The 56657-nt window shown below is 71.4% G+C and carries 50 protein-coding genes (1 of these 50 running past the window's edge); 22 read left to right on the forward strand and 28 right to left on the reverse strand.

Annotated features, from left to right (window positions below):
* Positions 1–233 (forward strand): hypothetical protein (locus tag ACWGJ5_RS19060; RefSeq protein WP_453310834.1); only part of this gene is annotated, 233 nt, incomplete at its 5' end.
* A gap of 129 nt (positions 234–362) precedes the next feature.
* Here ACWGJ5_RS19060 and ACWGJ5_RS19065 read toward each other — a convergent pair.
* Positions 363–1370 (reverse strand): stage II sporulation protein M, encoded by a 1008-nt coding sequence (locus ACWGJ5_RS19065; protein WP_453310835.1) that lies wholly within the window; start codon positions 1368–1370, stop codon positions 363–365.
* A 144-nt stretch (positions 1371–1514) separates the two neighbouring features.
* Between ACWGJ5_RS19065 and ACWGJ5_RS19070 the strand changes: the two genes are divergently transcribed.
* Positions 1515–2459, forward strand: coding sequence for an RDD family protein (locus tag ACWGJ5_RS19070; protein WP_453310836.1), 945 nt, complete (start codon positions 1515–1517; stop codon positions 2457–2459).
* An 82-nt stretch (positions 2460–2541) separates the two neighbouring features.
* Here ACWGJ5_RS19070 and ACWGJ5_RS19075 read toward each other — a convergent pair whose 3' ends face one another.
* Together ACWGJ5_RS19075 and ahcY are read right to left on the reverse strand one after the other, a co-directional pair.
* Positions 2542–3156 (reverse strand): hypothetical protein, encoded by a 615-nt coding sequence (locus ACWGJ5_RS19075; protein ID WP_453310837.1) that lies wholly within the window; start codon positions 3154–3156, stop codon positions 2542–2544.
* Between the two features lie 193 nt (positions 3157–3349).
* A complete protein-coding gene (gene ahcY / locus ACWGJ5_RS19080; protein WP_453310838.1) occupies positions 3350–4807 on the reverse strand; it encodes an adenosylhomocysteinase in 1458 nt (485 codons plus the stop codon).
* 530 nt (positions 4808–5337) lie between these two features.
* On the opposite strand from ahcY, the gene ACWGJ5_RS19085 reads away from it, so the two are divergent.
* Together ACWGJ5_RS19085 and lepB are read left to right on the forward strand one after the other, a co-directional pair.
* Positions 5338–7557, forward strand: coding sequence for a fructose-specific PTS transporter subunit EIIC (locus ACWGJ5_RS19085; protein ID WP_453310839.1), 2220 nt, complete (start codon positions 5338–5340; stop codon positions 7555–7557).
* A gap of 239 nt (positions 7558–7796) precedes the next feature.
* Positions 7797–8456: a signal peptidase I gene (lepB, locus tag ACWGJ5_RS19090; protein WP_453310840.1), complete on the forward strand. Its 660-nt coding sequence runs from the start codon at positions 7797–7799 to the stop codon at positions 8454–8456.
* Positions 8457–8465: 9 nt separating this feature from the next.
* Here lepB and ACWGJ5_RS19095 read toward each other — a convergent pair whose 3' ends face one another.
* From ACWGJ5_RS19095 to ACWGJ5_RS19120, 6 genes are all read right to left on the reverse strand, one after another.
* A complete protein-coding gene (locus tag ACWGJ5_RS19095) occupies positions 8466–9446 on the reverse strand; it encodes a cation diffusion facilitator family transporter (protein WP_453310841.1) in 981 nt (326 codons plus the stop codon).
* A gap of 173 nt (positions 9447–9619) precedes the next feature.
* Positions 9620–10771: a mannose-6-phosphate isomerase, class I gene (manA, locus tag ACWGJ5_RS19100; RefSeq protein ID WP_453310842.1), complete on the reverse strand. Its 1152-nt coding sequence runs from the start codon at positions 10769–10771 to the stop codon at positions 9620–9622.
* 107 nt (positions 10772–10878) lie between these two features.
* Entirely contained in the window at positions 10879–12006 is a 1128-nt protein-coding gene (locus tag ACWGJ5_RS19105; RefSeq protein ID WP_453310843.1) for an SIS domain-containing protein, read from the reverse strand.
* An 80-nt stretch (positions 12007–12086) separates the two neighbouring features.
* Positions 12087–12257, reverse strand: coding sequence for a Trm112 family protein (locus ACWGJ5_RS19110; protein WP_453310844.1), 171 nt, complete (start codon positions 12255–12257; stop codon positions 12087–12089).
* A gap of 156 nt (positions 12258–12413) precedes the next feature.
* Complete coding sequence (locus ACWGJ5_RS19115; protein WP_453310845.1) at positions 12414–13778, reverse strand: phosphomannomutase/phosphoglucomutase; 1365 nt, start codon at positions 13776–13778, stop codon at positions 12414–12416.
* A 141-nt stretch (positions 13779–13919) separates the two neighbouring features.
* Complete coding sequence (locus ACWGJ5_RS19120; protein ID WP_453310846.1) at positions 13920–14345, reverse strand: DUF3499 domain-containing protein; 426 nt, start codon at positions 14343–14345, stop codon at positions 13920–13922.
* Positions 14346–14941: 596 nt separating this feature from the next.
* On the opposite strand from ACWGJ5_RS19120, the gene ACWGJ5_RS19125 reads away from it, so the two are divergent.
* Entirely contained in the window at positions 14942–15325 is a 384-nt protein-coding gene (locus tag ACWGJ5_RS19125; protein ID WP_453310847.1) for a metallopeptidase family protein, read from the forward strand.
* A gap of 253 nt (positions 15326–15578) precedes the next feature.
* Here the strand turns inward: ACWGJ5_RS19125 and ACWGJ5_RS19130 are convergent, their stop codons facing one another.
* The 3 genes from ACWGJ5_RS19130 to ACWGJ5_RS19140 form a co-directional block, all read right to left on the reverse strand.
* On the reverse strand, positions 15579–17105 hold the full coding sequence (locus tag ACWGJ5_RS19130) for a DUF5719 family protein (protein WP_453310848.1): 1527 nt from the start codon (positions 17103–17105) through the stop codon (positions 15579–15581).
* Positions 17102–20821 (reverse strand): glycosyltransferase, encoded by a 3720-nt coding sequence (locus ACWGJ5_RS19135; protein ID WP_453310849.1) that lies wholly within the window; start codon positions 20819–20821, stop codon positions 17102–17104. The genes ACWGJ5_RS19130 and ACWGJ5_RS19135 overlap by 4 nt, the downstream gene beginning before the upstream one ends.
* 192 nt (positions 20822–21013) lie before the next feature.
* On the reverse strand, positions 21014–21277 hold the full coding sequence (locus ACWGJ5_RS19140) for a WhiB family transcriptional regulator (RefSeq protein WP_010986447.1): 264 nt from the start codon (positions 21275–21277) through the stop codon (positions 21014–21016).
* A 616-nt stretch (positions 21278–21893) separates the two neighbouring features.
* Between ACWGJ5_RS19140 and ACWGJ5_RS19145 the strand changes: the two genes are divergently transcribed.
* From ACWGJ5_RS19145 to ACWGJ5_RS19165, 5 genes are all read left to right on the forward strand, one after another.
* Entirely contained in the window at positions 21894–22424 is a 531-nt protein-coding gene (locus ACWGJ5_RS19145) for a cysteine dioxygenase (RefSeq protein WP_453310850.1), read from the forward strand.
* A 34-nt stretch (positions 22425–22458) separates the two neighbouring features.
* On the forward strand, positions 22459–23418 hold the full coding sequence (cofD, locus tag ACWGJ5_RS19150; RefSeq protein ID WP_453310851.1) for a 2-phospho-L-lactate transferase: 960 nt from the start codon (positions 22459–22461) through the stop codon (positions 23416–23418).
* Complete coding sequence (locus ACWGJ5_RS19155) at positions 23415–24722, forward strand: coenzyme F420-0:L-glutamate ligase (RefSeq protein WP_453310852.1); 1308 nt, start codon at positions 23415–23417, stop codon at positions 24720–24722. Before cofD ends, ACWGJ5_RS19155 begins: the two co-directional genes overlap by 4 nt.
* A 91-nt stretch (positions 24723–24813) precedes the next feature.
* Positions 24814–25836 (forward strand): DNA-3-methyladenine glycosylase family protein, encoded by a 1023-nt coding sequence (locus ACWGJ5_RS19160; RefSeq protein ID WP_453310853.1) that lies wholly within the window; start codon positions 24814–24816, stop codon positions 25834–25836.
* 40 nt (positions 25837–25876) lie between these two features.
* Complete coding sequence (locus ACWGJ5_RS19165) at positions 25877–26032, forward strand: hypothetical protein (protein WP_453310854.1); 156 nt, start codon at positions 25877–25879, stop codon at positions 26030–26032.
* Between the two features lie 302 nt (positions 26033–26334).
* Here the strand turns inward: ACWGJ5_RS19165 and ACWGJ5_RS19170 are convergent, their stop codons facing one another.
* Both ACWGJ5_RS19170 and ACWGJ5_RS19175 read right to left on the reverse strand, forming a co-directional pair.
* Positions 26335–27417 (reverse strand): mannose-1-phosphate guanylyltransferase, encoded by a 1083-nt coding sequence (locus ACWGJ5_RS19170; RefSeq protein ID WP_228626792.1) that lies wholly within the window; start codon positions 27415–27417, stop codon positions 26335–26337.
* Positions 27418–27602: 185 nt separating this feature from the next.
* Positions 27603–29108, reverse strand: coding sequence for an N-acetylmuramoyl-L-alanine amidase (locus tag ACWGJ5_RS19175; protein WP_453310855.1), 1506 nt, complete (start codon positions 29106–29108; stop codon positions 27603–27605).
* Positions 29109–29237: 129 nt separating this feature from the next.
* Between ACWGJ5_RS19175 and ACWGJ5_RS19180 the strand changes: the two genes are divergently transcribed.
* From ACWGJ5_RS19180 to ACWGJ5_RS19195, 4 genes are all read left to right on the forward strand, one after another.
* Positions 29238–29993, forward strand: coding sequence for a TIGR03089 family protein (locus tag ACWGJ5_RS19180; RefSeq protein ID WP_453310856.1), 756 nt, complete (start codon positions 29238–29240; stop codon positions 29991–29993).
* 113 nt (positions 29994–30106) lie between these two features.
* Positions 30107–31321 (forward strand): LCP family protein, encoded by a 1215-nt coding sequence (locus ACWGJ5_RS19185; RefSeq protein WP_453310857.1) that lies wholly within the window; start codon positions 30107–30109, stop codon positions 31319–31321.
* Positions 31322–31552: 231 nt separating this feature from the next.
* Positions 31553–33313: an LCP family protein gene (locus ACWGJ5_RS19190; protein ID WP_453310858.1), complete on the forward strand. Its 1761-nt coding sequence runs from the start codon at positions 31553–31555 to the stop codon at positions 33311–33313.
* Positions 33314–33443: 130 nt separating this feature from the next.
* Positions 33444–35042, forward strand: a complete 1599-nt coding sequence (locus tag ACWGJ5_RS19195) for an LCP family protein (RefSeq protein WP_453311050.1) — start codon at positions 33444–33446, stop codon at positions 35040–35042.
* Positions 35043–35081: 39 nt separating this feature from the next.
* Here the strand turns inward: ACWGJ5_RS19195 and ACWGJ5_RS19200 are convergent, their stop codons facing one another.
* Positions 35082–36107: a glycosyltransferase family 2 protein gene (locus tag ACWGJ5_RS19200; RefSeq protein ID WP_453310859.1), complete on the reverse strand. Its 1026-nt coding sequence runs from the start codon at positions 36105–36107 to the stop codon at positions 35082–35084.
* Positions 36108–36235: 128 nt separating this feature from the next.
* Between ACWGJ5_RS19200 and ACWGJ5_RS19205 the strand changes: the two genes are divergently transcribed.
* Entirely contained in the window at positions 36236–37744 is a 1509-nt protein-coding gene (locus tag ACWGJ5_RS19205; RefSeq protein WP_453310860.1) for an LCP family protein, read from the forward strand.
* Positions 37745–37862: 118 nt separating this feature from the next.
* Here ACWGJ5_RS19205 and ACWGJ5_RS19210 read toward each other — a convergent pair whose 3' ends face one another.
* Positions 37863–38195, reverse strand: coding sequence for a hypothetical protein (locus ACWGJ5_RS19210; protein WP_453310861.1), 333 nt, complete (start codon positions 38193–38195; stop codon positions 37863–37865).
* A 90-nt stretch (positions 38196–38285) separates the two neighbouring features.
* Positions 38286–38846, reverse strand: coding sequence for an acyl-CoA thioesterase (locus ACWGJ5_RS19215; protein WP_453310862.1), 561 nt, complete (start codon positions 38844–38846; stop codon positions 38286–38288).
* 119 nt (positions 38847–38965) lie between these two features.
* Between ACWGJ5_RS19215 and ACWGJ5_RS19220 the strand changes: the two genes are divergently transcribed.
* Positions 38966–40291, forward strand: coding sequence for an LCP family protein (locus ACWGJ5_RS19220; protein ID WP_453310863.1), 1326 nt, complete (start codon positions 38966–38968; stop codon positions 40289–40291).
* Between the two features lie 75 nt (positions 40292–40366).
* On the opposite strand, the gene ACWGJ5_RS19225 is transcribed toward ACWGJ5_RS19220, so the two are convergent.
* On the reverse strand, positions 40367–40729 hold the full coding sequence (locus tag ACWGJ5_RS19225) for a four-helix bundle copper-binding protein (protein ID WP_228626812.1): 363 nt from the start codon (positions 40727–40729) through the stop codon (positions 40367–40369).
* 162 nt (positions 40730–40891) lie between these two features.
* Positions 40892–42049: an acyl-CoA dehydrogenase family protein gene (locus ACWGJ5_RS19230; protein ID WP_308280853.1), complete on the reverse strand. Its 1158-nt coding sequence runs from the start codon at positions 42047–42049 to the stop codon at positions 40892–40894.
* A 180-nt stretch (positions 42050–42229) separates the two neighbouring features.
* Between ACWGJ5_RS19230 and ACWGJ5_RS19235 the strand changes: the two genes are divergently transcribed.
* Positions 42230–43573, forward strand: a complete 1344-nt coding sequence (locus ACWGJ5_RS19235; RefSeq protein WP_453310864.1) for a UDP-glucose dehydrogenase family protein — start codon at positions 42230–42232, stop codon at positions 43571–43573.
* Positions 43574–43681: 108 nt separating this feature from the next.
* On the opposite strand, the gene ACWGJ5_RS19240 is transcribed toward ACWGJ5_RS19235, so the two are convergent.
* On the reverse strand, positions 43682–44188 hold the full coding sequence (locus tag ACWGJ5_RS19240) for a CGNR zinc finger domain-containing protein (protein ID WP_453310865.1): 507 nt from the start codon (positions 44186–44188) through the stop codon (positions 43682–43684).
* 95 nt (positions 44189–44283) lie between these two features.
* On the opposite strand from ACWGJ5_RS19240, the gene ACWGJ5_RS19245 reads away from it, so the two are divergent.
* A complete protein-coding gene (locus ACWGJ5_RS19245; RefSeq protein ID WP_453310866.1) occupies positions 44284–44643 on the forward strand; it encodes a VOC family protein in 360 nt (119 codons plus the stop codon).
* Between the two features lie 28 nt (positions 44644–44671).
* On the forward strand, positions 44672–45064 hold the full coding sequence (locus ACWGJ5_RS19250) for a VOC family protein (protein ID WP_228626819.1): 393 nt from the start codon (positions 44672–44674) through the stop codon (positions 45062–45064).
* Between the two features lie 10 nt (positions 45065–45074).
* On the opposite strand, the gene ACWGJ5_RS19255 is transcribed toward ACWGJ5_RS19250, so the two are convergent.
* Positions 45075–46169, reverse strand: coding sequence for a dipeptidase (locus tag ACWGJ5_RS19255; protein ID WP_453310867.1), 1095 nt, complete (start codon positions 46167–46169; stop codon positions 45075–45077).
* A 190-nt stretch (positions 46170–46359) separates the two neighbouring features.
* Here ACWGJ5_RS19255 and ACWGJ5_RS19260 point away from each other — a divergent pair, with 190 nt between their 5' ends.
* Entirely contained in the window at positions 46360–46707 is a 348-nt protein-coding gene (locus ACWGJ5_RS19260) for a hypothetical protein (protein WP_453310868.1), read from the forward strand.
* Here the strand turns inward: ACWGJ5_RS19260 and ACWGJ5_RS19265 are convergent.
* The 3 genes from ACWGJ5_RS19265 to ACWGJ5_RS19275 are packed head-to-tail and all read right to left on the reverse strand — an operon-like array spanning position 46647 to position 49510.
* Positions 46647–47834, reverse strand: coding sequence for a dipeptidase (locus ACWGJ5_RS19265; protein ID WP_453310869.1), 1188 nt, complete (start codon positions 47832–47834; stop codon positions 46647–46649). The genes ACWGJ5_RS19260 and ACWGJ5_RS19265 overlap by 61 nt on opposite strands.
* Before the next feature lie 6 nt (positions 47835–47840).
* Complete coding sequence (gene purE / locus ACWGJ5_RS19270; protein ID WP_453310870.1) at positions 47841–48374, reverse strand: 5-(carboxyamino)imidazole ribonucleotide mutase; 534 nt, start codon at positions 48372–48374, stop codon at positions 47841–47843.
* Positions 48371–49510: a 5-(carboxyamino)imidazole ribonucleotide synthase gene (locus tag ACWGJ5_RS19275; protein ID WP_453310871.1), complete on the reverse strand. Its 1140-nt coding sequence runs from the start codon at positions 49508–49510 to the stop codon at positions 48371–48373. The genes purE and ACWGJ5_RS19275 overlap by 4 nt, the downstream gene beginning before the upstream one ends.
* 182 nt (positions 49511–49692) lie before the next feature.
* On the opposite strand from ACWGJ5_RS19275, the gene ACWGJ5_RS19280 reads away from it, so the two are divergent.
* Positions 49693–50199: a GtrA family protein gene (locus tag ACWGJ5_RS19280; RefSeq protein WP_228624566.1), complete on the forward strand. Its 507-nt coding sequence runs from the start codon at positions 49693–49695 to the stop codon at positions 50197–50199.
* A 6-nt stretch (positions 50200–50205) separates the two neighbouring features.
* On the opposite strand, the gene ACWGJ5_RS19285 is transcribed toward ACWGJ5_RS19280, so the two are convergent.
* Together ACWGJ5_RS19285 and ACWGJ5_RS19290 are read right to left on the reverse strand one after the other, a co-directional pair.
* Positions 50206–51477, reverse strand: coding sequence for an ATP-binding protein (locus ACWGJ5_RS19285; RefSeq protein WP_453310872.1), 1272 nt, complete (start codon positions 51475–51477; stop codon positions 50206–50208).
* A 54-nt stretch (positions 51478–51531) separates the two neighbouring features.
* Positions 51532–52209: a response regulator transcription factor gene (locus ACWGJ5_RS19290; RefSeq protein ID WP_020940464.1), complete on the reverse strand. Its 678-nt coding sequence runs from the start codon at positions 52207–52209 to the stop codon at positions 51532–51534.
* A 518-nt stretch (positions 52210–52727) separates the two neighbouring features.
* Between ACWGJ5_RS19290 and ACWGJ5_RS19295 the strand changes: the two genes are divergently transcribed.
* Positions 52728–54233: a peptide MFS transporter gene (locus ACWGJ5_RS19295; protein WP_453310873.1), complete on the forward strand. Its 1506-nt coding sequence runs from the start codon at positions 52728–52730 to the stop codon at positions 54231–54233.
* Between the two features lie 108 nt (positions 54234–54341).
* Here ACWGJ5_RS19295 and ACWGJ5_RS19300 read toward each other — a convergent pair whose 3' ends face one another.
* Together ACWGJ5_RS19300 and ACWGJ5_RS19305 are read right to left on the reverse strand one after the other, a co-directional pair.
* Positions 54342–55610, reverse strand: a complete 1269-nt coding sequence (locus tag ACWGJ5_RS19300) for a hypothetical protein (protein WP_453310874.1) — start codon at positions 55608–55610, stop codon at positions 54342–54344.
* Positions 55607–56657, reverse strand: partial view of a hypothetical protein gene (locus ACWGJ5_RS19305; RefSeq protein ID WP_453310875.1) — the 3' portion only. It continues 59 nt past the right edge of the window; 1051 of the gene's 1110 nt are visible here — the last part of the coding sequence; its start codon lies beyond the right edge, outside the window — the gene reads right to left on this strand; its stop codon occupies positions 55607–55609. Before ACWGJ5_RS19305 ends, ACWGJ5_RS19300 begins: the two co-directional genes overlap by 4 nt.

Raw genomic sequence — 56657 nt, forward strand, 5'->3', positions numbered from 1 at the left:
GTACTCACCCTCTCGGGCTTTCCTCCGGGCTTCCCTTCGGTGTTTCCGACTCTATCAGATCTTTTCTCGATCCGATTTCCTCGGTGCTTTCCAGGATTCCGCTTTCGCGGTTTCCTTTCCGGCGGTTCCGACTTTATCAGAAGTTCTTGGCCGGTCTGACCGGCCGCTCATTCCTGAGTAATCGGGAGGTGCTCCTCGGAGATGTCGTTCTCGACTTCTCCGGAAGCTCGTAGAGTCTAACCTTCGCCGATGAACTTGTCCAGTTCCAGGCAACTGTTTGAATCTACCTCCCCGCGCTGTCCGTGTCAACGGCTCTTGCGGGGCGAAGAGGAGAGTAGCAGCTCACAGGGGTGGAACGCACATCAAGCAGCGGTGGGGACCGAGGCGCTGCGGCCCGTCGCTTCTAGATCGCCGGTCTCACCTGCGCGTACTGCTCGGCCTCCCAGGACGTAGACGTACGTCAGGAATGCCAGCTCGGCCAGGACGCCGATTCCGATGCGGGCCCAGGTCGGCAGTCCGGACGGGGTGACGAAGCCTTCGATGGCGCCGGAGACGAAAAGGACCAGGGCCAGTCCGATCGCCATGCCGACGGCCGCGCGTCCTTCCTCGGCGAGAGCGGTGCGCCGACTGCGCGGGCCGGGGTCTATGAGGGTCCAGCCGAGGCGCAGTCCCGTACCGGCGGCGACGAAGACGGCAGTCAGTTCGAGCAGCCCGTGCGGGAGAACCAGTCCCAGGAATGTGTCGAGTCGGCCGGCAGAGGACATCAGGCCGAAGCCGACGCCCAGGTTGAGCATGTTCTCGAAGAGGATCCAGAGGACAGGCAGGCCCAGGAAGACGCCCAGGACCAGGCACATCGCGGCTGCCTGGGCGTTGTTCGTCCACACCTGGGCGGCGAAGGCCGCTGCGGGATGGCTGGAGTAGTACGTCTCGTACTCACCGCCGGGGCGGGTCAGCTCCCGCAGCTGGCTGGGCGCCGCGATCGACGACTGTACGTCCGGGTGGGTGCCTATCCACCAGCCCAGGAGGATCGCGATGGCCGTGGAGACCAGTGCCGTGGGGACCCACCAGTGGCGGGCGCGGTAGACGGCGGCCGGGAAGCCCTGGCCCAGGAAGCGTGTCACGTCACGCCATGAGGCGCGGCGGGTGCCGGCGACGGCGCTACGCGCGCGTGCCACCAGTTGGCTGAGCCGTCCCGTCAGCTGCGGGTCCGGGGCGCTGGACTGGATGAGGGAGAGATGGGTGGCGGTGCGCTGGTAGAGGGCGACGAGTTCGTCCGTCTCGGCGCCGTTGAGGCGGCGCCGGCGGCGGAGCAGGGCGTCGAGGCGGTCCCATTCGGCTCGGTGTACGGAGACGAAGACGTCCAGGTCCATCGGGTCTGCCCGCTCCTCGGCTGGTCGTCGACTGCGCGTCGTGGATGCTCTCGAATCGCGGTCAGATAGTCGCACTGAGGCGCGATGTCCCACAGCTTGGCAGACTTGCGCTTCCGGAGGCAGATCAGGGGAAGGACGGCAGGCGTGAGTGAGCTGGTGACGGGCGAGGCGGTGGCGCTCGAACTGCGGCCGGCAAAGCTGCCGAGCAGGGCGCTGGCCGTGTTGCTCGACCTCATGGTGGCCGTCGTGGCGTACGTCGTGGTCACCATCGCGGTGGTGGTGTCGACTGCCTCGCTGGACGAGGCCGCGCAGGTGGCGCTGTCGATCGCGACGTTTCTGCTGGTGCTGGTCGGCGGGCCGATCGCGGTGGAGACGCTGACCCATGGGCGTTCGCTGGGGAAGCTGGCCTTCGGGCTCCGCGTCGTACGGGACGACGGTGGGCCGATCCGGTTCCGGCACGCGCTCGTGCGCGGCGCGATCGGTGTGGTCGAGATCCTGCTGACGTTCGGCGTGATCGCCTGCATCGCCTCGCTGGTGTCGGCGAGGGGGCGGCGACTCGGTGATGTGTTCGCGGGCACGCTTGTCGTGCGTGAGCGGATACCTGCCGGTCGAGCCGGCTTTGTTCCGCCGCCGCCTCCGTGGCTGGCGGGGCGGTTCGCCAAGCTGGACCTGTCGGCGGTGCCGGACGGACTGTGGCTGGCGGTTCGGCAGTACCTGACCCGGATGGGACAGCTCGATCCCCAGGTCTCGATGGGGATGGCCCAGCGGCTCGCGGCCGACCTCGCGGCGCGGACGGGGGCCTCTGTGCCGCAGGATCTGCCTGCGGCGGCCTTCCTGGCGGCTGTGGTGCACGAGCGGCAGTCGCGCGAGGCCCGGCAGGCGCTCGGCACCGCTGGTTTCGCCCCGCAGCCGGCCGCGCCCGGGGCACCGGCCGCTTATCGACCACCTGCTTCTGCCCAGCCAGCCGCTCCTGACCAGCCGCCCACTTATGCCCAGCCGTCACAGGCTCCGCTTCCGCCGTCGGCCGTACCTCCGCGGCACGGGCCCCCGGCGGACCGCCCGGCCACCGGTTTCGCACCGCCGGCGTAGAACGGGGCCGCTCGATCCTCTCCAGCGTCCTGGCCGGTCCGGCCCCTGTTCCGACGCTGCCGGCGGCCTTTCTCCTTGGCGTTCAGTCGAACGTCGACGGCGGCGACTGGAGGTCCTCCAGCTCGATGCCGGGTGCGGCCAGGACGACGTCCCCGGCGATGTGCACGGTGTGCCGCTCACCGGTGTCCAGGGCTGTGACCTGGTATTCGTCCACGGCCAGGGGGCCGTTGTCAGTGGCGTGTGTTTCGCTGTTCACCAGGGCCCAGGACTGGTCCACGGTGCGGGGGGCGAGGACCGGGTCCGTGAAGGCGACCAGGCGTACGCGGATCGCGTCGGACGAGGGGGTGAGGCGCAGGAGACGGGCGGTGGCGACGAGGAACGCGGGGGACGTGCCGGTGAAGGCGTGGGCGCGCACATTGCCTTCGGTGGCATGGGTTCCGGTGGGGTCGGTGCGGACCCAGGTGACGCCGTCGAGGGCGGCGCCGCGCACCTGCCATTCCCCGGCGTGCAGTTCGAGGCGGATGGGGCGGCCGAGGTCGTCCAGGGCGAGGTCGACCGAGCCGCGGTGATCGCCGGCGGGGCTGGTCAGCCGCGAGACATAGCGCCAGCCGGAAGGGCCGGGGGCGCACTGGAAGTGTTCTTCACCGAGGGGGGTGTGATCGTGCGGATCGTGGAGCGAATAACGGCCGCGGGGCATGGGGGTCCTGGGTCTTCGACGGGCTGACGGTCCGGCCGGACTGCCGGTACCTCCGGTGCTGTCCGGCGGGACCGGCCAACGGGGCAGGCCCCCGGCACGGGGGTGCGGGGGCCTGTCTCGGGGGACCTGCTGCCGGGGAGCGCGGCGGTGCACCGGTGTGCTCCCCGGCGGGCGGGACTACGGAATCGCCGGCTCAGTAGCGGTAGTGGTCCGACTTGAACGGGCCGTCGACCTCCACGCCGATGTACGCGGCCTGCTCCGGGCGCAGCTTGGTGAGCTTGACGCCGAGCGCGTCCAGGTGGAGGCGGGCGACCTTCTCGTCGAGGTGCTTGGGCAGCACGTAGACACCGGTCGGGTACTCGTCGGGCTTGGTGAACAGCTCGATCTGGGCCAGGGTCTGGTCCGCGAAGGAGTTGGACATCACGAACGACGGGTGACCGGTGGCGTTGCCCAGGTTCAGCAAGCGGCCCTCGGACAGCACGATGATGACCTTGCCGTCGGGGAACTTCCAGGTGTGGACCTGCGGCTTGACCTCGTCCTTGACGATGCCCGGGATCTTGGCCAGGCCGGCCATGTCGATCTCGTTGTCGAAGTGGCCGATGTTGCCGACGATCGCCTGGTGCTTCATCTTCGCCATGTCCGAGGCGAGGATGATGTCCTTGTTGCCGGTGGTGGTGATGAAGATGTCGGCGGTCTCGACGACCTCGTCCAGGGTGGTGACCTGGTAGCCGTCCATCGCCGCCTGCAGGGCGCAGATCGGGTCGATCTCCGTGATGATCACGCGGGCGCCCTGGCCGCGCAGGGACTCCGCGCAGCCCTTGCCCACGTCGCCGTAGCCGCAGACCACGGCCGTCTTGCCGCCGATCAGGACGTCGGTGGCGCGGTTGATGCCGTCGACCAGGGAGTGGCGGCAACCGTACTTGTTGTCGAACTTCGACTTGGTGACCGAGTCGTTGACGTTGATCGCCGGGAACAGGAGGGAACCCTCGCGCTGCATCTCGTACAGGCGGTGGACACCGGTGGTGGTCTCCTCGGTGACGCCGCGGATCTCCGAGGCCAGCTGCGTCCACTTCTGGGGGTCCTCGCCCAGGGTGCGGTGCAGCAGCTGGAGGATGACGCGGTGCTCGTCGGACTCGGCGGTCTCCAGGCCGGGGACCTTGCCGTCCTTCTCGTACTCGACGCCCTTGTGGACGAGGAGGGTGGCGTCGCCGCCGTCGTCCAGGATCATGTTCGGGCCGCCGGTGGGGGTGTCCGGCCAGGTCAGCGCCTGCTCGGTGCACCACCAGTACTCATCCAGGGTCTCGCCCTTCCAGGCGAAGACCGGGATGCCCTGCGGGTTGTCGGGCGTGCCGTTCGGGCCGACGGCGATGGCGGCGGCCGCATGGTCCTGGGTGGAGAAGATGTTGCAGGAGGCCCAGCGGACGCGGGCGCCGAGGGCGACCAGGGTCTCGATGAGGACGGCGGTCTGCACAGTCATGTGCAGCGAGCCGGTGATACGGGCGCCGGCGAGAGGCTGGGCCTCGGCGTACTCCTTGCGGATCGCCATCAGGCCCGGCATCTCGTGCTCGGCGAGGGTGATCTCCTTGCGGCCGAACTCGGCCAGGGAGAGGTCGGCGACCTTGAAGTCCTGTCGGTTGTCGACAGTCGTCATTACGAGCTGCTCCTCGGTGTCGGGTCGAGGTGGGTACGGCTGGTCTGCGCGGCGGCGGACACAGGGGTGCCCGAGAAGAGGACACAGGCATGCCCACGTACGCGCAGCGCAGTCCGTCGGAGGCCCTCTCTCCCTCGGTCGGTCCGCAGGGGGACCGCCCGACCGCCATCAGCAGCGACGTCTGGCTCCGTCCAAGCTACACCGGACGGCCCGGTCGGCCCCAGTCCGCCTCAGTCCGCCTCCGCATGGTTCGAGCCGTCCGGGAGGCGGTTTCGAGGCGCGGCGCGGCGGGTTTCGAGGCGCGGGGCCGGGGCAGGAACCGGGCCGGCGGGGTGGGGCAGGAGCCGCGCCGGCGGGGGTGGGGAAACGTCGGAACGGGAGCCCGCAGACGGTGATGAAGGAGGACTTTCGCGCCTTTGGGCGGGGCGGGGTCGTGCAGGATGCAGGAGGACCGGGGCCGTCCGGTCCCGCTCGCGGGGTGTCCGGGACGGTGCCTCGTGCGACGAAGACGAAGGTGTGAGGAGACAGACGTGACCAGTCCGGCCGGCCCTCCCTCCACGGGTGGCCGCGATGACGAGCGGCGGCGCGTGAAACTGCTGGCGGTGACCGCGTGCCCGACCGGCATCGCGCACACGTACATGGCGGCGGAGAAGCTCGCGCAGGCCGCTGCGAGCCGTGGCATCGAGATGAAGGTGGAGACCCAGGGATCCATCGGGGCGGAGAACGTCCTCGATGACAACGATGTCAGAAGCGCGGACGGGATCATCGTCGCCGCCGACAAGGACGTCGACCTGAGCCGTTTCGCGGGCAAGCGGGTGCTGACGGTCGGGGTCGCCGAGGGCATCCACCATGCCGGGCAGCTGATCGAGCGGGTGCGGTCGGCGCCCGTGCACGCGCCGGGCGGGGCCGCGAGCGGGTCGGCGGCGGAGGCCTCCGGTGGCGGCAAGGCGCGCGGGCCGGTGTACAAGGCGCTGATGAACGGGGTGTCGTACATGATCCCGTTCGTGGTCGTCGGCGGTCTGCTGATCGCGGTGTCGCTCGCGCTCGGGGGCCATGCCACGTCCAAGGGCTATGTGATCCCGGACGGCACCTTCTGGGCACATGTCAACGCGATCGGCGGGATCGGCTTCCAGTTGATGATCCCGGTCCTGTCCGGCTACATCGCCTACGCGATCGCCGACCGGCCCGCGCTGGTGCCGGGCATGATCGGCGGCTGGATCGCCAACACGGGCGCGCTGTACGACTCCAAGGCGGGCGCGGGGTTCATCGGGGCGATCGTGACCGGATTCCTCGCCGGATACCTGGTGTTGTGGATCAAGAAGGTACGGGTGCCGAAGTTCGTGCAGCCGATCATGCCGATCATCGTGATCCCGATCGTCGCCACGACGGTGCTCGGGCTGTTCTTCGTCTATGTCGTCGGCAGGCCGATCTCCTGGGTGTTCGAGCATCTGACGAGTTGGCTCGGCGGGATGACGGGGACGAGCGCCATCCTGCTCGGCGCGATTCTCGGGCTGATGATCGCGTTCGACATGGGCGGGCCGGTGAACAAGACGGCATTCCTGTTCGGGGCCGGGCTCATCGCGAGCGGCAACCAGACGGTGATGGGCATGTGTGCCGCCGCGATCCCGGTGATGCCGCTCGGGCAGGGACTGGCCACGCTGATCCGGCGGGCGCTGTACACCGAGCAGGAGCGGGAGACGGGGCTCGCGGCGCTGTTCATGGGGTGCTTCGGTATCTCGGAGGGTGCGATTCCGTTCGCGGCGGCGCGGCCGGCGCAGGTGATCCCGGCGAACATGCTGGGTGGGGCGGTGGCCGGTGCGGTTGCCGGGGTGGCCGGGGTGAAGGACGCGGTGCCGCACGGAGGGCCGATCGTGGCGGTGCTGGGTGCGGTGAGCGGGGTGCCGATGTTCTTTGTCGCCGTGGTGATCGGGTCGGTTGTCACTGCGTTGGCGACCGTGGCGTTGGTTGATGTGAGGGGGCGTCGGGAGCGTGTGGGGGTGGTTGGTGCGGGTTCCGGTGCGGCATCGGGTGCGGGTGACCCCGGTGCGGGGTTCTCGCCGCCGGCGGGTGCAGGTGGTGCCGGTGAGGGGGCTTCCTTGTCGGAGGGGGTTTCGGCGGGGGTGGTCGTGCCCGGGCAGGCCGGGACGGGGGCTTCGGGCGTTGGTGCTGATGCCGCGGTTTCGGGGGGCTCGGTCCGGGTGGGCGCCGTTGAGGATTCCGAGGTGGGCGGGCAGCCGGAGGAGGACCGGGACGCCGGGCGGGCCGGAGATGCCGCGGCCGAGGAGCATGGGCCTGCGGTGTTGTCCGGCTACCTCGGTGAGCGGACCGTGAAGGGCGCGCTCCGGGCCGTGGACAAAGAGGCCGCTGTCCGTGAGATGGCGTTGTTGCTCGCGCGGAGCGGACGGGTCGCCGATGTGGAAGAGCTGGTGGCGACCGCGCTGCGGCGTGAGGAGCAGGGCACGACCGGGCTCGGTGAGGAGATCGCGATACCGCACGCCAAGACGGACGCGGTGACCGCGCCGGTCGTCGGCTTCGCGCGGTCCGCCGAAGGGGTTGAGTGGGGTTCGCTGGACGGTACGAAGGCCCGGCTGGTCTTCATGATCGCCGTACCGGAGGCTGCTGCGGGCGACGAGCATCTGCGGATCCTGGCACTGCTCTCCCGCAAGCTGATGGATCCCGGTTTCCGGGAGCGGCTGCTTGCGGCACCGGACGAGCGCGCGGTGCTCGACGTGCTCGGTGAGGTCGGCTGAGCTGAGGCAAGCCCAGGGGACCGGGAACCGGGGACCGGTCCCCGTCCCCGCCGCGCACCCGCGCACCCGCGCACCCGCGCACCCGCGCACCCGCGCACCGGGCACGGGGCACCCCACCCACCCGACAAACCGCCCTGCCCCACGCCCCCTTCACACAGTGGCGCTATTCTCCGCGCCTCGGATGGGCCGCTTGGGGAGGACGGGATATGGCGGGGAGAAGGCAGGGGCGGGGGCTTGGGGTGTCCGCGGTTGTGGTGGGCGTGCTGGGGCTGGTGCTGGGGGTCGGCGCTTTTGGCTACGTGAGGGACGCGTACGGGGTCTCCAGCGTGGGTGGCAGCAGCATGCGGCCGACGTACGAGCAGGGTCAGCGGGTCGTCTGGGAGCGCGTCGACGGCAGTGGGGTGCGGCGCGGTGACGTCGTGTTGTTCACGCCGCCGGAGTTCTACGGCTTCGACGGGCCGCTGATGAAGCGGGTCGTAGGTGTGGCCGGGGATCGCGTGCGGTGCTGCACGCTCGTGGGTTCGCGGGAGCGGGTGACCGTGAACGGGAAGCCGATCGAGGAGCCGTACGTGTACGGCGGCGACGCCGATGGCGCGCACCAGCCGTATGACGTGAAGGTCCCCGAGGGGCGGCTGTTCCTCCTGGGCGACTACCGGGCGAACTCCAACGACTCGCGGTTCCACCTCGACGAGCAGGGCGGGACGGTCTCCGTGAACGCGGTGCTGGGCCGGGTGACGGATGACCGCACCGTCCCCGGTCTGCTGGTGACGGCCGTGGTGCTCGGGCTCGTGCTGCTGCTCACCGGCGTCGGCCTGGGTATCGGTTTCCTCGCCGTACGGCGGCGGAGGGCACCGGAGATGCCCCAGATGCCCTGGCCGGTGCGGCCGAGCGGCAGCTGAGGTCCCGTCTCAGTGGCCGGCGGCGTGCGGGGTCGGGCCGCCCGGGGTGGCCTCCGGGTCCGGGCCCTTGGCCGCCTCGGCCTCGCTGTAGATGTCCGGTTCGAGGTAGATGACGCGGGCGATGGGGACGGCGGCGCGGATGCGGGCCTCGGCGGCGTTGATGGCGTTGGCGACCTCGGCGGCCGTGTCATCGTGCTGGACGGCGATCTTGGCGGCGATGAGCAGCTCCTCGGGGCCGAGGTGGAGCGTGCGCATGTGGATGACGCCGGTGACCGTGACGCCGTCGACCGTCGCCTCTTCGATCTCCTTGATCACATCCGGGCCCGCGGCCTCGCCGAGCAGCAGCGACTTGGTCTCGGCGGCCAGGACCAGGGCGATGCAGACGAGCAGGACACCGATGCAGACCGTGCCGATGCCGTCCCAGACGCCGTCGCCGGTGAGCACGGCCAGGCCGACGCCGAGGAGGGCCAGGACGAGGCCGATCAGTGCGCCGAAGTCCTCCAGCAGGACGACGGGCAGCTCGGGGGCCTTGGCGCGGCGGATGAAGTCCGTCCAGGACAGCTTTCCGCGCAGTTCGTTGGACTCCTTGATGGCCGTGCGGAAGGAGAAGCCCTCGGCGACGACCGCGAAGACCAGGACGCCCACCGGCCAGTACCAGTGCTCCACTTGGTGCGGGTGGCTGATCTTCTCGTAGCCCTCGTAGATGGCGAACATGCCGCCGATGGAGAACAGCACGATCGAGACCAGGAAGGCGTAGATGAAGCGCTCGCGGCCGTAGCCGAAGGGGTGCTGCGGGGTCGCCTGGCGCTGGGCCTTCTTGCCGCCGATGAGCAGCAGGAACTGGTTGCCGGAGTCGGCGAGCGAGTGGACGCCCTCGGCGAGCATCGAGGAGGAGCCGCTGAACGCGAACGCCACGAACTTGGATGCCGCGATCGCGAGGTTGGCGCCGAGTGCCGCCACGATCGCCTTCGTACCGCCTGACGCGCTCATGTGTCCGCGTTGTCCCTTCGCCCTGTCGCCTCTTCGTACGGCTTCGTACGGCTTCGTACGGCGCCTTCGTACGGCCACGCCGTCAGGCGTGTCCCGGCTTTGCCCGGCCTTTGCCGGTGGGCCATTCTTGCAGCCCGGCCGGGCTCCGCCGCGTCAGGTATCCACAACCCCGGTCATACGATCACAGTGGCACGGAAGACCGTGCCTGTGCCCGAGATCTCCGCGCTCTCGCCGGCCGGGACGAAGACCGACTGTCCGGGGCTGAGCTCGTGCTCGCCGGCGCGGACCGGGCCGGCCGTGCAGAGCAGGATCTGCGGGGTGTCGAGGGTGAGGTCGCGTGCGGCGCCGCCCTCGGGGAGGACGTACCGGGAGAGGCGGAACTCGTCGATCGGGGTGTCGTAGACCTCCTCGCCGGCCGGGGAGGCCTCCGGTCGCAGTACGCCCGGGTCGCCCGCCTCGAAGCGGACGACGCGCAGCAGTTCGGGGACGTCGACGTGCTTGGGGGTCAGGCCGCAGCGCAGGACGTTGTCGGAGTTGGCCATGATCTCGACGCCGAGGCCGTTCAGGTACGCGTGCGGGATGCCCGCGCCGAGGAACAGGGCCTCGCCGGGCTGCAGGCGCACGTAGTTGAGCAGCATGGCCGCGATGACGCCGGGGTCGCCCGGGTAGTGCTGGGCGATGTCGGCGTAGGGGGCGTGGTCGCCGCCGAGGCGGGCGCAGGCGGCGCTTGCCTCGGCGACCGTGTGCGCCATCTCCTCCGGCTCGGCGGTCAGGATCGCGGTGAGCACCTCGCGCAGGGCGGCGTCCTCGGGCTGGGCGTGCAGCAGGTCGACGTACGGCTTGAGGGAGGCGACGCCGAGCCCGTCGAGCAGGTCGGCGGCCCGGGCCGGGTCGCGGAAGCCGCACAGGCCGTCGAACTCGGTGAGCGCGCAGATCAGTTCGGGCTTGTGGTTGGCGTCCTTGTAGTTGCGGTGCGGGGCGTCGACCGGGATGCCGCGGCGCTCCTCGTCGGCGTAACCCTCCCTGGCCTGTTCCAGGTTGGGGTGCACCTGGAGGGAGAGAGGGGCGCCGGCGGCGAGGATCTTGAGGAGGAAGGGTAGGCGCGGGCCGAACTTCGCCACGGCCGCCTTGCCCAGCTCGTCCTCCGGGCTCGCGTCGATGACCTCGACGAGGCTTCCGCGCGCGGTGCGCGAGGGGGCCCCCGGGTGCGCACCCATCCACATCTCCGCCTGCGGTTCACCGGTCGGCTCGACGCCGAGGAGGTGCGGGATGGCGGTGGGGGAACCCCAGGCGTAGGGGCGGATGGTGTTGTCGAGGCGGTCCATGTGTCTTCTCTGTCTCCGTACGTACGGCTGCCGAGCCGGCGCCGGTACTGGTGCAGGTGCCGGTTGCCGTGCTGATGTGGGCGCGGGGGTTCCGGCCCGTAGCCAGATCAGGCCCTCGAAGCGAGCGCCAGGTAAACAGCGGCGAAATCCGTGACGGCGATCAGTTCCGCGAGTGTCTCCAGGTCGCCGCCTTCCCCCGGTTCGAGTTCGCTGATCGGCGTGTCGTGGCTGAGGGCCAGGTCACGGGCGGCGGGGGCGGCGGTGAGGCCGCTGATCGGACGGTCACGGAGCAGCACCACGCGTGCGTGCAGCGCAGGCGGCTCCTCGACGCGGTCCCGGAAGAAGTCTTCGGGGTCGGCGCTGGCGGCCAGCGGGCCGGCCAGCAGGGCGCTGTGCGTGGAGAGAGCCTCGGGGAGTTCGGCGACGAGCGCGGGGCGGCCGGCGAGTTCGGCGAGGGCGGCGGCGAAACGGCGGCCGGCGGGGCCCGCCGACGGTCCTTCCGCCCACACCACGGGCAGTGCGTCGGCGAGTTCGGCGGCGAGGGTCTTGGCCGGGTTGCTGTAGGTCGCGATGGCGGGGCCGCAGCGCTCGGCGATGTGGTCCAGGCGGTCGGCGACCTTCTCCAGGGCGTCCGGCGGGGCGCTGATCAGTCCGATCCGGTCCAGCAGCGCCAGCAGCGGGGTGAGCAGCGCCCAGAAGACGCCCGGGGAGGACGCGGCGAGCGGTTCCTCCTGGTCGTACGGCGCTGTCGCCATCGGTACGAACAGGCCGTGGGCGCCGGTGACCGCCTCCGCGAGCGGGGTGCCGGGCGGGGCTACGGCCACGACCGATACGCCGCGGCGGTAGGCCTGGTCGGTGAGGAGGGTGAGGCTCGGTTCGGTGCCGTCCGGGGTGGCGATCAGCAGCAGGTCCACGGAGCCGGCCCATCCGGGGAGCTCCCAGCGCAGGGCGCCGGCTGCGGGGGCCACGCCGGTCGGGGCCAGGCGGACCACGGGGCTGCCGACGCCGGCCAGGGTGCCGAGGAGGTCGGCGGTGTGAGTGGCGGCGGCGCCGGGACCGGCGATGAGGACGGCGCGGGGGCGGCCGTCGGGCTTGAGATCGCCGACGCCGGCCTCGACGGCGTGCCGGCCGGCGGTGCGAACGCGGGCACCGGCCTCGGCGGCCCCGCGCAGCAGGCCTCGGCGGTCGGCCTCGGCGAGGCCCTCCGGGGTGTCGAGCAGCGATTCGTCCAGCATGGGCGGTTGCCTCCGAGCGCCGGGGTCCTGTGCGGGTTGTCTACGCCGTGACGGGTGTCGTCACGACGTGAGGGATGTCGTCACTGGGGGCGGCGGGCCTCGTCCACGAGGAGGACCGGGATGCCGTCGCGGACGGGATAGGCGAGGCCGCAGCCCTGGCCCGTGCAGATCAGCTCGGTGTCCTGCTCCTTGAGGGAGGCGTGGCAGGCCGGGCAGGCGAGGATCTCCAGGAGGCCGGCTTCGAGCGGCATGGGGTGTCCCTTCGAGGGCGGATGTCTGTCTGTGGATGTGCCTGGTCAGCGTACCGCTGGTGGACGGGCCGAGCCGGGCTGTCGGCGCCGTCCAGGGGCGCCGCCCTCTGGACCCGCGTTTGCCCGGCCGCCCGGCCGCCCGGCCGCCCGGCCGCTTCAGGCCCTGATGATCGCCAGGGCCTCGTCCCTGATCTTGGTCATCGTGGCCTCGTCCTTCGCCTCGGCGTTCAGACGGAGGAGGGGCTCGGTGTTGGAGGGGCGGACGTTGAACCACCAGTCGGCGGCGGCGACCGTGAGGCCGTCGAGGTCGTCCAGGGTGACGTCGGCGCGGCCCTCGTACGCGGCGCGGATCGCGGCGAGACGGGCGGACTGATCGGCGACGGTGGAGTTGATCTCGCCGGAGCCGGTGTAGCGGTCGTACTGGGCGACGAGGGCGGACAGCGGGCCCTCCTGGCCGCCGAGGGCGGCGAGGACGTGCAGGGCGGCCAGCATGCCCGTGTCGGCGTTCCAGAAGTCCTTGAAGTAGTAGTGCGCCGAGTGCTCGCCGCCGAAGATCGCGCCGCTGCGGGCCATCTCGGCCTTGATGAAGGAGTGGCCGACGCGGGTGCGGACCGGGGTGCCGCCGTTCTCCTTCACCACCTCGGGGACAGTACGGGAGGTGATCAGGTTGTGGATGATCGTGCCCTTGCCGCTGTTGCGGGCGAGTTCGCGGGCGGCGACCAGGGCGGTGACCGCGGACGGGGAGACCGGGTCGCCGTGCTCGTCCACGACGAAGCAGCGGTCGGCGTCGCCGTCGAAGGCGATGCCGAGGTCGGCGCCTTCCGCCGGGACGCGCTTCTGCAGGTCCACGAGGTTGGCCGGGTCGAGCGGGTTGGCCTCGTGGTTCGGGAAGGTGCCGTCCAGTTCGAAGTACATCGGGACGAGGGTCAGGGGCAGGCCGGCGAAGACCGAGGGGACCGTGTGGCCGCCCATGCCGTTGCCGGCGTCGACCACGACCTTCAGCGGGCGGATGGAGGTCAGGTCGACCAGGGAGCAAAGGTGCGCCGCGTAATCCTCCAACGTCTCGCGAGCGGACAGGGTTCCCGGCTCGGCGACCGGCTCGGGGGCGCCCGACTCCAGCCACCGCTCGACCAGTTCGCGGATCTGCGCCAGACCGGTGTCCTGGCCGACCGGAGCGGCGCCCGCGCGGCACAGCTTGATGCCGTTGTACTGGGCCGGGTTGTGCGAGGCGGTGAACATCGCGCCCGGCAGGTTCAGCGCGCCCGAGGCGTAGTACAGCTGGTCGGTGGAGCACAGGCCGATCTCGGTGACGTCCACACCGCGGTCCGCCGCGCCGCGCGCGAAGGCGCGGGACAGGCCGGGGGACGAGGGCCGCATGTCGTGGCCGACGACGATGGCCGCCGCACCCGTCACCTCCGCGAAGGCGGCGCCGAAGAGCCCGGCCAGTGACTCGTCCCACTGGTCCGGAACCACTCCGCGTACGTCATACGCCTTCACGATCTGCGACAGATCAGCAGTCACGGCCAACCCTCCTGAAAGTCCTATGGGTGCCCACAAACTACCCGCCGGGGGTAAGGGGGAGGTGTGCGGACACCGGGTGGAGGCCCAGTCGTGACCGGGGGTGGCGTGCGGCGCGCCGGTTCGACGACCGTGGGGGCGGGCTCAGTTGTCCGGGGAGCGCAGGACTCGCAGGTGGCCGCGGCGGGCGACCTCCATGGGGTCCGCCGTACGGCCTGCGCCGCCGCCCGCCTCGGCCGCGCGTTCCTGGGGGCGGGCCGCCTCGCGCACGGCGTTGGCAAGCGCTTCGAGGTCGTCTCCGCTGGGCCGCGCGGGGGCGGAGCCGTCGAGGAGGCGGACGACCTCCCAGCCGCGGGGGGCGGTGAGGCGTTCGGAGTGCTCGGCGCACAGGTCGTAGCAGTGCGGCTCTGCGTACGTGGCGAGCGGGCCGAGGACCGCGGTCGAGTCGGCGTAGACGTACGTCAGCGTCGCGACGGCGGGTCGGCCGCAAGCGGTGCGCGAACAGCGACGTACAGGGCTCACGACGTTGGACGGTACCGCACTCTTGAGCGGGCCGCGACGACTCTCCACCAGGTCACTCGCCCGTGTCGTGCCGTGAAACGCCCCACACACCCCTTCGGGGAGACCCTGTTGACCTGCATGGACGGGTTCTCGGCGAGTTTCGGGCGCGGCTCGATACGGTCATGAGTCAGTACAAACACCGTCAATTGCCTTGAGTTCGGCGGTCTTGGAGGGTTATGGAAACGAGCCAGACGTTGGCTGGAATGGTCAACCTGCGACACGAGGGCGGAGAGGGCCGATCGGAGCCGAACGGGGCCGATCGGCGGTGGGCTGATCGGCGGCGCCGCCGTGGGCCGGGAGGGGGGCGTGCGCGGGCGTGGTCGGGGATCACGGTCGGGCTGCTCGGGGCTGACCGGCGGGCGGCTGGTCGGCGGTGTGTGATCGGGGGTGGGCGGGGTGCTGTTTGCGGGTGGCCGGTCGGGGGTCTCGTTGAGGGCGGCTGGTCGGGGTACTGGTCGCGCGTGGCCGGTCGGCGGGGGTGGGTTGCCGTGTGGGGTCGGGCGGGGAGGGCGAGCGGGGACTACCCTTCCCCAGTGATGGACAACCGTGTACCGCCCCGTGCCGCCGGCCCCGGGCCCCGTCGCCGTGATCGTCACGGCAGGGGCATGCGGGGGCCGATCGCGCCGCCGCAGGTGCCGCTGGCGGCCAGCCGCGCCGATGTGTTCGCGGACCTGGTGCAGGACTCCGTGGAGCGTCTCGAGCGGCGGTGGCCGCAGCTTGCCGACATCGACTTCCTGGTGCTGGAGGTGCCCCGGCTGGAGGGGCGGGGTGAACAGGTGTGGAGCGACGAGGCCGTGCCGTTGGGCGGGGCGGTTCCCGCACGGGACGGGCGGCGGGCGCGGGTGGTCGTGTACCGGCGGCCGGTGGAGATCCGCACCAAGGGGCGGGATGAGCGGGCCGCGCTGGTGCATGAGGTGGTCGTGGAGCAGGTGGCCGAGTTGCTCGGCCTGACTCCGGAGACTGTGGATCCGCGGTACGGGGAGGACTAGGCCCCGCGGGGTCCTGCGGAGCCTTGCGGGGGTACGGCGGTGTGGGGGGCCTGTGCTGCTTGGGTGCCCTGTGCTGTGGCCGGACGACGGGGCGTTTCGCCTGCCCGCAGCCATGCGGGTGCCCCGGTACTGCGAAGTCGGCGGCGCTGCAGTTCCCGAGGGGCGCGGGGAACTGCGCGGGCGGCCGGCGAGCACCCGCGGTCGCCCACGCACCCGCACGCGCATCCCAGCGGCGCCACGAAAACGTCGCCCCTCACTTCTGCAGGATCGACAGATCCTCCGTCGTCTTCGGTACCGCCACCATGCCCCGGTCGTTCGGGAGGGTTTGGATGGTGAAGCCGGGGATGCCGGACTCCGTGGCGGAGAGGGTGCGGGAGGCGTAGACCGGGCCGCCGGAGACGGTTTCGACGGTGAGGGCGAAGGTGCCGTTGAGGCCGGAGGGGGCGGGGACCGGGACGTTCTCGGTGGTGCCGGACTTGATCGTGTAGGTCTTCGTCGTCGGCGTGCCGCCGTCGCTGCCCGCCGACGCGGTGACCTTGACCGTGGCGGTGGCGGTGGGTGCGGCCAGGGAGAGGGTCGTGCCCTTGGCGCTGTTGTCGGCCGAGGTCGCGCGCGTGCCGACGGGGGCGGTGGCCGGGATGAAGGCCGTCTCTTGTTTGTCGCCCTTGCCGCGGATCACCCGGAGGGCCGCGACGACCGGGACCGACTGGTCCGTGGGGGTCAGGACGAGGGAGCCGGCCTCGCCTCGGGTCACGTCACCGAGGTCGGCCGTGGTCGTCATGCCCGACTTCACGTGCAGGGTCTCGTTGCCCGCCGGGGTGATCAGGCCGTCCGGTGAGGCCAGGCGGACCTTCAGGTCGGCGTCGTCGCCGCCGGGGGTGAAGGCGATCAGGCGGACATCGGTGGCGTCCTTCGGGATGCCGGGCAGGATCAGGCTGCCGGCCGGGTCGGCGGCCGCGGCCAGCCAGTCGCCGCCCACCTTGTCGTCCAGGGCCTGCACGGCCGCCCCGACCCTGCCGCTGCGCACGCTGACGTGCACGGTCAGGTCGGCCTGCTGTGCGTCGGTGAGCGTGGACAGCAGGATCGGCTTGCTCGCGTGCGGCGGGACGGTGAGGTTCTCGCCGAGCGGTGACTTGATCGCGCCGTCCTTGCCGTACAGCTCGATGTCGACGACCGCGGCGGAGTCGTCGGGGTTGGTCAGGTGGACGTAGTCGGTGCGGCTGCCGGCCGTGCTGGCGCCCGGGAACCAGAAGTCGGTGTCCGCGGCGGTGCAGTTGACGCCCTGCAGGCCGCGGCCGGTGCCGGCGGCGACCTCGGTGGTCTCCTGGACGGTCCAGCCGGGCGCGAACTTCCCGTCGGCGGTGCCGATGAGCGCGGGCGCGTCGGCACCGGAGGTGTCGCCGGTGACCGGGGTGCCCGGCGCCTTCGGGGTGAGAACCGGCTGGTCCGCCGTCTTCTTCCCGCTCTTGGCCCCCTTCGAGGCCTTGCCCGTCCGGGAGTTGCCCGTGCCGTCCGCCGAGTCCTCGCCGGCTGCCAGGAGTTGGGCCTTGCCGTCGCTCGCCGTGCCCTGGGTGACGGGCGTGAACGACGTGTACGACGTGTCGGCGATGTCCGAGATGCTCGGCGCCGGGCACAGCAGGCTCGTGCGCTGGACCGGCAGGTTCGCGGCCGCCTCGGGGGCGGCGGCACCGGACGCGGACGGACCGTCGAACGCGGCGAACGCGGTGACGGCGGCCAACGCGCCGCCGGCGGCGATCAGGGACAGGGTGGTGCGGTTCACTGCTGGCTCCCGTCGGGGCGCTCGCTGCCGGTGCCGTGGGGGTGCTGGGCCGGGTCGTAGCCCTGCTGGGCGGGGTCGTACGCGGGGTTGTAGCCCTGCTGGTAGGCCGTCGGGTCGTACGGCATCTGGTCGGCCGTACCGCCGTAGGCGTACGGGTCGTACTGGCCCTGGCCCGTCTGGTAGGGGTCGGCCGCCGGGTACGCCTGCTGGTCGTAGCCGGAGGGCGGGTACTGGCCGCCGCCGTTCTGGTACTGCTCGGCACCGTAGTCGGCGTATCCGGCACCGGCGTAGGAAGTCGGGTCCCACTCGTCGTAGGACTGCTGGTGGGGTACGGCGGCCGGGGGCTGCGTCGGCAGGGGCGGCGCGGCCGGCTGTTCGTCGCCGGGCTGCTCCTCGGTGGCCTGTTCCTCGGTGGCCTGTTCCTCGGCCTGGGCGCGCAGGCGGCGGGCGCGGCGGCCCTCGCCCGCGGTGGCCTGGGCGGGCAGCGGCTCCTCCTCGGGCAGGTCGTCGTCGACGTCGCGGCGGCGGCCGGGCAGGGCGAGGACGACCAGGACGACGGCGAGCGCGCCCTGGGCCCACAGCCAGGCGGTGTGGGTGATCGGGTCGCTGTAGGTGACGTCCAGCCTGCCGCCGTCGGCGGGCAGTTGGAAGCCCTGGGCCCAGCCGTCGACCGTGGTGCGGGTGAGCGGATGGCCGTTCAGGCTGGCCGTCCAGCCCTCGGAGGCGGTGTCGGCGAGGCGCAGGACGCGGCCGCCCGGGCCGGCGGGGACGGTGGTGTGGATCTCCACCGGGCCGGCGGAGACCGGCTGGGCGGTGCCCGAGCCGCCGGCGGGGACGATCGTGGCGCGGGAGACCTCATGGTCGACACGCCACAGGGCGCTGCCGTTCTGCTGGCTGAGCCGGGTCAGGCCGGGGGTCGTGTCGAGGACGCGGGTGATGTCGCGGGGCGCGCCCTTGTGGACGAGGACGTAGCGCACGGCGAAGCCGCCGAGTTCGTCGGCCTGGTCGGCGCCGGAGCCGGCGACGAGGTTGGCGACGACCTTGTCCAGCCGGGTGTTCTGGCCGTCGGCGGTGCTGATCTCGGCGTCGCCCATGCGGGCGCCGGAGCCACGGACCAGGCTGTAGCGCACGCGCACGGCGGAGTCGCTGTCCAGGATGAGGGTGCGGGCGCGGTCGCCGGTGGTGGAGTCCTCGGCGACGAACGCGGGCACCTGGGTCGGGTCGCGGCGCTCCAGGGGGCCGGCGGCGCCGCGGATCATCCAGCCGGCGACGACGAGCAGCGGGCCCGCGGCGCAGGCGAACGCGATCAGGGCGGCTACGGGCTGGCGCCAGCCGAAGCTCTGCTCGGCCACGCGCGCGCGTGCGCCGTCGGCGCCGAGGACGGCGGCGGCCAGCAGGGCGATGCCGTAGACGAGGGTGGCCGGTCCGGCCCAGGCGGACCTGTTGGACAGGGCGGCGAAGACGAGGCCGGCCAGGGCGACCGCCCAGGCGGTGCGGACGGCCGGCTGCCGCTCGGAGCGCAGGAGTGCGGCGAGGGCGGCGAGGACGATGCCGATGAGCATCAGGCCGTGCACGGTTCCGGGGCCGCCGGGGCTGGCGCCGAGCAGGTCGAGTGCGGAGGCGGCCGAGGTGCCGTAGGCCAGTCCGGCTTCCTTGAAGAAGCCGGTCGGGAGCAGGGCCAGCGACCAGGGAGCGAGCACCAGCAGCGGGGTGCCGAGCTGGGCGAGGAAGCGCAGGATGTGTGCGACGAGGTCGCCGCGGCGCAGCGCGAGCACGCCGATGCCGAGGAGCAGCGCGATGGGCCAGACGATCGGCGTGAAGGCGGTGGTGATGGTCAGCAGCAGCGCGTACGCCCAGGTGGCACGCCAACTGCCGCGCGCCCCGGAGCGGTTCGCGAGGCCACTCGCGGCGACACCGGCGCGCGCGACGAGCGGCAGCAGCACGGCGAGGACGGCGGTGCCGATGCGGCCGCCGGCCAGGGCGCCGGTGGTGGCGGGCAGGAAGGCGTAGGCGATGGCGGCCCAGGCGCGCAGCAGCCGGGAGGTGACCAGCGGCCGGGAGGCGAAGTAGGCGGTGAATCCGGCGAGCGGTACCGAGGCGACCAGCAGCACCGTCATCGCGAGTCCGGCGGAGCCGAACAGGATCGTGGCGAGGGTGGCGACGATCGCGAGGTAGGGCGGGGCGGCCGGGGTACCGCCCGCGCCGACCGGGTGCCAGGAGTCGGCGAAGCGGGACCACAGGTCGCCGGCGCCTGCCGGGGCGGGCAGCAGGGCGCCGCCCGCGAGCGCGCCGCCGCCGAGCAGGGCGCGGCAGGCGGCCAGGGAGATGAGCAGCAGGGCGAGGAAGAGCACGGGGCCGGGCTTGCGGGCGATCCGCTTGAGCCGGGCGAACTGCTCGACCTCCAGGAAGTCGGCGTCGTCGCCGCCGGGTCCGGACTCCACCGCGCCGCCGTGCCGGCCGGCCCGGAGGCTGTCGTCGGAGCTGCTGGTGAAGTTGGCGGCGAGCTGTTCCACGGTGGCCCGGACGGTGGCGCCGGGCGGGGGGAAGAGCCGGCGCAGTTCGTCCTTGTCGATCTGCGAGGATCCGCGGCGGCGCCGCGCGGCGAAGATCCGGCCCGGACGCAGCAGGGTGGCGAGCAGGCCGCGGATCTCGTCGACGGCCTGGCCGGGCACCTTGCCGACCAGGTAGGCGACGGTCCGCAGGAGCGTGCCGAAAACGAGCCGCAGGAACACCCAGGGCAGCGCGCCGCCGCGAGTGTTGACGAGCAGGGTGTAGACGGCGCCGGCCTTGTCGACCTTGTGCGGGGAGGCGGCGGTGCGGCCCACGCAGTCGACGGTGCGGCGCTCGCGGGAGGCGGCCTCGGCGTGCCGTACGACCGCGTCGGGGGCGATCAGGACGCGGTGGCCCGCGGTGTGGGCACGCCAGCACAGGTCCACGTCGTCGCGCATCAGGGGCAGCCGGCGGTCGAAGCCGCCGAGCTGTTCGAAGACGTCGCGGCGGATGAGCATGCCGGCGCTGGAGACGGACAGCACGGTTCGCACGTGGTCGTGCTGGCCCTGGTCCTGTTCGCGGCGGTCCAGGCCGGTCCAGCGGCGGCCGGAGTTGGCGATGGAGACACCGACCTCCAGCAGTTGCCGGCGGTCGTACCAGCCGCGCAGCTTGGGGCCGACGACCGCCACGTCGTCGCGGCCCAGGTCGAGTTCGTTGTCGACGACGCGCAGCAGTTCGGCGAGGGCGTCGGGTTCGGGTGCGCAGTCGTCGTGCAGCAGCCAGAGCCACTGGACGGGCTCGCCGTACGGCAGTTCGGGCATGTCGTAGGCGTCGTCGCGCCACGAGCGCGTGACCGGGTCCCAGCCGCTGGGGCGCTTGAGGTACGGCAGCTCCGCCGGGGTGAGGACCGGGGCGGTGCGGCACGCCTCCTCGACTGCCTGGCCGAAGCCGGTGCGGCGGGCCAGGTGCACGACGTTGGCATCACCGAGGGCATCGGTGAGCAGCCGGGCGGAGTCGTCCGCGCTGCCGGTGTCGGCCGCGACCGCGTACTGCACGGGTCGCTCCTGGCCGAGCAGCCCGGCGAGGACGTCGGGCAGCCAGCGGGCGCCGTCGTGGGAGACGAGGACCGCGGTCACCACGTGACGCGGGAACTCGGGCGGGCGGGACGGGTCAAACGCCGCGGAGGCAGCCGGTTCTTGGACTGCCGTATGGCTGTGCACGGACATCGAGGTACGGGCCCCGGTTCGATGGACTGCGGTGGACGCCCGCGCCCTCTCGGGGGCCGAGGGGGCAGCGGGGCGTCTCGGACGAGCGACCACACTATCGGCTGACCATGACGTCGGCCCGCCGCCTGTGGATAACCCACCGGCTACGGGCCGTTCGTGACGTTTTGGGGTGGATGTCCGTGCGTCGTGCGGTCAGATGGCGGCCTTCTTCAGCCGGCGGCGCTCCCGCTCGGACAGGCCGCCCCAGATACCGAAGCGCTCGTCGTTGGCGAGGGCGTACTCGAGGCACTCGGAGCGGACCTCACAGGCGAGGCAGACCTTCTTCGCCTCTCTGGTGGAGCCGCCCTTCTCGGGGAAGAAGGACTCGGGGTCGGTCTGGGCGCACAGCGCGCGCTCCTGCCAGCCGAGTTCCTCGTCCGCGTCGTCGACCAGCAGTTGCTGCACCAGCTCGGTCATGTGCGCCCCTCGTCTGTCTTTCGCGTCCCCGTGTGCGTTGCCGTTACCGATTTCGGCTGAACGACACGAGTGAAATTACAAGTGTGCTGCTCCGGGCGAGTCAAGCCGAGATCTGCTATTGGGCCCGTTATTCACTCTGCGGAACCAAGCCCGTGCGGAAAGTGTTCAAATCGCCTTAAACCGTGACACGCAGACGAGGCCCGGAGGGGCACCCGGAACCCGTACGGACATCTATACGGAGAAGGACGCCCTGGCGTTCGATCGCGTTCCGCGCGGCTTGAGCGCCGGATGTGCCCCATGTGTCCCGACACCCCGATGAACAAACCTTTCACCTTCGAGATGAACCGGATGAGGTGAAACCTGTCCCATATGCCGGGCGCCGAGTTGACACTGCGGGTGTGAACCGATGTTCTAGTGGGCATGCTCGCGAACTTGGCACTCACCTCGACCCGCACCGCCGGGTCCCTCGGTGCTGCCCGGTCCCGCTGTAGCTGTTGTCGCTGTTGCAGCTGTTGAGCCCCCACCTCGCTCCAGTTGCAGGCCGTGTCCCCCGTGACCCGGTTTCTTCGTTCTTTGTTCCCTCCGGCCTTCTCTCACCGAGGAACCACCGAACCCCATGAACAGCGACAACGACCTCCAGATCGCCGGCGACATCCTCGAAGTCCCGCACCTGCTCCAACCGCCGCGCGAGCACCCGTCCACCATTGCCGAGTTCGTGGGTCTCGCCCGCCGGATCGCCGCCGACCGCTCCCAGTGGGAACACCTCGTGCGGTACGACGCCACGACCCGCTGGTACCACCGGCTGCGCACCGGCCCGGGCTACGAGGTGTGGCTGCTGACCTGGGTGCCGGGCCAGGGCAGCGGGCTGCACGACCACGGCCGCTCCTCCGGTGTCCTCACCGTCCTGGAGGGCGCCCTCACCGAGCGCACCGAACGCGCCACGCGCGCGTTGGCGGCGGGCGCGCAGCGGGTGTTCGCGCCGGGGTACGTCCACGAGGTCGTCAACGACACCCTGGAGCCGGCGGTCAGCCTGCACGTGTACTACCCGGGCCTGACGGAGATGCCGATGCTCCCCCAGTCTCAACTTCGTTCGACCGGGGGGACCCCCACGTCGCCGCACTGCGAAGCTCGTCCGGTGACTGCCTGACGCGTTGTCGTACCCGCCTGCAACACTGGGCCCCATGCGCATTGTGGTTCTGGCAGGCGGCATCGGTGGTGCCCGGTTCCTGCGCGGTCTGAAGCAGGCCGTGCCGGACGCGGACGTCACGGTGATCGGCAACACCGGCGACGACATCCACCTCTTCGGGCTGAAGGTCTGCCCCGACCTGGACACGGTGATGTACACGCTGGGCGGCGGCATCAACGAGGAGCAGGGCTGGGGGCGGGCCGACGAGACCTTCCACCTCAAGGAGGAACTGGCGGCCTACGGCGTCGGGCCGGAGTGGTTCGGCCTGGGCGACCGGGACTTCGCCACGCACATCGTGCGCACGCAGATGCTCGGCGCGGGCTTTCCGCTCAGCGCCGTCACCGAGGCGCTGTGCGACCGCTGGAAGCCGGGCGTGAAGCTGATCCCGATGACCGACGACCGCGTGGAGACCCATGTGGCCGTGGAGGTGGACGGTGAGCGCAAGGCGGTCCATTTCCAGGAGTACTGGGTACGGCTGCGGGCCTCCGTCCCCGCCGAGGCCGTGGTCCCGGTCGGCGCCGAGCACGCCAAGCCGGCGCCCGGCGTGCTGGAGGCCATCGCCGAGGCGGACGTCATCCTCTTCCCGCCGTCCAACCCGGTCGTGTCCATCGGCACCATCCTCGCCGTGCCCGGCGTCCGGGAGGCCATCGCGGACGCGGGCGTGCCCGTGATCGGCCTGTCCCCCATCGTCGGGGACGCCCCGGTGCGCGGCATGGCCGACAAGGTGCTCGCCGCGGTCGGCGTGGAGTCCACGGCCGCCGCGGTCGCCGAGCACTACGGCTCCGGCCTGCTGGACGGCTGGCTCGTCGACACCGTCGACGCGGCCGCGGTCGAGCGGGTCGAGGCGGACGGCATCCGCTGCCGGGCCGTACCGCTGATGATGACCGACGTCGACGCGGCCGCGCAGATGGCGCGGGAGGCGCTGGCGCTGGCCGAGGAGGTGCGGGAAGCGTGAGCGGGGAGCGCCCGGAGTACACGGTCCGGGCCCTGTCGGGCATCCCCGAGGTGCAGCCGGGCGACGACCTCGCCAAGCTGATCGCCGCGGCGGAGCCGGGCCTGGCCGACGGGGATGTGCTGCTCGTCACCTCCAAGATCGTCTCCAAGGCGGAGGGCCGCGTCATGCAGGCCGCCGACCGGGAGGCGGCCATCGACGCCGAGACGGTCCGAGTGGTGGCCCGGCGCGGGGCCCTCAGGATCGTGGAGAACCGGCAGGGCCTGGTCATGGCCGCCGCCGGGGTCGACGCCTCCAACACCCCCGCCGGCACGGTGCTGTTGCTCCCCGAGGACCCGGACGCGTCCGCGCGCGCGATCCGCGAGGACCTGCGCGCCGCCCTGGGAGTCGACGTCGGCGTGGTCGTCACCGACACCTTCGGGCGGCCCTGGCGTTCGGGGCTCACGGACGTGGCGATCGGGGCCGCCGGGGTGCGCGTGCTGGACGACCTGCGCGGGGGCACGGACGCGTACGGCAATCCGCTCAGCGCCACGATCGTCGCCACGGCGGACGAACTGGCCGCCGCCGGCGACCTGGTCAAGGGCAAGGCGGCGGGCCGGCCGGTCGCGGTGGTGCGCGGCCTGCCGCACGTGCTGGCCCCGGAGGACGGCGAGGGTGCGCGGGCGCTGGTGCGGACCGCGCGGGACGACATGTTCCGGCTCGGCACGTCCGAGGCGGTCCGCGAGGCGGTGATCCAGCGGCGTACGGTCCGGGCGTTCACCGACCAGCCCGTGGACCCCGGGGCGGTACGGCGCGCGGTGGCGGCGGCGGTGACCGCACCGGCCCCGCACCACACCACCCCCTGGCGGTTCGTCCTTCTGGAGTCGGCTCAATCACGGACCCGGCTGCTGGACGCGATGCGGGACGCCTGGATCGCAGACCTGCGCAGGGACGGCAGGAGCGAGGAGTCCATCGCGAAGCGGGTGCGCCGCGGGGACGTCCTGCGCAACGCGCCGTATCTGGTGGTGCCGTGCCTTCTCATGGACGGCTCCCATCACTACGGGGACGCGCGGCGGGACGGTGCCGAGCGGGAGATGTTCGTCGTCGCGATGGGCGCGGGCGTGCAGAACCTGCTGGTCGCGCTGGCCGGGGAGCGGCTGGGCTCGGCCTGGGTGTCGTCCACGATGTTCTGCCGTGACGTGGTGCGCGAGGTGCTCGACCTGCCCGCCGGCTGGGAGCCGATGGGCGCGGTGGCGGTCGGGCATCCGGCCGAGGAGCCGAGACCGCGGCCGGAACGGGACGCGGGGGCCTTCACAGAGGTGCGCTGAGTTCGGCATACGCGGCCGTAGCCGGCGTACGACCGCCTAGTCTCGAAGGACAGCACCGGCTCCCCCTCCCCCGGACCTCACAGGACCTCACGTGGCAGGACGTTTCGCTCAGCGCCCCACGCGTACGACCGTGCGCGGCGGCCATGCCGGCGTGCCCGCGGGCGCCGCTGCCGGGATACCGCGGCAGGCTTCGGCTCCGGCGCGGGTACGGCGGTGGGTGCCGGACGGGCCGCTCGATCTCGGGCTGGTGCTCGGGCCGCTGCGGCGCGGGCCCGCCGACCCCACCTTCCGGGCCGCCGCGGACGGATCCGTGTGGCGGGCCAGCCGTACGCCCGCCGGGCCGGGCACGCTGCGGGTGCGGGCGTACGGCGGTGAGGTGCACGGCGAGGCGTGGGGGCCGGGGGCGGAATGGCTGCTGGACCGGCTGCCCGAGTGGCTCGGCGCGGCCGACGAGCCCGAGGCGTTCGTGCCTCGGCACCGGGTCGTGGCCCTGGCACGGCATCGGCGCCCCGGCTTGCGGCTGACGCGGACCGGGCTGGTGCTGGAGTCCTTGATCCCGTCGGTGCTGGAGCAGAAGGTCACGACCGACGAGGCGTATCGGGCGTGGCGGTTGCTCGTGCGGAAGTTCGGGGAGCGCGCACCGGGACCGGCGGGGGCCGGGGAACGGCCGATGTACGTGATGCCTGCGCCACGGACGTGGGCGCTGGTTCCCTCCTGGGAGTGGCATCGGGCCGGGGTCGACGACAAGCGGGCGTCGACGATTCTGCGTGCCGTGCGGGTCGCTGCGCGGCTGGAGCAGGCGGTGGGAATGCCGGCGGTCGAGGCTCAGGCGCGGTTGGAGGTCGTGCCGGGAATCGGGCCGTGGACGTCGGCGGAGGTGGTACAGCGCAGTCATGGGGCGGCGGATGCGGTGACGGTCGGGGACCTGCATCTGCCGGGGATCGTGGGGTGGGCGCTGGCGGGGGACCGGCATGCCGACGATGCGGTGATGCTGCGCTTGCTGGAGCCGTATGCCGGGCAGCGGCATCGGGCGGTCCGGTTGATCCTGCTGAGCGGGAACGCGCCTGCGCGCCGGGCGCCGAAGATGCCTCGGGTGGACATCGGGCTGCTGTGAGGCGCCCTGCGCTGCGGCGGCTGGGCGGGGGTGGGTTCGCTTGCCGGCTGCTGCGGTGTGCAAGGTGCTGCCGCTGGACGACGGGGAGTTCCGCTCGCCCGCACTGGCCAGGTGCAAGGTGCTGCCGCTGGACAACGGGGAGTTCCGGTTGCCCGCGCTCGCGGGGTGCCGCCGCGCCCACCCGTGCCGCCCCTAGCGGCACGACCGACCGCAGCCACGGCGGCATGGCGACCGCTGCCCGCAGCAACGCGGGTACGACGGGCGCTGCCGAGCGGGCACCGGACCAGCGGCACGACCGACCGTGGCTACGCACGTCTCACCGCTGTCGGGTGGGTGCCGGGCAGTGGCTCGGCCGGCTGCGGCGGCGGTGCTTTGAAGTCGGGCGTACTGCAACTCCAAAGGGACGCGGGGAACTGCGCGAGCAGCCACCGCCGTGCCGCGGATGAACACATGGGGGTCCGGGGGCGCAGCCCCCATGGTCGGCGCTCCGAGTGACCGTTACTGGTCGGAAGAGAAGCGCACCGCGCCCGCCGGGATGCGGGCGTCGCACCACACGCGTACTCCCTCGCGGAGTTCGTTGTCGGCGCCGATGACCGCGCCGTCGCCGACGACCGTGCCGGTGAGGACCGTGCGTTCGCCCACGCGGGCCCTGGTGCCGATGAGGGAGTCGGTGATGACGGCGCCCGGTTCGATGACGGCCCCCGGGAGGATCGTGGAGCCGGAGACCCTCGCTCCCTCGGCCACGAACGCGCCCTCGCCGACCACCGTGCCGCCGGTCAGCTTGGCGTCCGGCGCCACCGTCGCCGTGGGAAGGATCAGGCGGTCGCCGCAGCGGCCGGGGACCGCCGGGGACGGGGCGCGTCCCAGGACCAGGTCGGCCGAGCCGCGGACGAACGCCGCCGGGGTGCCGAGGTCCAGCCAGTACGTGGAGTCGACCATGCCCTGGAGATGGGCGCCGGCCGAGAGGAGGTCGGGGAAGGTCTCGCGCTCCACCGACACCGGGCGGCCCAGCGGGATCGTGTCGATGACCGAGCGGCGGAAGACGTACGCCCCCGCGTTGATCTGGTCGGTGACGATCTCCTCCGGCGTCTGCGGCTTCTCCAGGAAGGCGAGGACGCGGCCGGTCTCGTCCGTGGGGACCAGGCCGTAGGCCCGCGGGTCCGTCACCTTCGTCAGGTGCAGGGAGACGTCCGCGCCGGTCGACTTGTGCGTGTCGACCAGGGCCCTGATGTCCAGGCCCGTCAGAATGTCGCCGTTGAAGATGAGCACCGGGTCGTCGGGGCCGGAGTGCAGACGCGAGGCGACATTGCGGATCGCGCCGCCCGTGCCGAGCGGCTCCTCCTCCGTCACGTACTCGATGCGCAGGCCGAGGGAGGAGCCGTCGCCGAAGTACGGCTCGAAGACCTCGGCCAGATAGCTCGTGGCGAGGACGATGTGGTCCACGCCCGCCGCTTTGGCGCGCGCCAGCTGGTGCGTGAGGAACGGCACCCCGGCGGCGGGGACCATGGGCTTGGGCGTGTGCACCGTGAGGGGACGCAGCCGGGTGCCTTTGCCGCCGACCAGGAGGATCGCTTCTGTCACCTGTCGTCTCTGCTTCCTGCCGGGACCGGCCGAACTACTCGTTTCACTCGTTTCGGCCGGTCAGTGTATGCAGACCGTAGCGGCGGCTCCCTTGACAACCACCCGGTTTCCCACGAGATCGGTGAGAGAACGGTGTGAGAGCGGCGGGCCCCCGAAGACGGCGCCGAGCGCACACCCCGGCCGGCTCAGCGCCCCTGGTAGCGCGCCGCGCTGGAACGGGCCGTACCGAGCTTGGCGTAAAGCCGTTTGCCCGGGCACTCGGTGGCGAATCCGTCCCGATGGCCGGAGATCACGTTCAGTCGTACCTTCTTACCTTTGGGGTAGAGGTTGCCACCGCCCGACGTGAGATATGTCTTGGCCCGCGGATCGGCCCCGGAGAGTCCGAGCTTCCACGCGATGAGCCGGGCGACGGCCGTCACCGCGGCGCCGGACGGCTTCGTCTTGCCGAACGAGCCGATCACCGCGATGCCCGTGCTGTTGTTGTTGAAGCCGAGGGTGTGCGCGCCGAGGACCGCCTTCGCCACGCCGCCGGCCCGGCCCTCGTAGATGGTTCCGCACTTGTCGACGAGGAAGTTGTAGCCGATGTCCCGCCAGCCCATGCTCGCGACGTGGTAGCGGTAGATACTGCGGATGACGGAGGGGGCCTGGGAACAGCTGTACTTGTTGCCGGAGGCCGTGTGGTGCACGAAGGCCGCCTTGATCTTCTTCGTGTAGACGAAGCCGCTCTGGCGCAGTGACTCGTCCGCGCCCCAGCCGCGGCGGGTGACGATCCGCGGGCGCGGCCCGATGTACGGCTCGGCCCGCACCGGGCCTTCCAGGCGGGCGAGTTCCCGCTCGGTGGCCCGCTTGCCCAGCGCCGGGATCTCCAGGGCGCCGAAGCGGGCGATGTCCGTGTTGGCGGCCGAGGCCGCCCGTGCCGCCTCCGAGCGCGGACCGGTCCGGGGCGCCTGGGCCGGCGCGTCCCCGGACGCCGCCTCCACACCGGGATCGACGAGTTCCAGTCGCAGGCCGGAGGGCAACGGGGGCTCCGGGCGCTGCGGTTCGGCCGTACGACCGTCCTGCGCGCCCCGGCCGGCGGTGCGCACCCGGAGGTCCACGCCGTCGGATGCACCCACCCACAACGGTGCGGTCGCCCCGCGCACCCGCCGCGCGTCGCGTTCGGCCGTGCCCGGGTCGGCGCCGTGGTCGGCGTTGTGCGTCTCGACGTCCTGCCAGCCGGACCACTTCCCCGTCCGCGCGGACCGTGTCCGCACCTGGACCCGGCCGTGCAACTCGGTGTCCGGGTCGTCCCAGACGACCCCGACCAGCGAGAAGTGCTCGCCGTCGGGCCGGTACAGGCCCTGCTCCGGGGCGGTGCCGAGGACCCGCACGCGGGAGAGGGGGACCAGGGGCAGCGAGCGGGTGCTGCCCGGGACACCGGCTTCGGGCGACCGTACGGATGCGCCGGCCTCGGACGGCGGCGCGGGTACGGCGGCCCCGGACGGCCGCGCGGCTACGGCGGTCCCGGACAACGGCACGGCTGCGGCGGCCCCGGACGGTCGTGCGGGTGCGGTGACTGCGGACGGTCGTGCGGGTGCGGCGGCCGCGGGCGGGGCCGGCAGCGGAAGCGCGAGGGCCGCGGCGCAGGTGACGCCGATCGAGGAGACGGCGATCGACGGGGCGCCGTTGGACGAAGTCAGGAATCCACGCATAGTTATGATCTTGGACATAGTCATACAAATCTGTCCATCCGTGAACTGACGGACCGTCGGAAACCGTTCCGCCGAACCGGTGGCCCCACCGCACGCTGCGCGCGCCCGCCCGCGCGTACCCTTTTCCGGGTGAACGCCACCGATCGCACCCCTGCCGACCTGCTGGCTTCCGCGCTCGCCGCGGACCCCGGCCGCCCGCTGGTGACCTTCTACGACGACGCCACGGGCGAACGCGTCGAACTGTCCGTGGCCACCTTCGCCAATTGGGTGTCCAAGACCGCGAACCTCCTTCAGGGCGACCTGTCCGCCGGTCCCGGCGACCGGGTCGCGCTGCTGCTGCCCGCGCACTGGCAGACGGCGGTGTGGCTGCTGGCCTGCTCCGCGGTGGGCGCGGTGGCGGACGTCGGCGGGGATCCGGCCGCGGCGGACGTCGTGGTCAGCGGACCGGACTCGCTGGATGCGGCACGGGCGTGCCGGGGTGAGCGGGTGGCGCTGGCGCTACGGCCGCTCGGCGGGAGGTTTCCGCAGGCCCCGGAGGGGTTCGTCGACTACGCCGTGGAAGTGCCGGGGCAGGGGGACCGGTTCGTGCCGTTCGCTCCGGTGGAGCCCGAGGAGCCCGCGCTGATCGTCGCCGGGCGGGAGTTCAGCGGGGCGGAGGTCGTTCAGCGGGCCCTGGCCGAGGCGCCCTCGCTGGATCTGACGGGGCCCGGATCGAGGTTGTTGTCCGGGCTGTCGTACGACACCTGGGAAGGGGTCCGCGCGGGGTTGTACGCACCGCTGGTCACCGGCGGGTCCGTGGTGCTGTGCCGGCATCTGGACCGGCTGGACGAGGAGACTCTCGCCCAGCGGATCGAGAGCGAGCGGGTGACCGCGGTACGCCGCTGAGCGGCAGCGCCGTCCCCCGAGTGGAGTAGCACAGGGCGCCTCCCCCGCCCTCCCCCGCCATGGTCGTAAGAGCAGGACGTGACGCTCGTACGCCATGAGGGGGTGCCCCACCCGTGCCCGACACCGCAGGCAAGGCCCTCGGTCCCGGCCCCGGGGCCTCCGCCACCGGCACAGGGCTCGTACGGCGGCGTCGGCGGCGGTGGGCGAAGGTGACGGCGCTCGGTACCGCCGTCCTCCTCGCGGCGGCCGCCGGGACCGGCTGGGCCCTCTACGCCAAGCTCAGCGCGAACATCACGGCGGACGACGCGGCCGCCCGCGAACTGGCCCGGTACGAGCGGGAACGGCCCTCCGAACTGGTGCGGGGCGCGCAGAACATCCTGCTGATCGGGTCGGACACGCGGGCCGGGGAGGGGAACTCCGCATACGGGCGGGATCTGGGCACCGAGCGGTCGGACACCACGATCCTGCTGCATCTGGCCGCCGACCGGCGCAGCGCCACCGCCGTGTCCCTGCCGAGGGACCTGATGGTGGACATCCCCGGCTGCATGCAGCCGGACGGCAGCCGCAGCGAGCCGGTGTTCGCGATGTTCAACCACGCCTTCCAGCTGGGCGGTTCGGCGTGCACGATCCGGACCGTCGAGAAGCTGACGGACATTCGGATCGACCATCACGTGGTCGTGGACTTCAGCGGCTTCACGAAGATGGTGAACGCCGTCGACGGGGTGCAGGTCTGCCTGAAGGAGCCCATCGACGACAAGGCGGCCCTGCTGAAGCTGCCCGCGGGCAGGGTCACGCTCAACGGGCAGCAGGCGCTCGGGTTCGTACGGGCCCGCAAGTCGCTCGGCGACGGCAGCGACACCGAACGGATGGAACGCCAGCAGCGGTTCCTCGGCGCGCTCGTCGACAAGATGCAGAGCAACGATGTCCTGCTGAACCCGGTGAAGCTGTATCCGGTGCTGGACGCGGCGACCTCCTCACTGACCACGGATCCGGAACTGGCCAGTCTGCGTGGCTTGTACCAGTTGGTGCGCGGGCTGCGTGACATCCCCACCGAACAGGTGCAGTTCCTGACGGTGCCGAGGGAGTCGTACGTCTACGACGCCAATCGTGACCAACTCGTGGAGCCGGAAGCCGAGAGGCTGTTCGCCCGACTGCGGGCCGACCAGCCCGTGGCGGTGGCCCGGGAGACGCCGCAGGAGACGCCTCAGCAGACGGCGGAGACGGCGCAGACGGGTGGACAGCCGGACGGCGGGAACGACGCCTCCGCCGGCCCGTCCCCCACACCGACGTTCCGCGGGAACACCGCCGCCGAACACACCTGCCAGTAATGCGCACATCAAGACGCCGAACTTCCGTCCAGGAAATGAGGCGGATTGCCCAGTTGTAGGCACAGGGAATTTGTCACGGGCGTCGCTTGACGCTGAACTGGGCGGATAGTGTGAGCGATCCGGTGCACCCGGCCGCGAGGTCCGTCCTGGGGCCGTGCACTGATTCACCGAGACCCGAGCGTCTTTGAGGGGGAAGGCGCCGCGTGGCCCCGACGGAGGATTCGGACAACCGTGGACGCGCAAGGCCGTGGGCGGGCGGACAACATCGATCCCGCAGACCAGTGGGTGCTCAATCCGAACACCGGCGAATACGAACTGCGACTGGGCCCTTCCGCACCGCAGTCGCCGGTTCCCGGACCCCGCAGACCCGCCTCCCGGGCGGGCTCCGGCGCGCCGCGCCGCCGTAACGACTCAGCACCCGGCGACACGCGCGAGACGCGCCAGGGGCACGGGGGCGTCGTACCCCCGCCGCGGCCGGGCCGGCGCCGGGGCGGCGAGCCGGAGACCCCGCAGGGGCGCAGGGCCGCCCGGCGGCCGGTGAAGAAGAAGTCGAAGGCGAAGAAGGTGCTGGCGTGGACCGCCGGCGGCACGGCGTTCGTGCTGGTCGCCATCGGCACCGCCGGCTACCTCTACCTCAAGCACCTCGAGGGCAACGTCACCACGACGGACGTCGGCAGCGCGGCCAAGAACGGCTTCAGCAAGGACGACGCCTTCAACATCCTGATCATCGGCACCGACAAACGCACCGGGAAGGGCAACACGGGCTACGGCGACACGGGCAGCGTCGGGCACGCCGACACCAACATCCTGCTGCACGTCTCCAAGGACCGGACGAACGCGACCGCGCTCAGCATTCCGCGCGACCTGGTCGTCAACGTGCCGGACTGCCCGACCAAGCAGGCGGACGGCACCGAGAAGGTCATCCCCGGTACGGGGAACGTCCGCTTCAACACCAGCCTCGGACAGGACGGGCGGGACCCCGGCTGCACCATGCGCACCGTCAAGGCGGTCACCGGCATCCAGCCGGACCACTTCATGATGGTGGACTTCAACGCGGTCAAGACGCTGACGACGGCCGTCGGCGGCGTGGACGTGTGTCTCGCGCACGCCGTGAACGACAAGGAGTCGCACCTCAACCTGCCCGCCGGCAAGCACAAGATCGAGGGCGAGCAGGCGCTGGCCTTCGTCCGCACCCGGCACAGCTGGGGCAACCAGGGCGACCTGGACCGCATCAAGGTCCAGCAGCAGTTCATGGCCTCGCTGATGCGGAAGATGTCCTCCAGTGACACGCTCACCAGCCCGAGCAAGCTGATCGACCTCGCCGAGGCCGCCACCAAGGCACTGACCGTCGACAAGGGCATCGGCTCCGTCGGCACGCTCAAGGACATCGCGCTGGAGCTGAAGAAGGTGCCGCCGAAGAACATCACCTTCCTCACGGTGCCGGTGAAGGACAACCCGGCGGACGGTGTCATCCACAAGACGGTGATCGTCGACCCTGCGCTGGCCCCGCAGGTGTTCGACGCGATCAACAACGACGTCTCCTTCACCGAGGTGAAGAAGAAGCAGAAGGCGGAGAAGGACGCGGAGGCCGCACGCCTGAAGGGCAGCAGGTCCGCGCCCTCCGAGGTGCGGGTGCGGATCCTCAACGGCGGTGCCGTCGCCGGCAGCGCGCAGGAGACCCTCGGCTGGCTGCAGAACCAGGAGGGCGTCCTCAAGTCGGAGAACGCGGGCAACGCGCCCGCGGAGCTGGACAAGACCACGCTGGAGTACGCGCCCGACCAGGCGGCGCAGGCCCGGGAGCTGGCTCAGCTGATGGGTCTGCCCGGTTCCGCCCTCAAGCCCGGCAAGAGCGTGACCAACTCCCAGGGGCTGCCGGCGATGACGCTGACCCTGGGCAAGGACTTCAAGGGCGCGGGCGTCTCGCTCACCGCTCCGAAGAAGGCTCCGGACGTGGACAAGTCCACGGCGGACAAGGTGAAGTGCGCGTCGTAGGTAACCCAACGGGCCCGTCGTGCGTCTAACCGGACGCGGGACGGGCCCGTTGTAACGCGCAAGGGTGGGGAGGGCAGGAAGTTTGGCGCAGAGCGATGTGCGAGGGCAGGCCCCTGCGGTCGACGACACGATGTCGCCCGCACGGCGGGACCGGGACACACCGGAGGGGTCCGGCCGGCACGGCGGCGGGCGGCGCAGAGGGGGTTCCACGACGGACCGGCCGCGGCGCAGACGGCGCGCCCTGCGCTGGTCCGCGACCGTGCTGGCCGTGGTCATACTCGGCACGGCGGGCGCCGGTTACCTGTACTACCAGCACCTGAACGCGAACATCCGCAAAGGCCAGCGCAGCAGCGCCGACGACTCCAAGGCGTACAAGACGCCGGCGAACGCGGCCGGGCAGACGCCGGTGAACATCCTGCTGATCGGCTCCGACAGCCGTAACACCCCCCAGGATCTGAAGCTCGGCGGCAGCAGGAGCAGCGTCGGCGCTCCCCCGCTCGCCGACGTGCAGATGCTGATTCACCTGTCCGCGGACCGCAAGAGCGCCGCCATGGTGAGCATCCCCCGCGACACCCGCGTGCACATCCCCAGGTGCACCGACCCCAAGACCGGCAAGCATTATCCGGAGACCGACGACATCATCAACACCACCCTGGCCCGGGGCGGGGCCGGCTGCACGCTGGCCACCTGGGAGGACCTCACCGGGGTCTACATCGACCACTGGATGATGATCGACTTCGCGGGCGTGGTGAACATGGCGGACGCCATCGGGGGCGTCGAGGTCTGTGTGAAGCAGAACGTCTGGGACCACCCGACGCCGGCCCAGCCCGGCGGCTCCGGGCTGAAGCTGAAGGCCGGGACCCAGAAGGTCTACGGCGAGCAGGCCCTGCAGTGGCTGCGCACCCGGCACGCCTGGGGCAGCGACCTGATGCGGGCCCGTGCCCAGCACATGTACCTGAACTCGATGGTCCGCACCCTGAAGCACCAGAACGTCTTCACCGACAGCGGGCGGCTGATGGACCTGGCCGAGGCGGCCACCAAGTCGCTCCAGGTCTCCGAGGAGATCGGCTCGGTCAAGAAGCTGTACGACCTGGCCATGGAACTGAAGTCGGTGCCGACGAACCGCATCACGTCGATGACGATGCCGCACCTCGACGACCCGCAGAACAGCGAGCACGTCGTGCCGGACAAGGCCAACGCCGACAAGGTGTGGCAAATGCTCCGCGACGACGTGCCGTTCGACAAGAACGGCAAGGCGTCGGCCGCGAAGCAGGTCGAGGTCAAGACCCCGGCGACCAAGTCGCCCTCCACGGACCCGAGTCGACTGGGGGTGCTGGTGCGCAACGCCACCCAGACCTCCACCGAGGCCCCGGTCGGCGGCCGGGCGAACGACGTCAGCCAGGTGCTGGCGCAGCACGGCTACACCCGGGCGACCGCCGACACCTCGGGGACGCTGTCCGAGGACAGCACGGTCGTGCAGTACCCGAGCGCGGACCTGGCGGGCGACGCCCAGGCCGTCGCCAAGGCGCTTGGCATTCCCATGAGTTCGGTGAAACAGTCCACCGACGTGTCCGGGGTCACCGTCGTCGTAGGGGCGGACTGGCGCACCGGCAGCAGCTACCCCAAGCAGTCCGAGCCGAAGCCCGGGGACATGCCGGGCAACACCGACTCGATCAACGGCGCGGACACCAGCAAGTGCATGGACGTGTACAGGCCCTATCAGTGGTGACCGGCGTCGGGGCCCCGGCGACGGGGCCCCGACGGATGGTCAGGCGCTGTACACCGCCGGCCGCCGCGAGGCGATGACCTTCCGCGCCAGCGACTTCGGACTGGTCAGAAAGCCCCAGCCCCACGACATGTGCATGGTGGCCAGGGCCACCGGTATCTGCAGCCGGGCCTTCGGGGGCAGCCCCCTGCCCGCCGGGACCGAGCCCGCGACGATCGCCGCCAGATAGCCGCCGGGCACGACGAGGGCCCACGGGGTGAGCACCGCGCCGGCCACGATTCCGGCCGCTATCGCGCACACCGCCGCCGGCGGGGCGAGGTAGCGCAGGTTGATGGAGCCGGAGTGGTAGCGGGCGACGACGTGCCGCCAGCGGCCGTAGTCCTTGTACTGCTTGGCCAGCGCGCGGACGGAGGGCCTCGGCCGGTACGACACCCTGAGCTCGGGCGAGAACCAGATGAGGCCGCCCGCCTCCCTGATCCTGAAGTTCAGCTCCCAGTCCTGGGCGCGGATGAACTCCTCGTTGTAGCCGCCCTGCTGCTCCAGGGCCTCGCGGCGGAACACCCCGAGGTAGACGGTCTCGGCGGGCGCGGCCTCGCCACCCGTGTGGAAGGCGGCGTTGCCGACCCCGATCTTCGAGGTCATCGCGGCGGCGACGGCGTGCTCCCAGTCGTTCTCGCCCTCGGCGTGCATGATGCCGCCGACGTTCTGCGCGCCGGTCTCCTCCAGGAGCCGGACCGCGGTGGCGATGTAGTTCTGCGAGAGCATGCCGTGGCCGTCGACACGAACCACGATCGGGTGCCGGGAGGCCTTGATCGCCGCGTTCAGCGCGGCGGGGGTACGGCCGGTCGGATTGGGAACGGTGTGCACGCGCGGGTCTCCGGCGACCAGCTCGGCGGCGATCTCGTCCGTGCGGTCCGTGGACGGACCGAGGGCGATCACGACCTCCATCTCGCCGGCGTACTCCTGCGCGAGGATCGCTTGGACGGCCCCGCGCAGATGCCGCTCCTCGTTGAGGACGGGCATGATCACAGATACGGCGGGGTGTCGCACGTCGGGCTTGGCGTTCATAGGGGGCTCACGTTACCGCGAACGGGGGACACCGGTGCGCGCCGCCGGGGCGGAGGGCCGGGCTGGAGATCGTATCGGCCTACCGTGCTCACGGATCCCACGTACGGCCTCGTCCGGAGGTGTCCCCCTTGGCAAGCCCGCCCCGGTCCCCCGCTCGTCCGCAGCGCCGACCGCAGCCGCCCCGTCGTGTGCCGCGTCCGCCCGAGCGGCCCGTGCGGTCCGTACGGTCGCCACGGCGGCCCCGCTGGGCCATGCGGGCGGTGAGCACGCTGTCGGTCGTGGTGCTCGCCTCCGCCGGGATCGGTCACGCGGTGATGAGCAGCCTGGACGCGGGGATCGCCCGGATCGACGCCTTCAAGGACATGAAGAACCGGCCGCGCGCGGGCCAGGGCATGAACATCCTGCTGGTCGGCACCGACGGCCGCGACAGGATCACCGCGGCGGAGCGGCGGCAGTACCGGCTGGGCGGGGTGCCCTGCCACTGCACCGACACGATGATGATCGTGCACGTCTCGGAGAACCGGGAGCGGGCCACCGTGGTGAGCCTGCCGCGCGACTCCTATGCCGAGGTGCCCGCGCACACCGACGTCAACTCCCGGCGGGAGGTCGCACCGCACCCCGTCAAGCTCAACGCGGCCTACGCCGAGGGCGGCCCCCAGCTGACCATCCGCACGGTCGAGAGCATGACCCATGTGAAGATCGACCACTACCTGGAGGTCGACTTCACCAGCTTCATGAGGACCGTGGACGTCCTCGGCGGGGTGAACGTCTGCACCACGACCCCGCTGAAGGACTCCTACACCGGCCTCGACCTCAGCCCCGGCACGCACATGCTGGGCGGCGGGCAGGCCCTGCAGTACGTGCGGGCCCGGCACGTGGACGGGGCGAGCGACCTCGGCCGGATGCAGCGGCAGCAGCGGTTCCTGGCCGCGCTGATCGAGCGGGCCACCTCCTCCGGGGTGCTGCTGAACCCGATGCGGTTCAGGGACGTGACCCGCGCGGTGCTCGGCTCGGTCCGTGCCGACGAGGGCTTCGGCACCGACGAGCTGCTCGACCTCGGCCGGGCCATGCGGAACTTCTCCCCGTCCTCCTCCGAGTTCACCACTGTGCCCATCGTGCAGATGAACTACGCCGTCAAGGGCCTCGGCTCGACCGTGAAGTGGGACCAGGCCAAGGCGGACCAGCTCTTCTCGTCCCTGCGCGACGACAAGCCGCTCACCGTGGACCAGCCGCAGCGCGGCCACGGCCCGGCGCCCTCGGCGCCCGTGGAGGTGGATCCGCGGCAGGTCCGGGTCCAGGTGGAGAACGGCACCGGCACGGTCGGCCTCGGCAAACGCGTCGACGCGGGGCTCGCGGCGACCGGCTTCGCCACGACCCGGCTGCCGGTGACGGCGACCTCACACGTACCGCACTCCGTGATTTCGTACGACCCCCGCTGGGACCGCTCGGCCCGTGCCCTGGCGGCCGCCCTGCCGGGGGCCCAGCTGCGCGCCGTACCGGGCCAGGGTCCGTTGCTGAGGGTGACCGCCGGGGCGGACTTCAAGAACGTGCACAAGGTGCACTTCGAGGACCCCGCCCGGCCGCAGCAGGCGGCTGTGCGCGGCAGCGAGGTCGTGTGCCCGGGAGCCGGCTCATGAGGCGCACTTCACCTGGTCGGCCGCCACCGTCTGGTGTTGAAGCGGACGCCCCGGGTGCCCGGGACGGTCTTGGACGACCCGTCCGGCTGTCTGGTCGGGCAGTCCGGTATGTCGGTGATCAGATCCCGGGGGCGCCGGCGACGACCACGAAGGCGAGGGTGCCGGTCGTCCACAGCAGGATCCTTTTGCCGGTGGACCTCTTCCCGACCTTGCGCTGGGCACGGGCGCGGGCACCGGTCCGGCCCGCGGCACGGCGAGGGCCGGGCACTCCCGGCCGCCCCGTGGCATCCGGCGCGGACCGCGGCGCCGGTACGGCCGGCTGCTCGGCGAGCGCGGCCGGCTGCTCGGCGGTCGGGGCCGGCCGCAGCTCGTACTCGCCGGTATCCGGGTTCAGCACCCACTGGTCCGCGGGATCGAAGCCGCCGCCGCGGCCGGATTCTGATGTGCTCACGTCATCACGGGTATCCGCACAGATCATCGACGGACGGCCGACGTGACACTTGCCACTTCCGTACAACCCTCTTGGGAGGGACGGCAGTTGCTAGTCCTCGAAGCCTTCGGCGGCGCGCTTCTCCCGCAGCTCGCGAATCTCCCGGCGGCGGGCCAGGCGATGGGTGCGGCGGATCTGGGCCTCCTGGTGGCGGCGGCGGTCGCGGTCGGTCTCCGGGACCACCGGCGGCACCCGGCGCGGCTTGCCGTCGGCGTCGACCGCCGCGAAGACCAGGTAGGCGGAGCCGACCTGGGTGGGCGGGGTCGACTCGTTCCAGCGCTCGGCGAGGACCCGCACACCGACCTCCATGGAGGTCCGGCCGGTCCAGTTCACCTGCGCCTTCACATGGACCAGGTCACCGACGCGCACCGGCTCCAGGAAGGCCATCTCGTCCATCGACGCGGTGACGGCGGGACCGCCGGAGTGCCGGCCCGCCACGGCACCTGCCGCATCGTCGACCAACTTCATGATCACCCCGCCGTGCACCGTACCCAGCAGGTTGGTGTCGTTGTGGGTCATGATGTGGCTGAGGGTGGTGCGCGAGGCGGACGTCGACTTGCCGGGTATGTCCGACTCCATGTCCGGTTCCACGTCCGTGGCCTGGTCTGTCATGCCCTCCACCTTATGCCGAAGCGGCAATCGCGGAATTTGTGTCGGCTTCGCAACAGCGCCGCTCTTATTTTCCGACAGCCCTTGTAAGCCCCACACCGACGCCCTGCACACTGGGGCCCATGAATGACTGGCCCCAGGGATGGTCCGACGACAACCGCGGCCCGCGCTACGGACGCGGCAGTGCCGGCGCACAGCCGGAGGGCGCCCGCGCGATGCGGCAGGTGCGGCGCGGCCCGGCGGTACCGCCCGGGCAGCGCTCCTACGGCGACCCCGGCCCGGCGGCGCCGCCGTACGGGGCCGGAGTCCCGCAGCAGCCGTCCTACGTCGACGGCCAGGGATACGACGACGGCTCCGGTTACGACAGCGGCTACAACACCGGGCAGGTGTACGGCGGCGGTGGGCAGCGCGGCGGCGGCTTCGTGCCCAACGACAACGACCCGGACCCCCGGCTCGACCACTACCGGCCGCGCCCGAACTGGCGGCGCCGGCTGAAGTGGACCGCGATCACGCTGGTGACCGTGCTGTTCGTCACGTCCGTCGCGACCTACTTCTGGGCCGACTCCAAGCTGCGCCGCGAGGTCGACCTGTCCAAGGTCATCGACCGGCCGTCCGCCGGCTCCGGCACGAACTACCTGATCGTCGGCTCCGACAGCCGTGAGGGCATGTCCAAGGCGGACGAGAAGAAGCTGCACACCGGTTCCGCCCAGGGCAAGCGCACGGACTCGATGATGATCCTGCACGTCGGCGACAACGGCGACACGCTGATCTCGCTGCCGCGCGACTCGAACGTGACGATCCCCTCCTTCCAGGGCTCCACGTCCGGCAAGATCCGCCCCGCCATGGGCCCGAACAAGCTGAACGCGGCGTACGCGTACGACGGCCCGACGCTGCTGGTGCGCACGATCGAGTACAACACCGGTCTGCACATCGACCACTACGTGGAGATCGGCTTCCAGGGCTTCGCCAAGATCGTGGACGCGGTCGGCGGTGTCACGATCAACATCGACAAGGCCTTCAAGGACAAGTACTCGGGCGCCGACTTCAAGGCCGGCGACCAGACCCTGAACGGCGCGCAGGCCCTCGCCTTCGTCCGCACCCGGCACGCGTTCGCGGCCTCCGACCTGCAGCGCACCAAGAACCAGCAGAAGTTCCTGTCGGCGCTGGCCCACCAGGTGGCCACCCCGTCGACGATCCTCAACCCCTTCAAGCTCTACCCGACCATGGGCGCGGGCCTGGACTCCCTGATAGTGGACAAGGACATGTCCCTGTGGGACCTGGCCTCGATGTTCTGGGCGATGAAGGGCGTCCAGGGCGGTGACGGCACGTCGATGAACATGCCGATCTCGGGCTCCACCGGCGGCAACCTCGTCTGGGACAAGGCGAAGGTCAAGACGCTGGTGAACGAGCTGAACAACGACCAGAAGGTCACCGTCTCCGGCAACTGACCGACCCTTCGCAGGGACCGTACGCAGAGTGAGGGCATCCCGCCGGGTGCCCTCACTCTCTGGTCAGGGCAGGGCTCACAGGCCGGCGCCCGCCATCGCACGACAGGTCTCCGCGCAGCGGCGACACGCCTCCGCACAGCGCATCATCTGCTGGTCGTCGGGCATGGACATACACGCCTCGGCGCACATGGCGCACACCTTGGCGCAGAGCGTGCACATCTCGGCGGACATGGGCGAGCGGCGCATCATCATGTCGGCGCACATGCGGGTCGTCTCGGAGCAGTCCATCAGGGCGCGCATGACCTGCATCTGCTGCTGGCCGCCCTTCTGCATGCACGAGCTCATGGTCTCCTCGCACATGCTGTGGCAGTTCATGCAGGCCTCGATGCAGTCCTGCATCTGCTGGGTGAGCGCCGGCATCATCTGGGACTGGGTCATGGCTCCTCCTCGGAGAGGCGAGGGCCCGGGGCGGGCCCCGTGTGCTTCCGTCCTACGTCGGCCGGGCCCGACCCGCATGTGACCGACCGGTCGTAAGGTGCGGCTGAACAGCAGAAAGGCGCCCCGCAGGACGCCTTTCCCAAGAGCCGAAGCCCCTTGCCGTTACGGCAGGTTGCGGGCCATGACTATCCGCTGGACTTGGTTCGTGCCCTCATAAATCTGGGTGATCTTGGCGTCGCGCATCATGCGCTCCACCGGGTAGTCACGGGTGTAGCCGTAGCCGCCGAGCAGCTGGACGGCGTCCGTGGTGACCTCCATCGCCACGTCCGAGGCGAAGCACTTGGCGGCGGCGCCCAGGTAGGTGAGGTCGGCGTCGCCGCGCTCGGAGGCGGCGGCGGCCTGGTAGGTGAGGGCGCGGGCCGCCGAGATCTTCATCGACATGTCGGCGAGCATGAACTGGATGCCCTGGAAGTCGGCGATCGCCTTGCCGAACTGCTTGCGCTCCTGGACATAGCCCTTGGCGTAGTCGAAGGCGCCCTGTGCGACACCGAGCGCCTGCGCGGCGATGGTGATGCGGGTGTGGTCCAGGGTCTTCATGGCCGTCATGAAGCCCGTGCCCTCCTCGCCGATCATGCGGTCGGCGGGGATGCGGACGTTGTCGAAGTAGACCTCGCGGGTCGGGGAACCCTTGATGCCGAGCTTCTTCTCAGGGGCACCGAAGGAGACGCCCTCGTCCGACTTCTCGACGACGAAGGCGGAGATGCCCTTCGAGCGCTTGGCGGGGTCCGTGACCGCCATGACCGTGTAGTACTCGCTCACGCCGGCGTTGGTGATCCAGCGCTTCACGCCGTTGAGGATCCAGTGGTCGCCGTCGCGGACCGCCTTGGTCTTCATGCCGGCCGCGTCCGAGCCCGCCTCCGGCTCGGAGAGGCAGTACGAGAACATCCCGTCGCCCTTGGCGAGCGGGGTCAGGTACTTCTTCTTCAGCTCCTCGCCGCCGGAGAGGATCACCGGGAGGGAGCCGAGCTTGTTCACGGCGGGGATGAGGGAGGAGGACACGCAGGCGCGGGCGACCTCCTCGATCACGATGACCGTGGCGAGCGCGTCGGCGCCGGCGCCGCCGTACTCCTCGGGGACGTGCACCGCGTGCAGGTCGTTGGCCACGAGGGCGTCCAGCGCCTCCTGGGGGAAGCGGGCCTCCTCGTCCACGGCCGCGGCGTACGGCGCGATCTTCGCCTCGACCAGGGAGCGGACGGCGTCGCGGAGCATGTCGTGCTCCTCGGACGGGCGGTACAGGTCGAAGTCAGCCGTTCCGGCCACGGTCTCTCACGCTCCAAAGACGCAGTGATACTGACGCTAATTACCGTTAAGTAACTCAAATTTTAGAGGGCCGCCCGCAGCACGCCTACGTGAGCTACACGACAGCGGGGAAATTGCCCGGCAAGGGGCCCGACTATGCTCAGGGGCCGCATCACCGACGTACCGAGCTGGAGCGCATCCATGAGCCTGAAGATCACCGTGATCGGCACCGGTTATCTCGGCGCCACGCACGCCGCGGCCATGGCCGAGCTCGGCTTCGAGGTCCTGGGACTCGATGTCGTGCCCGAGAAGATCGCCATGCTGGAGCGCGGCGAGACGCCCATGTACGAGCCGGGGCTGGAGGAGCTGCTGCGCCGGCACGTGGCCGGCTTCGAGGGCTCCACCGGCCGTCTGCGGTTCACCACCGACTGGGCCGAGATCGGGGCCTTCGGCGATGTGCACTTCGTGTGCGTGAACACCCCGCAGCGGCATGGGGAGTACGCGGCCGACATGTCGTACGTCGAGTCCGCGATCTCCTCTCTCGCCCCGCATCTGCACGGCCCGGCCCTGGTGGTCGGCAAGTCGACCGTGCCGGTGGGCTCGGCCGAGCGGCTGGCCGGCTACCTCGCGGAGCACGCCCCGGCGGGCGCGGATGCCGAGCTGGCCTGGAACCCGGAGTTCCTGCGCGAGGGCTTCGCCGTGCAGGACACCCTGCACCCGGACCGGATCGTGGCGGGCGTGCGCAGCGAGCGCGCCGAGAAGCTGCTGCGGGAGGTGTACGCGACGCCGGTCGGCGAGGGCACGCCGTTCGTGGTGACCGACTTCCCGACGGCCGAGCTGGTGAAGACGGCCGCGAACTCCTTCCTCGCCACGAAGATCTCCTTCATCAACGCGATGGCGGAGGTGTGCGAGGCCGCGGGTGGTGACGTGGCGAAGCTGGCGGAGGCCATCGGGCACGACGACCGGATCGGGGCGAAGTTCCTGCGCGCCGGGATCGGCTTCGGCGGCGGCTGTCTGCCGAAGGACATCCGGGCGTTCATGGCGCGGGCGGGTGAGCTGGGCGCGGACCAGGCGCTGACCTTCCTGCGCGAGATCGACTCGATCAACATGCGCCGGCGCGGCCAGATGGTCGAGATGACCCGGGAGGCGCTCGGTGGCGGCTCCTTCCTCGGCAAGCGGGTCGCGGTGCTCGGCGCCACGTTCAAGCCCGACTCGGACGACGTGCGTGACTCGCCCGCGCTGAACGTGGCCGGCCAGATCCACCTCCAGGGCGGCCAGGTCACCGTGTACGACCCGAAGGGCATGGAGAACGCCCGCAAGGTCTTCCCCACCCTGGGCTACGCCGACTCCGCGCCGGCGGCCGTGCGCGGCGCCGACGTCGTCCTGCACCTCACCGAGTGGCGGGAGTTCCGCGAGCTGGACCCGGCGGCGCTCGGCGAGGTCGCGGTGTCCCGGCTGATCCTGGACGGCCGCAACGCGCTCGACCCGGAGCTGTGGCGCCGGGCGGGCTGGACGTACCGGGCGATGGGCCGCCCCACCGCATAACCCACGGGACAGGTGACGCCGGTTCGGCCGAGGCTCAGTCGGCCGAACCGGCGTCTTTCCGCATTCTGCACCACCGGACACATACGTGGCCGCTGAACTGCCTGTGTCTTACCCCTCCTTGGCCCGGTACCGGCGCATCTTCGCCCGCGCCCCGCACACCTGCATCGAGCACCAGCGGCCGCGCCCGGCCGGACTGCGGTCGTAGTAGGCCCAGTGGCAGGTCTCGGCCTCGCAGGCCTTCAGCCGCATCCAGGTGCCCTCGGCCAGCCCCTCGGCGACGGCGGCGGCGACGCGGGAGCGCAGCGGGGCGTCCGGGGCGGGGGCGAGGGACGCGGAGCCGTCCCGCTCGTCCACGGCGACGTACAGCGGTGCGCCGGACAGCAGCGTGCCGAGCGGGGTCACCTCGCGGTGCGGCCGGTGCCCGGCGTGCGCGAGCAGCGCGGCCCGCAGCGACTCCCGCAGCCCCCGCGCCTCCGCCAGCCCGTCCTCGGCGATCCCGAAGCGCCCCCGGCCCTCCTCGGTGTCCAGCACGTCGGCGCCGGTCTCGATGTCCAGCGTGTTGACCAGGGACTCGACCAGCGCCAGGGCTCCGGGGGCGGCCGATCTCTCATTCATGGTTGCGACGTTACCTCCAATGCGGGAGCATGCAGTAACCGTTACCTGTTGCCCAGCTCTATGGGTAACTCATGCCGAGACACAAGGAGGTAGTCATGGCTCTCGCCAAGCTCGGCGTCGTGGTGCTGGACTGTCCCGACCCCCGTGCGCTGGCCGGCTTCTACGCCGGAGTGCTGGGCGGCACGGTGGAGGGGGTCGGCGAGTGGGTCGACCTGAAGGTGCCCGGCGGGACGGCGCTGGCCTTCCAGCAGGCGCCGGGGTTCGTGCCGCCGGAATGGCCCGCGCCGGACGCCTCGCAGCAGTTCCATCTGGACCTGGTCGTGGAGGACCTGGACGCCGCGGAGAAGGGCGTGCTGGAGCTGGGCGCCAAGCCGCTGGACGCGGAGGACCGCGAGCGGACCTTCCGTGTGTACGCGGACCCGGCTGGGCACCCGTTCTGTCTGTGCGCCTGCTGAGCCGTCCGAAGTCCCAGGGAGGACAACCATGGCGTCCGTCGCCCGTTTCCGTTCCGTCGTGCTCGACTGTCCCGATCCGCACGCGCTGGCCGCCTTCTACGCGGCGGTGGCCGGGGGCACCCCGGACGCCGAGGACGACGACTGGGTCGTCCTGAAGGTGCCGGACGGGCCGCGGCTGGCCTTCCAGCGGGCCGAGGGCCACACCCCGCCGGAGTGGCCGCGCGCGGACCGCAACGGCCAGCAGTTCCACCTCGACTTCGACGCGGGCCGGACCTGGGCGGAGATCGACGCGGCCCATGAGCGGGTGCTGGCGCTGGGGGCCCGGCCGCTGGACCTGGAGGACCGGGAGAAGAAGGACTTCCAGGTGTACGCCGACCCGGCCGGGCATCCGTTCTGTCTGTGCCGGATCGATCACCCGTGACCCGTGTGACCTAGGGCGCGTCCAGTTCCCCGATCTTCGCGTTCGATGCCTCCCGGCGGTGCTGCGCGGCGCGGGCCGTGAAGTCCGCGCTGCGCAGCACCCGTTGGACATTGCCCCAGGTCAGCAGGGCCAGCTCGGTGTCGGACCAGCCGCGTTGGAGCAGTTCGGCGATCAGGTGGGGGTAGCGGGAGGCGTCGGCGAGTTCGCGGGGGTGGGCGGCGCCGGAGTCGTAGGTGCCGGACAGGCCCACGCAGTCCGGGCCGGCCACGTCGCGGACGCGGTCGAGGTGGTCGGCGACGTCATGGACCGTCGGACCGGTCTGCTCGGCGGTCAGCGGCACCATGCACAGGCCCTTCGCCGCGCCCAGCGAGGTGAGCAGTTCGTCGGGCAGGTTGGCCGGGTGCGGGCGCAGGGCGCGGGCGGCGGAGCGGGTGCACAGCACCGGGGTCTTGGACAGCGCCAGGGCACGTTCGGTGGTGGCCCGGGAGGCGCCTGAGACGTCGGCGAGCACACCGAGCCGGTTCATCTCGCGCACCACCTCCTCGCCGAACCGGGTCAGCCCCCGCTCCCCCGCCCAGGCCGTGCCCGCGAGCGTGAGCACGCGCAGGCCGAGGGCGTGCAGGACGCGCAGGATGCCGAGGGAGTCGTCGAGCGCGGTGGCGTGCGCGGGGCCCAGCACCACGGCGACCCGGCCGCGGTTGCGGGCGTCGATGATCTGCCCGGCGGTGCGCACCAGGCACAGGCCCTCCGGATGGGCCTCGATCACGGAGCTCGCCTGGTCCAGCTGTTCCAGGGTCGCGGTCGTCGCACGGTCGCCGCCGGGGCCCTCGGGCAGGTGCAGCGACCAGAACAGCGCGCCCACGTGGCCCGCACGCATCCGGGGTATGTCGGTGTCGATGGCCGCCTCGCCCAGCTCCAGGTCGTACCAGGGCAGATGGCGCAGGGCCCACGGCAGTCCGCTGTAGCCGTCGGCGACCGGGTGGGCGGCGAGCAGGGTGTGGGCACGCCGCAGGGACGCGGGCTCCGAAGGGAAGGGGTCGTCCGGCAGGGCGTCGTCCTCGCCGACCTCGGTCGTGCCCGGGATGTCGTCCTGGAGGTCGGCCATGGCGGGGCTCCGTACGTCGTCGTTGCTTACGCCGGTCGTGAGCTACGTCGTGCTGGGTCGTATCGCCACGGTCGCACGGGGGGAAGGACGGCTTCCTGGTGAGTGGGGCGTTCGGGGGTACGGCCGGTCAGGCGTCCCGCGCGGTGCGGATCACCCCGTCCGGAGCCTCCCGGACGGGGGTCGGTCGGGCATGCGGGGCAGCAGCCGGCGGATCTCCTCGCCGTGCAGCCCGGCCGCGTACGGCTCCCGGATGCCGACGACCCGGCCGACGGCCGTCTCCGGTTGGTCACGGTGGCCGGCCGGGGGTGCGCTCGGCGGTGAGCAGCCCCTGGGGCTCGTAGTAGCGCTAGGACCGCCGGCTCACGCGGACCTGGTCGCCCGGCTGCGCCTCGGCGCACCGCTCGACCCGGTCCGGGACCGGTACTTCGGTTACGTGGGCGGGGCCGCCGGCTACAACGGCCACCCCGCCCTGACGGATCAGGCGGGGCCGCCGTCCAGCGACTCGATGGTGGCGTTGGACGGGACACGGGTGGCCTGAAGGTCACGGGCCACGTCCTCCGCCGCGCCCAGCACCCGCACCGCGTTCTGCCAGGTCAGCTTGGCCAGGTCGGTCCTGGACCAGCCGCGCCTCAGCAGCTCGGCGAGCAGGTTCGGGTAGCCGGAGACGTCGCTGAGGCCGTCCGGGGTGAAGGCGGTGCCGTCGTAGTCGCCGCCGATGCCCAGGTGGTCGATGCCGGCGACCTCGCGCATGTGGTCCAGGTGGTCCGCGACCGTGGACACCGTGGCGACCGGGCGCGGGGTGCGCTCCTCGAAGGCCGCGTGGATCTTCATCGCCTCGGGGCTGGTGTCGAGGTGGTGCAGGCCGTGGGCGCGCATGTTCTCGTCGGCCGCCGCCGTCCAGTCGACGGCCGCCTGGAGCACGAACTTCGGCACGAACGTCACCATCGCCACACCGCCGTTGGCAGGCAGCCGCTCCAGGACGTCGTCGGGGATGTTGCGCGGATGGTCGCACACGGCCCGCGCGGAGGAGTGCGAGAAGATCACCGGCGCGGAGGTGGTGTCCAGCGCGGCCCGCATGGTCGTGGCGGCCACGTGGGAGAGGTCGACCAGCATGCCGAGGCGGTTCATCTCGCGGACCACCTCGCGGCCGAAGGCCGAAAGGCCGCCGACCTTCGGCTCGTCGGTCGCCGAGTCCGCCCAGTCGTTGTTGTCGTTGTGGGTGAGCGTCATGTAGCGCACGCCCAGCTCGTACAGGCCGCGCAGGGTGCCGAGGGAGTTGTCGATCGAGTGCCCGCCCTCCGCGCCCATGAGGGAGGCGATACGTCCCTCCGTGCGCGCCGCCTCCATGTCGGCGGCGGTCAGCGCGGCCCGCAGATCGGCGGGGTGCCGGGCGATGAGCTGCCGTACGCAGTCGATCTGTTCGAGGGTCGCCGGCACCGCCCCGGGCAGGTCCGAGCGCACGAACACCGACCAGTACTGCGCCCCGACACCGCCCGCGCGCAGGCGCGGGATGTCGGTGTGCAGATGGGCGTCCTGCCGTACGGCGATGTCGCGGGCGGCGAGGTCGTAGCGGACCTGCTCGCGCAGCGCCCACGGCAGGTCGTTGTGGCCGTCGACGACCGGGAACTCGCGCAGCAGGGTCCGTGCTTCGTCCAGTGAGGTCATTGCCTGTTACTTCCCGAAGCCGAAGCCGCTCGACCCCTCGACCTTGGAACGCAGCCGCTTGCCCTTCTCGGTGGCCTGGTCGTTGAGGTCGTGCTGGAAGTCGCGCATCTTGTGCAGCAGGTCCTCGTCGTGCGTGGCGAGGATGCGGGCCGCGAGGAGACCGGCGTTGCGGGCACCGGCGACGGAGACCGTGGCGACCGGGACACCGGCCGGCATCTGCACGATGGACAGCAGGGAGTCCATGCCGTCGAGGTACTTCAGCGGCACCGGCACGCCGATGACCGGCAGCGGGGTGACGGAGGCGAGCATGCCGGGCAGGTGGGCGGCGCCGCCCGCACCGGCGATGATCACCTTCAGCCCGCGGTCGGCGGCCTGCTCGCCGTAGGCGATCATCTCGCGGGGCATGCGGTGCGCGGAGACGACGTCCACCTCGTAGCCGATCTCGAACTCGTCCAGGGCCTTGGCGGCGGCCTCCATGACGGGCCAGTCGGAGTCCGACCCCATGACGATGCCCACGACGGGGCCGGCAGCGGTGCTCATTCGGTGATGGTGCCTCTCAGATAGCCGGCTGCGTGACGGGCGCGCTCCAGCACGTCGTCCAGGTCGTCGCCGTAGGTGTTGACGTGTCCGACCTTACGGCCGGGCTTCACGTCCTTGCCGTACATGTGGATCTTGAGCTTGGGGTCGCGGGCCATGCAGTGCAGGTACGCGGAGTACATGTCCGGGTAGTCGCCGCCCAGGACGTTGACCATCACGGTCCACGCGGCGCGCGGGCGCGGGTCGCCGAGCGGGAGGTCGAGGACCGCGCGGACGTGGTTGGCGAACTGCGAGGTGATCGCGCCGTCCTGGGTCCAGTGGCCGGAGTTGTGCGGGCGCATGGCCAGCTCGTTGACGAGGACGCGGCCGTCGCGGGTCTGGAACAGCTCGACCGCGAGGTGCCCGACGACGCCGAGTTCCTTGGCGATGGTCAGGGCCATCCGCTCGGCCTGGAGGGCGAGGGATTCGTCCAGGCCGGGCGCGGGGGCTATGACCGTGTCGCAGACGCCGTTCACCTGCCGGGACTCCACCACCGGGTAGGCGACGGCCTGGCCGTGCGGGGAGCGTACGACGTTGGCGGCGAGCTCGCGGACGTAGTCGACCTTCTCCTCGGCGAGGACCGGGACGTCGGCCCGGAACGGGTCGGTGGCCTCCTCGGCGGTCTCCACGACCCACACGCCCTTGCCGTCGTAGCCGCCGCGCACGGTCTTCAGCACGACCGGGAAGCCGTCCCCCTCGGCCGCGAAGCGGACCACGTCCTCCGGGTCCCTGACGATCCGGTGCCGCGGGCACGGGATGCCGATCGCGTCGAGCTTCGCGCGCATCACGCCCTTGTCCTGGGCGTGCACCAGCGCGTCGGGCCCCGGACGCACGGGGATGCCGTCCGCCTCCAGGGCCCTGAGGTGCTCGGTGGGTACATGTTCGTGATCGAAGGTGATCACATCGCAACCGCGCGCGAACTCACGCAGCGTGTCGAGATCGCGATAGTCGCCGATGACGACATCGCTCACGACCTGCGCCGCCGAGTCCTGAGGGGTGTCACTGAGAAGCTTGAACCTGATGCCCAACGGGATGCCCGCCTCGTGCGTCATACGCGCGAGCTGCCCCCCGCCGACCATGCCGACTACCGGGAACGTCACACCCCTAGCGTATCGGCCACGCCGGGGCTGCCCGATCGCGTCCCTCACACGAACTCTTACCGGTCGCTTTCCACCCTCTTTCCGATCTGTTTCCTGGTCTTGGGCTTGTGCACAGGCGACGGAGGATTCACCCGGATAGCATGGCTGGGCTGACGAAACCTACCGACGGGAGCTGCACAGCCATGGAACCTCGTTCCTCGGGGCTGCAACGGCTCGTACGCGAGGTGGCCAAGTTCGGCACCGTCGGCGTTGCGGGCATCTTCGTCAACCTCGGCGTGTTCAACCTGGTCCGCCACGTCTCCGATCTGCCGGTGGTGCGGGCCAGCATCATCGCGACGGTGGTCGCCATCGCGTTCAACTACGTCGGGTTCCGTTACTGGACGTACCGGGACCGCGACAAGAACGGCCGCACCAAGGAGCTCACGCTCTTCCTCTTGTTCAGCGCGATCGGCCTGGTGATCGAGAACGGCGTGCTGTACGCGGCGACCTACGGCTTCGGCTGGGACAGTCCGCTGCAGAGCAACGTCTTCAAGTTCGTCGGCATCGGCGTCGCGACCCTGTTCCGCTTCTGGTCGTACCGCACCTGGGTGTTCCGCGTGCAGCCGACGCAGGAGGCGGAGTCGATCCTGGTGGCCGAGTCGAAGAGGCCCCACTCCGAGCCCGAGCCGAAGTCCCAGCGCGTTCCGTAACCCGGTTCAGCGCACCGTCGGCCGCTCCTCCTCCGTCTTGCGGGCCGGCGGCGTGCGCGAGAGGAACAGGCCGAACACCGGCGGCTGGGCCTGGAGCAACTCCAGGCGGCCGCCGTCGGCCTCCGCGAGGTCGCGGGCGACGGCCAGGCCGATCCCGGTGGAGTTCCGCCCGCTGATCGTCCGCTCGAAGATCCGCGCGCCGAGGTCGGCGGGGACACCGGGGCCCTCGTCGGTGACCTCGACCACGGCCTGGTTGCCGGTGACCCGGGTGCGCAGCGCGACGGTGCCGCCACCGTGCATGAGGGAGTTCTCGATCAGCGCCGCCAGGACCTGGGCGACCGCCCCGGGCGTGCCGACGGCCTGCAGATGCCGCTTGCCGGAGCTGACGATGGCCCGGCCGGCGCTGCGGTAGGCGGGCCGCCACTCGGCGAGCTGCTGCTGGATGACCTCGTCCAGGTCGAAGGTGACGGCGGAGCCGGTGCGCGGGTCGCGGGAGTTCGTCAGCAGCCGCTCGACCACGTCGGTGAGCCGCTCGACCTGGGTGAGCGCGACGTTCGCCTCTTCCTTCACGATGTCCGGGTCGTCCGTGAGGGTGATCTCCTCCAGCCGCATGGACAGCGCGGTCAGCGGGGTGCGGAGCTGGTGGGAGGCGTCTGCGGCCAGACGCCGCTCGGCGGTCAGCATGCGCCCGATCCGCTCGGCGGAGGAGTCCAGCACATCGGCGACCCGGTCCAGCTCGGGGACGCCGTACCGCTTGTGCCGCGGGCGCGGGTCGCCGGAGCCGAGGCGCTCGGCGGTCTCCGCGAGGTCGGTGAGCGGGGAGGCGAGCCGGTTGGCCTGGCGTACGGCGAGCAGCACGGCCGCGACCACCGCGAGCAGCGCCACGAGGCCGATGACCAGCAGGGTCCGGCCGACCTCGCGGGTGACCGCGGAGCGCGGCTCCTGCACGGTGACGGTCTCGCCCTCCTCGCCCTGCTGGCTGGCGTGGATGACATCGCCCTGCGGCTTGGTGCCGATCTCTATCGGCTGGTGGCCGGGCATGCGGATGACCGCGTACTGGTCCTTGGCGACCGGATTGCGCAGCACGTCCGCGTTGACGTTCTCCGCGGCGAGGATCCGGCTGTCCACGATGCTGGCCAGCCGCACCGCCTCGGAGTCCACCCGCTCCTGGGCGCTGTTGCTGATCGTCCGGGTCTCGACGATCACCAGGGAGATGCCGAAGACGGCGATCACCACGAGGACGACGGCGAGGGTGGACTGGATGAGACGTCGGCGCATGTTCCGTTACCTGAGGTGATCGCTGGCCCTGGGAAGGGCCCCCGGGGGAAGGGCTCAGCTCTTCTCGAAGCGGAAGCCCACTCCACGCACCGTGGCGATGTAGCGGGGGTTCGCCGCGTCGTCGCCGAGCTTCTTGCGCAGCCAGGAGATGTGCATGTCGAGGGTCTTGGTGGAGGACCACCACGTGGTGTCCCAGACCTCGCGCATGAGCTGGTCGCGGGTGACGACCCGGCCGGCGTCCCGCACGAGCACGCGCAGCAGGTCGAACTCCTTGGCGGTGAGCTGGAGTTCCTCGTCGCCCATCCACGCCCGGTGCGACTCGACGTCGATCCGCACCCCGTGCGTGGCCGGCGGCTGCTGCGGCTCGGCGGCACCGCGCCGGAGCAGGGCCCGTACCCGGGCGAGCAGTTCGGCGAGCCGGAAGGGCTTGGTGACGTAGTCGTCGGCGCCCGCGTCCAGGCCGACGACGGTGTCCACCTCGTCGGCCCGCGCGGTCAGGATGAGGATCGGCACGGTGTGGCCGTCGGCCCGCAGCCGGCGGGCGACCTCCAGGCCGTCCATGCCCGGCAGGCCCAGGTCCAGTACGACCAGATCGACGCCGCCCTGCATTCCGGCGTCGAGCGCGGTGGGTCCGTCCTCGCGCACCTCGACCTCGTAACCTTCCCGGCGCAGGGCGCGGGCCAGTGGCTCCGAGATGGACGCGTCGTCCTCGGCGAGCAGTACACGGGTCATGCAGTGATGGTAGACCGCCCGCGTGCGGTGCTGGGGTGTGATCGGTTCCAGGAACTCTTACCTTCGTACGCCGCCGGAGTGTCGTTGGTACGAACCATCACTCTGGGGATGCGATCGTAGGAGAGACCTTCGATTCCGGTCCTGCGGTTCCTCCGACACCTGTGATCCGCGTCTCAAGTCCTTCCATATCCGGCAGTGTCCTGCCTTACAGTGACCTGAACGCCTGTAGTACACCAGGGGACCTTCGGCGGGCAGACGACGCTGAAGGTCTCTTTTGTGTGCGGGCCGACCAAGATCCGTCCTGGTCGGCCTTGAAAGGAATGACCTCTGGCCGGGCTCCGCAGCGCATCGAAGCGCGACGGGGCGTGGATCCCGGTGGTCGCCGTCCACCGCTTCCGAGACCCGGAGGCGGACTCCCCCCGGGCGTTGGGGGCGGACGAGCGACCGTGCCGGTGCCGGCCGCACCCCCACCGGGCGCGCAACGCTCCAGCGCGCGTCCCGACCAGCAAGGAACGACCATGGCGTCCAGCCTGACGAAGGACTCGGTCCGCCCGGGCACCCCCGGTTCCGAGAAGACCTTCTTCGGCCACCCCCGCGGCCTGGCCACTCTCTTCATGACCGAGATGTGGGAGCGATTCTCCTACTACGGCATGAGGGCTCTGCTCCCGCTGTACCTGGTGGCCCCGGGCGGCCTGCACCTGAGCGCGGGCACGGCGACCGCCATCTACTCGGTGTACGTGTCGCTCGTGTACCTGCTCGCCCTGCCCGGCGGCTGGGTCGCGGACCGCTTCCTCGGCCCCCGCAAGACGGTCGCCGTCGCGGGCCTGATCATCATGCTCGGCCACCTGTGCCTCGCGCTGCCCGTGGCCGCGAGCTTCTTCGTGGGCCTGGGTCTCGTCGCCATCGGTTCGGGTCTGCTCAAGGCCAACATCTCCACGATGGTCGGCCACCTCTACAAGGGCCCGGACGACCCGCGCCGGGACGGTGGCTTCACCCTCTTCTACATCGGCATCAACCTGGGCGCCTTCGCCGCGCCGCTGGTCATCGGCACCGTCGGTGAGAACGTCAACTGGCACCTGGGCTTCGCCCTCGCCGCGCTCGGCATGGCGCTGGGTCTGGCCCAGTACCTGCTGGGCGGCCGCCACCTGAACCCGAAGAGCAGCGAGGTCCCGACCCCGCTGACCCCCGCGGAGAAGTCCGCCACCCTGCGCAAGGGCCTGACCTGGCTCGCCGTCGCCGCGGTCTTCTACGGCGTCGTCGGCGGCACCGGCCACTTCACCCTGAACTGGGCGCTGATCCCGCTCACCGTGATCGGCCTGATCGTGCCGATCCTGGTCATCGCCCGCATCCGCCGGGACAAGGACCTGGACGCGGGCGAGAAGTCGAAGGTGTCGGCGTACGTCTGGTTCTTCGTCGCCGCCGCCGTCTTCTGGATGATCTACGACCAGGGCGGCTCGACCCTGTCGCTCTTCGCGGACGGCTCGGCCAAGAACTCGATCGCCGGCTGGACGTTCCCGGTCTCCTGGTACCAGTCGGTCAACCCGGTCATGATCATGGCGCTGGCCCCGGTCTTCGCCTGGGCGTGGCTGTGGCTGAACCGGCGCGGCAAGGAGCCGAGCACGATCGTGAAGTTCGCCTCCGGCCTGGTGCTGATCGGTGCGTCCTTCTTCCTCTTCCTCGCCCCGCTGTCGATCGCCGAGGGCGGTCACAAGGCCGCGGCGATGTGGCTGGTCGCGATCTACTTCGTGCAGACCGTCGGTGAGCTGACGCTGTCGCCGGTGGGTCTGTCGGTGACGACGAAGATGGCGCCGAAGAAGTACGCCTCGCAGATGATGGGCGTCTGGTTCCTCGCGGTCACCGCGGGCGACTCGATCACCGCGCTGGTGTCCAACCCGGCCATCGGCGGCGTCAACCTCGACAAGATGGGCTTCGTCGCCCTGGAGGCCGTGCTCGCCGTCCTCGCCGGTGTGGCGGTGTGGGTGTACCGCAGCAAGGTCAACAAGCTGATGGGCGACGTGCACTAGTCGTCCGGACCCGGCCGAGAGAGGGCCGCTGCATCCCGGTGGGTGCGGCGGCCCTCTTTCATGTCGGGAGGGCCGGCCCTGGCAGGAGGATCAGCCCTGGCAGGAGGATCAGCGGGCCCTTCGTTTCGGCATGACCGTGAACACCGCGCCGCCCAGCAGGATCGCCGTGCCCGCCACCAGGCCGAGGGCCTTCAGGGCGCCGTGGTCGCTCGCGCCGGTCTGGGCGAGACCGCCGGAGCCGGAGGCGCTGCCGCTGCCGCCGGTCGAGGAGGTGCCTCCCGAGGTCGACGTGCCTCCGGACGAACCGCCCGGCTGCCGGCTGGTGTCCAGGGTGAGGGAGACCTCGGTCCTGGTCGGGGTGCACGTCGTGGTCGTACCGAGCGCCTTGACCGTGAGGACGCCCGGGGACAGCGTCGAGGTGCCGCTCGCGCCGGGCTTGTAGGTGCCGGTGAGGTCGGGGATCTCGATCGGGTCGCCGGACTTGATGTCCTTGGCGTTCGTCGGCCCCTCCACATGCACCCTGCCCTTGTCGGCGCCGCCCAGCACCACCTCCATGGACGGCTTCACGGACCCCTTCGGGATGTCGGCGGGGCTGTTCATCACCGACTTCTTGAACTGCACGGTGAGGTCGAAGTTCCCGCTGTTCTTCTTCGCGTTGATCTGCACCGGCGAGGTCGCGTTCTTGTCGCCGATCGGGGTCTTGCAGGCGTAGGGGATCTGCACCTCCTTGCCGGTGAAGTCGGTCTGCCCGCTGCCGCTGCTCGAGGTCGCCGTCGGAGAGGTCGACCGGGTCGGTGTCGTCGACCGGGTGGGCGTACTGCTCGGCGTGCCGCCCCCGTCCCCGCCCGTCACCTGGATGGTCGCCGCCTTCTGCACGGTCTCCTTGGGCGTGCACTTGGTGTCGGTCGACATCGCGTTGACGGTGTACGCGTCCGGCGTCAGCGTCACCTCGCCGGCCGTCGTCAGCTTGACGCTGCCCTTCATGTCGGACAGCACCATGGCACCGCCCTTGGGGATCGCGGGGTTCGTGCGCGTCCCCTGCATCGCGATGTCGGCGACCTGAGCACCGGCCGCCTTCAGAGTTCCGGACGGCTGGACCGAGTTGGCGGGCAGGTCGATGATGTCGGGGTTCTTGGACGCGGCCTGGACGAACTTCCACACGACGTCCACCGTGTCGCCGACCTTCGCCGTGGCCGGCGCGGTGATCTCGACCTTCGTGGTGCCGTCGATCGGGCTGATGCCCGCGGGCGGCACGCAGTGGGTGGCGTACGACACCTCGGCCGCCTGCGCGGGGCTCGCGGCGAGGCCCAGCAGGACGCCCGCACCGCTCAGCGCCAGCGCGGCGCCCGCGGCCGTACCTCTCCTTCGGATGCTCACGTCGGTCCTTTCGTGGTGGGAGTCGTCGGACTCGTCGGGCTGTCGGTGTGCGGTGCGGAGAGCCGGCCGGCCGGGTCGCCCGGGACGGCGTCCGGGGCGAACCACGGCAGGGTCGGGTTCGTGGGGTGCGGTTCTTCGGTGCGCGAGCGCGGCAGCCGGGGCAGGCGCAGGGCCGGCCGGGGCAGGGTCAACGGGCCGGTACGGCGGGGACCGCCCGGGCGGCGTGGCCGCAGCCGGTCCACCACGGCCATGCCGATGCGGAACAGCGCGGCCGGGACGACCAGGCAGAGCAGGATCCAGAACAGCGTCACGCCCCAAGGGCGGTCCACACCCCACGGCTGTTCGGCGAGCACCCTGCCGTCGTACTTCAGCAAGACGGTGTAGTCGCCGTGGGCCCCGGCGGACAGCTCGACCGGCAGCCTGACCTCGGCCTTCCTGCCCGGGGCCAGGGTGCCGTGCCACTGCCGGTCGTCCCACTGCGGGGCGAAGACGCCGTGTGCGGAGCCGACTTGGAACACCGGGTCCTTGATCGCTCCGGAACCGGTGTTGCCGACGGTGAAGACGAGGGTGCGGCTCGGTGGGGCACCGAACCAGGTGAGCAGTCCGCTAGACCCGGTGAGCCGCGTGTCGGAGAGAACCGCCGGCCGGCCCCCGGACTGTCCGGCGGGCAGCGGGGCGACGGGATGCCCGGCGACCCGCAGGACGGCGTCCGCCTCCGCCTCGGCACCGGTGACGGTGGCCACGTGCACCACGCAGGGGCAGGGCACGGGCGGTTCGGCGACGGGCAGTTTCCGGCTGAAGGCACCCTGGGCGTCCGTGGTCACGGCGCGGCCGTCGCCGTTCGCACAGGAGTTGGTGCCGCCGATGACACCACGGGCCGGTGTGGCCCGTCCGCACACCAGCAACATCAGCAACGTGTGCGACCGCCAGCCGCTGCCCCTGACGGTGACCGAGCCACCGGCACCGGCCTGAGCCGCCGACAACGTCACGCCAGGCCCGCCCGCCGCGTCCACCGCGCCGGCCGGACGGCCGGTGAACGACAGCAGA

The sequence above is a fragment of the Streptomyces sp. NPDC054783 genome (assembly GCF_053611725.1).

Bases quoted from the DNA above. Each gene is read 5' to 3' on its own strand.
- ACWGJ5_RS19265 (WP_453310869.1), bottom strand. From the start codon at position 47,834: ATGACCTCACTGGACGAAGCACGGACCCTGCTGCGCGAGTTCCCGGTC.
- manA (WP_453310842.1), bottom strand. From the start codon at position 10,771: ATGGACCGCCTCGACAACACCATCCGCCCCTACGCCTGGGGTTCCCCC.
- ACWGJ5_RS19215 (WP_453310862.1), bottom strand. From the start codon at position 38,846: ATGACAGACCAGGCCACGGACGTGGAACCGGACATGGAGTCGGACATA.
- ACWGJ5_RS19240 (WP_453310865.1), bottom strand. From the start codon at position 44,188: ATGAATGAGAGATCGGCCGCCCCCGGAGCCCTGGCGCTGGTCGAGTCC.
- ACWGJ5_RS19065 (WP_453310835.1), bottom strand. From the start codon at position 1,370: ATGGACCTGGACGTCTTCGTCTCCGTACACCGAGCCGAATGGGACCGC.
- ACWGJ5_RS19260 (WP_453310868.1), top strand. From the start codon at position 46,360: ATGCGGGGCAGCAGCCGGCGGATCTCCTCGCCGTGCAGCCCGGCCGCG.
- ACWGJ5_RS19200 (WP_453310859.1), bottom strand. From the start codon at position 36,107: ATGAACGCCAAGCCCGACGTGCGACACCCCGCCGTATCTGTGATCATG.
- ACWGJ5_RS19110 (WP_453310844.1), bottom strand. From the start codon at position 12,257: ATGCCGCTCGAAGCCGGCCTCCTGGAGATCCTCGCCTGCCCGGCCTGC.
- ACWGJ5_RS19175 (WP_453310855.1), bottom strand. From the start codon at position 29,108: ATGCGTGGATTCCTGACTTCGTCCAACGGCGCCCCGTCGATCGCCGTC.
- ACWGJ5_RS19235 (WP_453310864.1), top strand. From the start codon at position 42,230: ATGAGCCTGAAGATCACCGTGATCGGCACCGGTTATCTCGGCGCCACG.
- ACWGJ5_RS19075 (WP_453310837.1), bottom strand. From the start codon at position 3,156: ATGCCCCGCGGCCGTTATTCGCTCCACGATCCGCACGATCACACCCCC.
- ACWGJ5_RS19145 (WP_453310850.1), top strand. From the start codon at position 21,894: ATGAACAGCGACAACGACCTCCAGATCGCCGGCGACATCCTCGAAGTC.
- ACWGJ5_RS19245 (WP_453310866.1), top strand. From the start codon at position 44,284: ATGGCTCTCGCCAAGCTCGGCGTCGTGGTGCTGGACTGTCCCGACCCC.
- ACWGJ5_RS19250 (WP_228626819.1), top strand. From the start codon at position 44,672: ATGGCGTCCGTCGCCCGTTTCCGTTCCGTCGTGCTCGACTGTCCCGAT.
- ACWGJ5_RS19290 (WP_020940464.1), bottom strand. From the start codon at position 52,209: ATGACCCGTGTACTGCTCGCCGAGGACGACGCGTCCATCTCGGAGCCA.
- ACWGJ5_RS19255 (WP_453310867.1), bottom strand. From the start codon at position 46,169: ATGGCCGACCTCCAGGACGACATCCCGGGCACGACCGAGGTCGGCGAG.
- ACWGJ5_RS19195 (WP_453311050.1), top strand. From the start codon at position 33,444: ATGTCGCCCGCACGGCGGGACCGGGACACACCGGAGGGGTCCGGCCGG.
- cofD (WP_453310851.1), top strand. From the start codon at position 22,459: ATGCGCATTGTGGTTCTGGCAGGCGGCATCGGTGGTGCCCGGTTCCTG.
- ACWGJ5_RS19220 (WP_453310863.1), top strand. From the start codon at position 38,966: ATGAATGACTGGCCCCAGGGATGGTCCGACGACAACCGCGGCCCGCGC.
- ahcY (WP_453310838.1), bottom strand. From the start codon at position 4,807: ATGACGACTGTCGACAACCGACAGGACTTCAAGGTCGCCGACCTCTCC.
- purE (WP_453310870.1), bottom strand. From the start codon at position 48,374: ATGAGCACCGCTGCCGGCCCCGTCGTGGGCATCGTCATGGGGTCGGAC.
- ACWGJ5_RS19285 (WP_453310872.1), bottom strand. From the start codon at position 51,477: ATGCGCCGACGTCTCATCCAGTCCACCCTCGCCGTCGTCCTCGTGGTG.
- ACWGJ5_RS19225 (WP_228626812.1), bottom strand. From the start codon at position 40,729: ATGACCCAGTCCCAGATGATGCCGGCGCTCACCCAGCAGATGCAGGAC.
- ACWGJ5_RS19140 (WP_010986447.1), bottom strand. From the start codon at position 21,277: ATGACCGAGCTGGTGCAGCAACTGCTGGTCGACGACGCGGACGAGGAA.
- ACWGJ5_RS19280 (WP_228624566.1), top strand. From the start codon at position 49,693: ATGGAACCTCGTTCCTCGGGGCTGCAACGGCTCGTACGCGAGGTGGCC.
- ACWGJ5_RS19095 (WP_453310841.1), bottom strand. From the start codon at position 9,446: ATGAGCGCGTCAGGCGGTACGAAGGCGATCGTGGCGGCACTCGGCGCC.
- ACWGJ5_RS19105 (WP_453310843.1), bottom strand. From the start codon at position 12,006: ATGCTGGACGAATCGCTGCTCGACACCCCGGAGGGCCTCGCCGAGGCC.
- ACWGJ5_RS19295 (WP_453310873.1), top strand. From the start codon at position 52,728: ATGGCGTCCAGCCTGACGAAGGACTCGGTCCGCCCGGGCACCCCCGGT.
- ACWGJ5_RS19125 (WP_453310847.1), top strand. From the start codon at position 14,942: ATGCGGGGGCCGATCGCGCCGCCGCAGGTGCCGCTGGCGGCCAGCCGC.
- ACWGJ5_RS19135 (WP_453310849.1), bottom strand. From the start codon at position 20,821: ATGTCCGTGCACAGCCATACGGCAGTCCAAGAACCGGCTGCCTCCGCG.